The sequence below is a fragment of the Lactobacillus sp. HBUAS51381 genome (assembly GCF_012641095.1).
GTDB lineage: Bacteria > Bacillota > Bacilli > Lactobacillales > Lactobacillaceae > Levilactobacillus.
In genome coordinates this window covers 1-57,671 of sequence record NZ_JAAVSC010000014.1, presented here as the reverse complement: position 1 = coordinate 57,671, position 57,671 = coordinate 1, and the positions used below count along the sequence as shown (strand labels likewise).

At 51.0% G+C, this 57,671-nt stretch carries 58 protein-coding genes and 1 other annotated feature (1 of these 59 running past the window's edge); of the genes, 8 read left to right on the top strand and 50 right to left on the bottom strand.

Going from position 1 to position 57,671, the window contains the following annotated elements; translation table 11 throughout:
• From rsmB to gmk, 6 genes are all read right to left on the bottom strand, one after another.
• Window positions 1-1,011: the 5' portion of a 16S rRNA (cytosine(967)-C(5))-methyltransferase RsmB gene (gene rsmB, locus HEQ50_RS06540; RefSeq protein WP_168899717.1), read on the bottom strand. The gene continues 333 nt to the left of window position 1, outside the view; only the first 1,011 of its 1,344 coding nucleotides appear in the window; the start codon lies at window positions 1,009-1,011; its stop codon lies beyond the left edge, outside the window.
• Complete coding sequence (gene fmt / locus HEQ50_RS06535; protein WP_168899716.1) at window positions 1,011-1,955, bottom strand: methionyl-tRNA formyltransferase; 945 nt, start codon at window positions 1,953-1,955, stop codon at window positions 1,011-1,013. The genes rsmB and fmt overlap by 1 nt, the downstream gene beginning before the upstream one ends.
• A 172-nt stretch (window positions 1,956-2,127) precedes the next feature.
• On the bottom strand, window positions 2,128-4,545 hold the full coding sequence (gene priA, locus HEQ50_RS06530; protein ID WP_168899715.1) for a primosomal protein N': 2,418 nt from the start codon (window positions 4,543-4,545) through the stop codon (window positions 2,128-2,130).
• A gap of 27 nt (window positions 4,546-4,572) precedes the next feature.
• Window positions 4,573-5,784 (bottom strand): bifunctional phosphopantothenoylcysteine decarboxylase/phosphopantothenate--cysteine ligase CoaBC, encoded by a 1,212-nt coding sequence (gene coaBC, locus HEQ50_RS06525; RefSeq protein ID WP_168899714.1) that lies wholly within the window; start codon window positions 5,782-5,784, stop codon window positions 4,573-4,575.
• 83 nt (window positions 5,785-5,867) lie between these two features.
• The gene (rpoZ, locus tag HEQ50_RS06520; RefSeq protein ID WP_020089007.1) at window positions 5,868-6,083 is read right to left on the bottom strand and encodes a DNA-directed RNA polymerase subunit omega; all 216 of its coding nucleotides are present in this window, start codon (window positions 6,081-6,083) and stop codon (window positions 5,868-5,870) included.
• A gap of 2 nt (window positions 6,084-6,085) precedes the next feature.
• A complete protein-coding gene (gene gmk / locus HEQ50_RS06515) occupies window positions 6,086-6,700 on the bottom strand; it encodes a guanylate kinase (RefSeq protein WP_168899713.1) in 615 nt (204 codons plus the stop codon).
• Window positions 6,701-7,080: 380 nt separating this feature from the next.
• Between gmk and HEQ50_RS06510 the strand changes: the two genes are divergently transcribed.
• Window positions 7,081-7,410 (top strand): hypothetical protein, encoded by a 330-nt coding sequence (locus tag HEQ50_RS06510; RefSeq protein WP_168899712.1) that lies wholly within the window; start codon window positions 7,081-7,083, stop codon window positions 7,408-7,410.
• A gap of 51 nt (window positions 7,411-7,461) precedes the next feature.
• Here HEQ50_RS06510 and HEQ50_RS06505 read toward each other — a convergent pair whose 3' ends face one another.
• The 24 genes from HEQ50_RS06505 to HEQ50_RS06390 all read right to left on the bottom strand — a co-directional run bounded on the left by HEQ50_RS06505 (window position 7,462) and on the right by HEQ50_RS06390 (window position 29,497).
• Window positions 7,462-7,923 (bottom strand): hypothetical protein, encoded by a 462-nt coding sequence (locus tag HEQ50_RS06505; protein ID WP_168899711.1) that lies wholly within the window; start codon window positions 7,921-7,923, stop codon window positions 7,462-7,464.
• A gap of 804 nt (window positions 7,924-8,727) precedes the next feature.
• Window positions 8,728-10,740, bottom strand: a complete 2,013-nt coding sequence (locus HEQ50_RS06500) for a SpaA isopeptide-forming pilin-related protein (protein WP_168899710.1) — start codon at window positions 10,738-10,740, stop codon at window positions 8,728-8,730.
• Between the two features lie 151 nt (window positions 10,741-10,891).
• Window positions 10,892-12,610 carry a DNA repair protein RecN gene (gene recN, locus HEQ50_RS06495; RefSeq protein ID WP_168899709.1) on the bottom strand — a complete coding sequence of 573 codons (1,719 nt, stop codon included), beginning with the start codon at window positions 12,608-12,610 and terminating at the stop codon, window positions 10,892-10,894.
• A gap of 140 nt (window positions 12,611-12,750) precedes the next feature.
• A complete protein-coding gene (locus HEQ50_RS06490) occupies window positions 12,751-13,206 on the bottom strand; it encodes an arginine repressor (protein WP_057735351.1) in 456 nt (151 codons plus the stop codon).
• Between the two features lie 95 nt (window positions 13,207-13,301).
• Complete coding sequence (locus tag HEQ50_RS06485) at window positions 13,302-14,117, bottom strand: TlyA family RNA methyltransferase (RefSeq protein WP_168899708.1); 816 nt, start codon at window positions 14,115-14,117, stop codon at window positions 13,302-13,304.
• Window positions 14,114-15,019, bottom strand: a complete 906-nt coding sequence (locus tag HEQ50_RS06480; protein ID WP_168899707.1) for a polyprenyl synthetase family protein — start codon at window positions 15,017-15,019, stop codon at window positions 14,114-14,116. Before HEQ50_RS06480 ends, HEQ50_RS06485 begins: the two co-directional genes overlap by 4 nt.
• On the bottom strand, window positions 15,009-15,257 hold the full coding sequence (locus HEQ50_RS06475; RefSeq protein ID WP_168899706.1) for an exodeoxyribonuclease VII small subunit: 249 nt from the start codon (window positions 15,255-15,257) through the stop codon (window positions 15,009-15,011). Before HEQ50_RS06475 ends, HEQ50_RS06480 begins: the two co-directional genes overlap by 11 nt.
• Entirely contained in the window at window positions 15,250-16,602 is a 1,353-nt protein-coding gene (xseA, locus tag HEQ50_RS06470; RefSeq protein ID WP_168899705.1) for an exodeoxyribonuclease VII large subunit, read from the bottom strand. The genes HEQ50_RS06475 and xseA overlap by 8 nt, the downstream gene beginning before the upstream one ends.
• The gene (locus HEQ50_RS06465) at window positions 16,589-17,455 is read right to left on the bottom strand and encodes a bifunctional 5,10-methylenetetrahydrofolate dehydrogenase/5,10-methenyltetrahydrofolate cyclohydrolase (protein WP_168899704.1); all 867 of its coding nucleotides are present in this window, start codon (window positions 17,453-17,455) and stop codon (window positions 16,589-16,591) included. The genes xseA and HEQ50_RS06465 overlap by 14 nt, the downstream gene beginning before the upstream one ends.
• Window positions 17,456-18,078: 623 nt before the next feature.
• Window positions 18,079-18,510: a transcription antitermination factor NusB gene (gene nusB, locus HEQ50_RS06460; RefSeq protein ID WP_168899703.1), complete on the bottom strand. Its 432-nt coding sequence runs from the start codon at window positions 18,508-18,510 to the stop codon at window positions 18,079-18,081.
• Window positions 18,510-18,950, bottom strand: coding sequence for an Asp23/Gls24 family envelope stress response protein (locus tag HEQ50_RS06455; RefSeq protein WP_057735358.1), 441 nt, complete (start codon window positions 18,948-18,950; stop codon window positions 18,510-18,512). Before HEQ50_RS06455 ends, nusB begins: the two co-directional genes overlap by 1 nt.
• Window positions 18,951-18,987: 37 nt before the next feature.
• Entirely contained in the window at window positions 18,988-19,548 is a 561-nt protein-coding gene (gene efp, locus HEQ50_RS06450; RefSeq protein WP_168899702.1) for an elongation factor P, read from the bottom strand.
• A gap of 77 nt (window positions 19,549-19,625) precedes the next feature.
• A complete protein-coding gene (locus tag HEQ50_RS06445; protein WP_168899701.1) occupies window positions 19,626-20,690 on the bottom strand; it encodes a Xaa-Pro peptidase family protein in 1,065 nt (354 codons plus the stop codon).
• 275 nt (window positions 20,691-20,965) lie between these two features.
• Complete coding sequence (gene rpmA, locus HEQ50_RS06440) at window positions 20,966-21,259, bottom strand: 50S ribosomal protein L27 (RefSeq protein WP_269801535.1); 294 nt, start codon at window positions 21,257-21,259, stop codon at window positions 20,966-20,968.
• Between the two features lie 24 nt (window positions 21,260-21,283).
• A complete protein-coding gene (locus HEQ50_RS06435; RefSeq protein ID WP_168899700.1) occupies window positions 21,284-21,622 on the bottom strand; it encodes a ribosomal-processing cysteine protease Prp in 339 nt (112 codons plus the stop codon).
• A gap of 26 nt (window positions 21,623-21,648) precedes the next feature.
• Window positions 21,649-21,957 (bottom strand): 50S ribosomal protein L21, encoded by a 309-nt coding sequence (gene rplU / locus HEQ50_RS06430; protein ID WP_011667708.1) that lies wholly within the window; start codon window positions 21,955-21,957, stop codon window positions 21,649-21,651.
• A gap of 20 nt (window positions 21,958-21,977) precedes the next feature.
• Window positions 21,978-22,057, bottom strand: a sequence feature (ribosomal protein L21 leader region).
• 94 nt (window positions 22,058-22,151) lie between these two features.
• Complete coding sequence (locus tag HEQ50_RS06425) at window positions 22,152-22,805, bottom strand: TetR/AcrR family transcriptional regulator (protein WP_168899699.1); 654 nt, start codon at window positions 22,803-22,805, stop codon at window positions 22,152-22,154.
• A 352-nt stretch (window positions 22,806-23,157) separates the two neighbouring features.
• Window positions 23,158-23,700, bottom strand: coding sequence for a dUTP diphosphatase (locus HEQ50_RS06420; protein WP_168899698.1), 543 nt, complete (start codon window positions 23,698-23,700; stop codon window positions 23,158-23,160).
• 12 nt (window positions 23,701-23,712) lie between these two features.
• Window positions 23,713-24,654, bottom strand: coding sequence for a hypothetical protein (locus HEQ50_RS06415; protein ID WP_168899697.1), 942 nt, complete (start codon window positions 24,652-24,654; stop codon window positions 23,713-23,715).
• On the bottom strand, window positions 24,647-25,525 hold the full coding sequence (locus HEQ50_RS06410; RefSeq protein ID WP_168899696.1) for an exonuclease SbcC: 879 nt from the start codon (window positions 25,523-25,525) through the stop codon (window positions 24,647-24,649). The genes HEQ50_RS06415 and HEQ50_RS06410 overlap by 8 nt, the downstream gene beginning before the upstream one ends.
• A gap of 407 nt (window positions 25,526-25,932) precedes the next feature.
• Window positions 25,933-27,273 carry a type I glutamate--ammonia ligase gene (gene glnA / locus HEQ50_RS06405; RefSeq protein WP_168899695.1) on the bottom strand — a complete coding sequence of 447 codons (1,341 nt, stop codon included), beginning with the start codon at window positions 27,271-27,273 and terminating at the stop codon, window positions 25,933-25,935.
• 44 nt (window positions 27,274-27,317) lie between these two features.
• Window positions 27,318-27,701, bottom strand: coding sequence for a MerR family transcriptional regulator (locus tag HEQ50_RS06400; protein WP_168899694.1), 384 nt, complete (start codon window positions 27,699-27,701; stop codon window positions 27,318-27,320).
• A gap of 126 nt (window positions 27,702-27,827) precedes the next feature.
• Window positions 27,828-28,745, bottom strand: coding sequence for a tRNA (adenosine(37)-N6)-dimethylallyltransferase MiaA (miaA, locus tag HEQ50_RS06395; RefSeq protein WP_168899693.1), 918 nt, complete (start codon window positions 28,743-28,745; stop codon window positions 27,828-27,830).
• Window positions 28,730-29,497, bottom strand: a complete 768-nt coding sequence (locus HEQ50_RS06390; protein WP_168899692.1) for a glycerophosphodiester phosphodiesterase — start codon at window positions 29,495-29,497, stop codon at window positions 28,730-28,732. Before HEQ50_RS06390 ends, miaA begins: the two co-directional genes overlap by 16 nt.
• A gap of 153 nt (window positions 29,498-29,650) precedes the next feature.
• On the opposite strand from HEQ50_RS06390, the gene HEQ50_RS06385 reads away from it, so the two are divergent.
• Window positions 29,651-29,827, top strand: coding sequence for a DUF3042 family protein (locus HEQ50_RS06385; RefSeq protein WP_083478194.1), 177 nt, complete (start codon window positions 29,651-29,653; stop codon window positions 29,825-29,827).
• 97 nt (window positions 29,828-29,924) lie between these two features.
• Here the strand turns inward: HEQ50_RS06385 and HEQ50_RS06380 are convergent, their stop codons facing one another.
• From HEQ50_RS06380 to HEQ50_RS06350, 7 genes are all read right to left on the bottom strand, one after another.
• Window positions 29,925-30,338, bottom strand: coding sequence for a rhodanese-like domain-containing protein (locus HEQ50_RS06380; protein ID WP_232842701.1), 414 nt, complete (start codon window positions 30,336-30,338; stop codon window positions 29,925-29,927).
• A gap of 32 nt (window positions 30,339-30,370) precedes the next feature.
• Complete coding sequence (locus HEQ50_RS06375; RefSeq protein ID WP_168899691.1) at window positions 30,371-31,342, bottom strand: ROK family glucokinase; 972 nt, start codon at window positions 31,340-31,342, stop codon at window positions 30,371-30,373.
• 3 nt (window positions 31,343-31,345) lie between these two features.
• Window positions 31,346-31,576, bottom strand: a complete 231-nt coding sequence (locus HEQ50_RS06370; protein WP_168899690.1) for a YqgQ family protein — start codon at window positions 31,574-31,576, stop codon at window positions 31,346-31,348.
• 42 nt (window positions 31,577-31,618) lie between these two features.
• A complete protein-coding gene (locus tag HEQ50_RS06365) occupies window positions 31,619-32,290 on the bottom strand; it encodes a rhomboid family intramembrane serine protease (RefSeq protein ID WP_211089238.1) in 672 nt (223 codons plus the stop codon).
• 24 nt (window positions 32,291-32,314) lie between these two features.
• On the bottom strand, window positions 32,315-32,866 hold the full coding sequence (locus HEQ50_RS06360) for a 5-formyltetrahydrofolate cyclo-ligase (protein WP_168899688.1): 552 nt from the start codon (window positions 32,864-32,866) through the stop codon (window positions 32,315-32,317).
• A gap of 59 nt (window positions 32,867-32,925) precedes the next feature.
• On the bottom strand, window positions 32,926-33,075 hold the full coding sequence (gene rpmG, locus HEQ50_RS06355) for a 50S ribosomal protein L33 (protein ID WP_081721478.1): 150 nt from the start codon (window positions 33,073-33,075) through the stop codon (window positions 32,926-32,928).
• Between the two features lie 431 nt (window positions 33,076-33,506).
• Entirely contained in the window at window positions 33,507-35,573 is a 2,067-nt protein-coding gene (locus HEQ50_RS06350) for a penicillin-binding protein 2 (protein WP_168899687.1), read from the bottom strand.
• Window positions 35,574-35,738: 165 nt separating this feature from the next.
• Between HEQ50_RS06350 and HEQ50_RS06345 the strand changes: the two genes are divergently transcribed.
• A complete protein-coding gene (locus HEQ50_RS06345; protein WP_168899686.1) occupies window positions 35,739-38,369 on the top strand; it encodes a YfhO family protein in 2,631 nt (876 codons plus the stop codon).
• Window positions 38,370-38,732: 363 nt separating this feature from the next.
• On the opposite strand, the gene HEQ50_RS06340 is transcribed toward HEQ50_RS06345, so the two are convergent.
• The 9 genes from HEQ50_RS06340 to HEQ50_RS06300 all read right to left on the bottom strand — a co-directional run bounded on the left by HEQ50_RS06340 (window position 38,733) and on the right by HEQ50_RS06300 (window position 47,500).
• Complete coding sequence (locus tag HEQ50_RS06340; protein ID WP_168899685.1) at window positions 38,733-39,038, bottom strand: HesB/YadR/YfhF family protein; 306 nt, start codon at window positions 39,036-39,038, stop codon at window positions 38,733-38,735.
• 243 nt (window positions 39,039-39,281) lie between these two features.
• Complete coding sequence (greA, locus tag HEQ50_RS06335) at window positions 39,282-39,758, bottom strand: transcription elongation factor GreA (protein WP_168899684.1); 477 nt, start codon at window positions 39,756-39,758, stop codon at window positions 39,282-39,284.
• Window positions 39,759-39,863: 105 nt separating this feature from the next.
• Window positions 39,864-40,547: a uridine kinase gene (gene udk, locus HEQ50_RS06330; protein ID WP_168899683.1), complete on the bottom strand. Its 684-nt coding sequence runs from the start codon at window positions 40,545-40,547 to the stop codon at window positions 39,864-39,866.
• 3 nt (window positions 40,548-40,550) lie between these two features.
• Window positions 40,551-41,684 carry an endolytic transglycosylase MltG gene (gene mltG, locus HEQ50_RS06325; RefSeq protein ID WP_168899682.1) on the bottom strand — a complete coding sequence of 378 codons (1,134 nt, stop codon included), beginning with the start codon at window positions 41,682-41,684 and terminating at the stop codon, window positions 40,551-40,553.
• Window positions 41,685-41,862: 178 nt separating this feature from the next.
• Entirely contained in the window at window positions 41,863-44,271 is a 2,409-nt protein-coding gene (gene pheT, locus HEQ50_RS06320; RefSeq protein WP_168899681.1) for a phenylalanine--tRNA ligase subunit beta, read from the bottom strand.
• A gap of 9 nt (window positions 44,272-44,280) precedes the next feature.
• A complete protein-coding gene (gene pheS / locus HEQ50_RS06315) occupies window positions 44,281-45,327 on the bottom strand; it encodes a phenylalanine--tRNA ligase subunit alpha (RefSeq protein ID WP_168899680.1) in 1,047 nt (348 codons plus the stop codon).
• A gap of 374 nt (window positions 45,328-45,701) precedes the next feature.
• Entirely contained in the window at window positions 45,702-46,067 is a 366-nt protein-coding gene (locus tag HEQ50_RS06310) for a helix-turn-helix domain-containing protein (protein WP_168899679.1), read from the bottom strand.
• 36 nt (window positions 46,068-46,103) lie between these two features.
• Entirely contained in the window at window positions 46,104-46,601 is a 498-nt protein-coding gene (locus HEQ50_RS06305; RefSeq protein WP_168899678.1) for an HD domain-containing protein, read from the bottom strand.
• A gap of 128 nt (window positions 46,602-46,729) precedes the next feature.
• A complete protein-coding gene (locus HEQ50_RS06300; protein ID WP_168899677.1) occupies window positions 46,730-47,500 on the bottom strand; it encodes an RNA methyltransferase in 771 nt (256 codons plus the stop codon).
• Between the two features lie 576 nt (window positions 47,501-48,076).
• Between HEQ50_RS06300 and HEQ50_RS06295 the strand changes: the two genes are divergently transcribed.
• Window positions 48,077-48,349 carry an acylphosphatase gene (locus HEQ50_RS06295; protein WP_232842702.1) on the top strand — a complete coding sequence of 91 codons (273 nt, stop codon included), beginning with the start codon at window positions 48,077-48,079 and terminating at the stop codon, window positions 48,347-48,349.
• Window positions 48,350-48,460: 111 nt separating this feature from the next.
• Complete coding sequence (gene yidC / locus HEQ50_RS06290; RefSeq protein ID WP_168899675.1) at window positions 48,461-49,375, top strand: membrane protein insertase YidC; 915 nt, start codon at window positions 48,461-48,463, stop codon at window positions 49,373-49,375.
• 296 nt (window positions 49,376-49,671) lie between these two features.
• On the opposite strand, the gene HEQ50_RS06285 is transcribed toward yidC, so the two are convergent.
• The 3 genes from HEQ50_RS06285 to HEQ50_RS06275 all read right to left on the bottom strand — a co-directional run bounded on the left by HEQ50_RS06285 (window position 49,672) and on the right by HEQ50_RS06275 (window position 52,574).
• Entirely contained in the window at window positions 49,672-50,076 is a 405-nt protein-coding gene (locus HEQ50_RS06285; protein ID WP_168899674.1) for a YxeA family protein, read from the bottom strand.
• Window positions 50,077-50,232: 156 nt separating this feature from the next.
• Complete coding sequence (locus tag HEQ50_RS06280; RefSeq protein ID WP_168899673.1) at window positions 50,233-51,891, bottom strand: ATP-binding protein; 1,659 nt, start codon at window positions 51,889-51,891, stop codon at window positions 50,233-50,235.
• Window positions 51,888-52,574, bottom strand: a complete 687-nt coding sequence (locus HEQ50_RS06275; protein ID WP_020090053.1) for a response regulator transcription factor — start codon at window positions 52,572-52,574, stop codon at window positions 51,888-51,890. The genes HEQ50_RS06280 and HEQ50_RS06275 overlap by 4 nt, the downstream gene beginning before the upstream one ends.
• 416 nt (window positions 52,575-52,990) lie before the next feature.
• On the opposite strand from HEQ50_RS06275, the gene adhP reads away from it, so the two are divergent.
• Complete coding sequence (gene adhP, locus HEQ50_RS06270; RefSeq protein WP_168899672.1) at window positions 52,991-54,007, top strand: alcohol dehydrogenase AdhP; 1,017 nt, start codon at window positions 52,991-52,993, stop codon at window positions 54,005-54,007.
• Window positions 54,008-54,097: 90 nt separating this feature from the next.
• On the opposite strand, the gene HEQ50_RS06265 is transcribed toward adhP, so the two are convergent.
• A complete protein-coding gene (locus tag HEQ50_RS06265; protein WP_168899671.1) occupies window positions 54,098-55,099 on the bottom strand; it encodes an NADP-dependent oxidoreductase in 1,002 nt (333 codons plus the stop codon).
• A gap of 65 nt (window positions 55,100-55,164) precedes the next feature.
• On the opposite strand from HEQ50_RS06265, the gene HEQ50_RS06260 reads away from it, so the two are divergent.
• Together HEQ50_RS06260 and HEQ50_RS06255 are read left to right on the top strand one after the other, a co-directional pair.
• The gene (locus tag HEQ50_RS06260) at window positions 55,165-55,824 is read left to right on the top strand and encodes a TetR/AcrR family transcriptional regulator (RefSeq protein WP_232842700.1); all 660 of its coding nucleotides are present in this window, start codon (window positions 55,165-55,167) and stop codon (window positions 55,822-55,824) included.
• Window positions 55,825-56,001: 177 nt separating this feature from the next.
• Window positions 56,002-57,671, top strand: a 1,670-nt coding sequence (locus tag HEQ50_RS06255; RefSeq protein WP_232842699.1) for an IS1182 family transposase, incomplete at its 3' end; no start/stop codon positions are given.

Below are 57,671 nucleotides of genomic sequence, written 5' to 3'. Positions count from 1 at the left end.
CCCGGAACAAGGGGCGTCCACTAAGATGCGGTCAAACTGTTTCTTCGGAAATTGATCGTTAATCTTCCGGGCATCCAGGGCCACAGCATCCACCCGATCGGCCACGTGAAGGCGCTCAGCATTCTTCTCAATCAGGTTAACCTTCTTGGGATGTAGGTCGAGTGCCGTGACCTTTCCACCGGAATGGGCGTCGAGTAACGCCGCAATCTGAGTGGTCTTGCCGCCTGGTGCGGCACAAGCATCGAGGACTTGATCGCCGGGCCGAACCTGTAGGGCTTCCACGGGTAGCATGGCGCTCTCGTCTTGAATCGTCAGCTCACCGGTCTCGAAGACGTTACTCTGGTTCGCTGCCTTATCGTCCAAACGAAAGGCGTTTCCGGCCACCAGACTGGGCGTCACCGTGTAGCCTTGGTCGGTCAGCGACTGTGCCACCTCTTCGACCGTGGCCACCGCCGTATTGACCCGGACGGACTGCGCTGCGGGTTGGTTAATGGTCTCTAAAATACTGACCGCCTTGTCATCGCCAACCTGCTTTTGGATGGCGACGACTAACCATTCGGGTACGGAGTATTGCAGGCTCAACCGTTGCACGGGGTCCTTGATCTGACTGATATCGGGTAACCCCTGCCGGTCGATGGCGTGTAAGACACCGGTCACGAAGCGCCGAATGCCTTCGTGGCCCCGATCCTTGGCCAACTGAATGGCCTCGTTAAAGATGGCCCGTTTGGGAACCCGATCCAAATAAATTTCTTGGTACAGGGCGACCAACAGGGTCATCTTGACCCAGGGTAACACCTTCTGATTGGGCTTTACGAAGCCTTCTAAGTAGTATTCCAAGGTTAATTGATGTTGGATTGTACCGTAAACCAAGTTGGTCACAAAGCGCCGATCAACATCGCTTAAATTGTGACTCTCTAAGGTCTGTTCCAACTGTAAGTTTGAGTAAGCCCCGTTGGCCACGCGCGTCAAAGCTTCAACCGCTAATGCCCGGGGTGTTGTATTCTTTGTCATTATTCAGCCACCTGTTCGCCAATTGTCAGTGCATCGCTGGTTCCGTTCAGAAAGTCCGTAATACTTAACTTCGGCTTGCCAGCCGGTTGAATCTCGTTTAAGGCCAAAACCCCGTGTTTCCCGGTCGCAATAGCCAGGTGATGCTTGTCGTGACTCACCAGAGCTCCTGGCTGTAAGTCGGTCGTCTGATCCAAGACCGTCACGTCCCAGAGCTTCGTTCGCACGCCGTTGAGGTAGATGTGGGCAATTGGCGCTGGCCGCAGTGCGCGGACCTTGCAGTCGATCAGATGCGCACTCAGGTTCAGGTCAATCCGTTCTTCGTCGGACTTGATCGTCGGTGAGAAGGTCACTTGGGATTCGTCTTGCGGAACCGGCGTAATTTCGCCAGCCAGTAATTTTGGTAGCGTCTCCAGCAATAGATCCCGGCCCACCAGACTGAGCTTATCAAACATGGAGCCCACATCGTCTTGATCCGTAATCGGAATCGCCCGTTGCGCCAACACGGCGCCGGCATCCATCTTCTTTTCCATGAACATGATGGATACCCCGGTCTCCTTGTCCCCATTCATAATGGCATAGTGCACGGGGGCCCCGCCACGGTACTTGGGCAACAGGGAGGCATGGACGTTGACGGCAGCCACCTTGGCAGCCTTCAACAACTTAGTCGGCAAAAATTGGCCGAACGCCGCCGTCACAATCAGGTCCGGAGCCAATTCGATTGCCCGTGCCATCTCGTCACTCCCGGAAATCTTCTGGGGCTGGAGCACTTCAATGTTGTGGGCCACGGCCACCTGTTTCACGGGTGATGCGGTCAACACATGTTTACGGCCAACTCGCCGATCGGGTTGGGTAACCACGGCTAAAACGTCATACCCCTTTTCAATTAAACTGCTCAGAATGGGCGCCGAAAATTCGGGCGTGCCCATAAAAATTACTGAAGTCATCGTACACCATACTTTCTTGGTTTTAAGTTCTTTGATTTATATTTTATCTTTGCACGCTGTCCCCAGCAGTGTTGAACACAACATAATGATAGCAGATTGGGCGCCCAATCCCTATCGTCTGGGACAATTTCGTCTGATTTTTTTGAAATGGTCAATCGCTAAACCAGCACGACTACATGAAATTCATCGGTTCGGAATCAATCGTGACCGACAAGCCGTGCCGTGCTGGCACCTGCGCCGCTTGGCGAATCTGTTCCAACACGGGCCGCAATTGCGGTTCCCGCTTGTATTTAATCACCACTTGATAATAATACTTGCGCTTCACCCGCGCAATCGCTTTGGGCGTGGGACCGAGAATAATCGCATTGTCGCTCAGGCCCTGCTTTAACGCCGCCACAATCTGAAACATGGCCTTGGCCGCCACGGCCTCTTCCTCGTGGCTGGCCGTCAGTTGGACCGCAAAATAATACGGCGGGTAGTTGCCCTGATGGCGCATATGCATCTCCGTGACGAAGAAGCGCTCATAGTCCTGCCGCTGTGCCAACTGAATGGCGTAATGGTCGGGGTTAAACGTCTGAATGTAGACCTCCCCCGGCTTCGTCGCCCGTCCAGCCCGGCCGCTGACCTGCGTCAACAACTGAAAGGTCCGCTCGCTGGCTCGAAAGTCCGGTAAGCCTAGCGCCGTGTCGGCATTTAACACACCAACCAAGGTCACGTTCGGAAAGTCTAGTCCCTTGGCAATCATCTGCGTTCCCAGGAGAATATCCGCCCGATGCTCACCAAATTGACGAAGAATTCGCTCGTGGGCCCCCTTACGCCGGGTGGAATCCACGTCCATCCGCAAGATTTTGGCGGTGGGTAACAGTTTTTCTAGGGCCTGCTGAACCTTTTGCGTCCCGGTCCCGTAGTACCGAATCTTCTTGCTGTGGCAGTTCGGACAAACGTGTGGAATGGCCTCTTCGTGCCCGCAGTAGTGGCATTTCATGCTATGTGTATCCATGTGTAAGGTGAGCGAAATATCACAATTGGGACATTTCAGCACGAACCCACAGTCCCGGCACATCACGAACGACGAATACCCGCGGCGATTCAACATCAGTACGATCTGTTCGTGTCGCTCTAGTCGGGCCTGAATCGCCGTCATTAGCGGTTCGGAAAAGTCGCTATCGCCCTGTTGTTTCAATTGCTCGCGCATATCCACAACATGGACCGTTGGCATTGGCTGGGCCTTGGCTCGCTGGGAGAGCACCAGCCGGGTGTAGAGTCCCTTGGCCGCGCGGGCTCGCGTCTCGAGCGAGGGCGTGGCACTTCCTAAGACCACGGGGCAGTGATGATAGTTTCCCCGCCATAACGCAACGTCACGCGCGTGGTACCGTGGATTTTCATCCTGTTTGTAGCTACTCTCATGTTCCTCATCCATGATAATAATCCCGAGGTTCTCGACGGGGGCAAATACGGCCGATCGTGCGCCCACGACCACCGTCGCCTCGCCGCGATCGATCCGTCGCCATTCATCGTACTGCTCACCCTTGGACAAGCCACTGTGGAGCACGGCCACCCGCTGACCAAAGCGGGCCTTGACGCGGTTGACCATCTGCGGGGTTAACGCGATTTCGGGCACCAACATCAGGGCCGTTCGCCCCTGTTGGAGGGCTTGGGCAATACTTTGCAGGTAAACCTCGGTCTTGCCGCTCCCGGTCACCCCTTCAACCAGAAAGTTCTGCGACCGTTGATCGTCAATTGCCTGGGTAATCGTCCGAACGGCGGTCTGTTGCTCGGGATTCAACTGTAATGGCTGGGTGGGCTTAACGGGTTGGTGAAAGGGATCGCGATAGACTTCCAGCGTCGATTTGGTCAGCCAGCCCTTGTCGGCCGCCGTCGCCATCACGGCGGGCGTCACGCCAGCACGCTTGCTAACGGTGGCCTGGGCCACAACGTCTTCTGGCGTCATTTGAGCCAAATAAGTCAGTAATTGCGCCTGTTTAGGCGCGCGCTTGCTGACTTCAGCGGCAATCTCGCGTAGTTTTGCCGGTGTCAGGGCCGGTGTGATTCCGGTCGTCGTCTTCGCGGCAGCCTTGTCCTTCACCTCGTAAACCACCTCAACCTTACCGGCCCGCTGAAGCTTAAGGAGTCCCGCCACCGTGGTATCGTCCAGCTTCGTCGCATCAAAGTCACGCGGCGCCCCCTCCGGAAAGTACGTGGCCATTTCCGCCGCCGTCAATGTGGTGGTCGGCTGGATTTGCCGTTTGGGCTGGGTCTTCAAGAGGTTGGGTAGCATGGTCTGAATGCAGGTAATCCGAAAGGCGTAGGTGGTCCGGGCCAGCCAATCGGCCAACTGGCGCAGTTCGTCATTCAGGACGGGCGCCAGATCCAGCACCGTTTGAATGGGTTTTAATTGACCGTCAAAGCTGGTCACATCGCTCAATCCGACGACCACGCCGGAAACCAGGCGGTGCCCACGGCCAAACGGGACAATCACCCGCATCCCCACCTGCACTTGGTGTTCCAATTCAGCCGGAATTGCATAAGAATAAGGATCATTGGTCTGCATTGTTGGAACATCCACTAAAATTTGGCCAATCTGGGCCATTGTGGTCACCTCACTTCGTTTCTAAAATCATTTTTCTTTTAAAAGAGCTGCTAGACGATCGACCAGTGCCACGGCAATCAGCTGCTTGCTGGTCTTGGGCGTCTGATCGCTAACCCCATCGGCTTGAATAAAGGTCACCTGATTCTCATCGCTATTAAAGCCGATATCCTTACGGGAGACGTCATTGGCAGCCAGTAGGTCTAGCGACTTGCTGTCAAGCTTCCGTTGCGCGTTAGCCAGCAGATTTTGCGTCTCGGCGGCGAAGCCCACCGTCACTTGATTGGACCGTTTAATCTTCGCCACTTCCGCCAGAATATCCGGCGTCTTTTTGAGTCTTAAGATAAGTTCATCGTTGTTTTTGGTCTTCTTGATCTTTTGATCGGCGGTCGTCAGCGGTTGAAAATCGGCGACGGCGGCGGCCATCACCAGCGCATCCGCACGGGGAAACCGCGTCAAGACGGCATCGGCCAGCTCGCGCGTACTCTGAATGGGCACCACCGTTACACCCGCCGGGGGGGTTAACCGTGTGGGCGCCGTAATCAAGGTCACGGTCGCCCCAGCGGCTTGAGCCGCGGCGGCCACCGCGTACCCCATCTTACCGGAGGAATCGTTGGTTAAGAAACGGACAGGATCGAGCCGTTCCCGGGTTCCCCCGGCCGTCACAATCACCGATTTTCCCTGCAAGGTTTGGGGCACAAATAGAGGCAATTGTGCCAGTTGCCGCATGATTTCGGCGGGCTCCAGAAAGCGTCCCGTTCCGGCATAGCCTTCAGCTAACGCCCCAGTGGCCGGTTGCAGAACCGTGGTGCCATCGGCAATGAGTTGTTGGCGGTTCCGTTGAGTCGCGGCGGCCTGCCACATGTGGCTGTTCATGGCCGGCACCACAACCTTGGGCGCCGCCGTAGCTAGCCAGGTCGCACTCGCGACATCATCGGCCAGCCCGTTGGCAAACTGCGCCATCAGATTGGCGGACGCCGGCGCTGCAATGGCAAGATCCGTCCAATCGGCCAGTTCGACGTGGGCAATCTGGCCGTCTTCACGCCACCAGGTTGTATCCGTCAGTACTGGTTGCTTGGTCAGTGCTGCAAACGTCGCGGGCGTCACAAATCTGGCGGCCGCGGGCGTCACGATCACCCGAACCACTGCACCCGCGCGCTGTAAGGCGCGTGCTAACGTGGCCGCCTTATAGGCGGCCACACTCCCACTGACGGTTAGTGCCACGTGTTTTCCTTCAAACATACTGTCCCTCCATTCACTCTCAAGCCTTGATAAAAAAAGCCAGATTACCCAACGGCAACCTGGTCTTTTCTAAAATGCCCGTGTTAGGCGTTCAAATCTTTTTCGTCCGGATCGATCATTAAGGCGCCGGCCGCAATTTCTTCGAGGGCGCGACCAATCGTCTTAGGGGACTTGTAGTCGGTCAACAGTGGCTTGGCCCCGGCATCTAACTCGTGTGCCCGCTTGCTAGCCAGCATAATCAAAGAATACCGTGAATCCACTTGTGCTAATAAATCATCAACTGAGGGATAAAGTAGCATATTTATTCGTCTCCAATCATTTGTTCGTAATCCGGCATGACCCGGGTTACCCGTAACCGTTCACTGCGAATAATCATCTGAATCCGGTCAACTGCCTTGCTAACTTCGTCGTTGACCACGGCGTAATCGTAGTTGCGCATCATTTGAATTTCACCGACGGCCTTCTTGATTCGTTTGTTAATGACGTCCATGGCGTCCGTACCGCGACCAATCAAGCGGTGCTTCAACTCCATCAGGTCAGGCGGTGTCAGGAAAACAAAGACGGCATCCGGACAATTTGCCCGGACTTGCATGGCACCGTTGACCTCAATTTCCAAGAAAACATCCTTGCCTTGATCCAAGGTCTCATTTACATATTTTAACGGGGTGCCATAGTAGTTGTCAACATACTTGGCGTATTCCAGCATCTGTCCGGTCCGAATGTTTTCTTCGAACTCCTCCTTGGAGACGAAGTAGTAATCAACACCGTTGACTTCACCCTCACGCGGTTGCCGCGTCGTCATCGAAATGGAGTAGGAAAAGTCGGTCTCGCCGGTGTCAAAGAGTGCCTTACGCACAGTTCCCTTACCGACGCCGGATGGACCTGAAAGCACAATGAGCATTCCACGTTTAGCCATCGTTCAAAAATCCCTTCACAAAAAATTTAAGTAGGACACCGTCACCCGAAGGCACCGTGTCGTTTAAAACCAATCATCGTTGGTTCCAGCTATAATCTATAGGTTACTATATTACCACTATTTAGGAAGAAATACTGCTTTTTAGGACGGAAAACGTGGAAAATTCTTGAGAACTTGGGTAAATTCACATACTGGGCCAAACAACCGTCTGTTCGGTCAAAAGTGAACCAGCCATATTTTATTGGGCCAGCCAATCCCCGTACAGTTAGGGTTCATCTCTCTAACCGCTCGGTACAGCCCGTCATTTTCGAAAAAAGGCTTGCAATATCAAACAGGCGTTCGTATAATATAAATACAAACAAACGTTCGAGGTGATCAGCATGCAAAACTTAATTACGAATGGCACGACTGCCCTGTCTGATCGGGTAGCGACCGCGTACAAGGAACTCTTCAGTGACTTACCTGTCATCAACGGCCAAGTCGTCTATCCGCAGATGCCCGACTTTCAATTAACCTACTTCATTCAACAGGCCCTTGATCGCCACTATTTGGTTCGCCTGCAATTCAAGGCGCCAGTCGATGTCGCCCCAACCACCGTTATCGGCACTTTAAAGGAAGACGCAGCTGGTCATCTCATCTTAAAACAGTCACGCACCATCACCACCATTGTCAGTCGTGGCTTGTTACGTTCAGTTCAACGCGCACGTTAATTAACAAATCCGTCAGAATCAGCCCAGCGACTGTTTCCGACGGATTTTTTCTTACTTAGAGAAGACCACGGCCGCATGCTTCACGTGGTGGAAATATAAGGGATAGCCGTTGACGTCTTTACCATGGCGATACTGTTTAAGTGCGAGCGTCCCATTGGTGACCTTAACCAGGAATTTACCTTGTTTGATCTTGATGGTCTGATAACCAGCCTTCGTCTTCTTCTGATTCCAAGTACACGTTCCCGCTTTAACCGTCCGGCTGAGCCGATACGTTTTCTGATTAACGGGATGCCACTTCTGCTTCGCATAATAGCCCCCACCAAAGATAAAGGCCGTCTTCGTAATCTTCACACGATACTGTAAATCTTGATACTGAAACCAACTGCCACGATAGGCCTTAGGTGTTGGTTTAACGGTCGCAACCGCGTGAATCGGCTGCGGTTGGACATTGTCAATACCGACGGCCACCCCTAAGGAAACCGTGGCAAGCCCCAAAAATAGTCCCACTTTCATCATATCAACCCCCAATTATTGTTTTACACCATCAATTATACGATGATTGGTTCCCCACGCCTATCGAAAGGCTTGCTCCTGCTTGTAACCTACTAGAAAATGGCCGCTTTAATTTGTTCAGTTAACTTGCAATCGTCGTTTAAAACAAAATCGACTTCACACAACGTTTAGCTGTGTAAAGTCGGTTCTTTGATGCATTAACTAAAGGTTGAAAGATAGAAAATAGCTAGGATTCCTGGTGTGCCAAGGATAACAACCATGATAATATGATAGTCGCGTGCTGGCCGCCTTACCGTTCGCCAAATTTGGTCTGGAACGCGGTGGGCAGGACGGGAAAAGCCAAAGCCCTGTCTTTTCCCTCGCTTTGAGCCGAAAGATCACGTCTCAAAGTCGCCATTTTCCAAGTAAACCATTTGGAAAATCCCACGGCTGAGACCAAATTTGACTCACTCACGGCTACGTGAGATGTCGTCAATTAACGTGGATGAACGTTGTCATTCCAGCGATGTCACCGCACGTTTAGTGGTTTTCAACCATCGTAACCGGAGGCAGGCAGAGATGTAGGTAGCCGTGACAGCGGTGTTAGCTGAGCATCAGCTTACAGCGCGGGACGCGTTTGGAGACTGACGGGTTTTGTCAGGCTTCAAACCGAGCCGGAGGACCGCTTCTCAGGCCGCAGGCGGTCCCCACAGCGCCGGAATCTTTGGCAGCCGCAGGTGGTCGTTGATGACTCATTTAATGGCGATAAGCCTTGTCAGCTGGTGACTGGCGTGTGTTCATGAACTTTCAACCTTTAGGCATTAACTAACGTGACCGATGGCCTTGACGCCACTGCCAACTGGCGATACTGAGTCCCAGAAGGAAGAACCCGATCAGCATGGCTAGTAGACCGCGCTGGCCACTCGTCCGTGGTAAGTAACGGTTGTTGTCATTGGCCCGATGTGTCGCTGTCCGAGACGCACGATTAGCGGCCGTTCTCGCGGTATGCCCACCCTTTGGCGACGACGAGGTCGAATTCGAATGATTTGCGCCTACCGCAGCCACAATTCCGTGGGTCGTTTTAGTGACGGAAGTGCTATGAGAACTGGTCGTGGTCGAGCTGGTTTGGGCAGCGCTCGTCTCGGTAGAACTCGTCTTGGTATTACCGGAACTAGACGATGTGTCTGAAGCTGAAGACGACGTACCCGAGCTAGAGGTGGTCGTCTCCGTAGTGCTACCGGTTGACGAGTCGGAACTATTTACGGGCTTGTCAGTCTGAGTGACCGTTTGAACTGAGGTATCCCTATTCGTTATCGTCACTTTAACTGAATCTGGATTTTTCTCGTAGCCACTCGGTGCGGCCGTCTCTTCATAGTAATAAATTCCCGGTGACAACAGACTAACGGTAACCTGCCCCTGAGCATCCGTCACCAAACCACTCTTGACGACCGCGGTATCATCTGGACCGTCCGCCGTCCCCTTAACTAGGCGGTAGGTCGCGCCCGGCACGGCCTTGCCCGCGGGATCGGTCTTCGTCAGGGTGGCCCCATTGGGTTGATCACTTTGGGTGATCTGATGGATAGTTGTACCATCGGTTGCGGCAACTGTGAACGGAATCGGCTTACTATTCACTAGATAACCATCTGGCGCGGCCGTCTCAACTAACTGATAAGTCCCGGGTTCGAGGCTGGAGTCGATTAAGTGACCAGTTGCATCCGTCATCAAGCCCGTTTGATAATCTTCCCATTTTTCAGAAGCTAACTGTTTTTGCAAGTTGTACGTGGCACCAGCTAGTCCCTTTGACAGATCCTCACCATTCGTCTTGGATAAGTCAAAAGTTCCCAAATACCAGCCATTAAGCGTTGCCGTCGCGCCCCAACTGTAATTTTTCACGACATTTTCATTAGCCGGAATGCCATCCGCCGTTCCAGGATCTGTTGTTGTATCGCCACCACCAGACGTACTGCTTAAACCAACTTGATTACTAAAATTCCCCCATTTGTAATCCGTAAAATACTGCGCATCGATCTTAGTATAGTAATAAATATCAATCTTTTTAGTCACATTTTTAAAGTTTAAGGTAACCGTTGACCCGTTCACAACAGGGGCGACGGGAACGGCTGTATCACCCGCCTTAGCTGTTAGGTTATAAGCATCATCAGGTTTAGCTGGATTGTTGTAAAAGGTCATGTGTGGCCCAATCTGATCGGTTAGCTTCACATCACCCATATTCTTATTATTCGGGTTGATAACAATTTGCCAAACAATATATTGCGGATTACCATTTTTATCTAGGTCATAGGTCACTGGCCATCCATTTTTACTGATCAAGGCGGCACTCGATCCTCCTCCGGTTCCAGACCCATCACTTACCGTTCCATGAACGTGAATACCGATGGTCCCTGTACGGCCAGCATTCGTATTGACTAAATTATTATTAAACGTGATAATCATCTGTTGTGTATTTTCGGGGTCAAGGACCATTGTCCCTACTGATTGGCTACTTCCAGAAAGATTAACTGCAATCGGGCTAGTAATGAAGTTATCATACTGGGCCGTTGCCGGTAATTTTACTGTCACCGTATCACCACTGCTAATAGGCTGGTTATCTTTGATCCCCCATTTGTAGGTCAACACATAGCCCTGACCACTCAGCAAATCTGAATCAACTGAGATTGGGTCGGCAATGCCATCCTCTGTGATGCTATCTGGCTTCGTCACACTTCCAGTCACAGCATCCGTCAAATCTGCAGCATGGCCCTTTAACGCACCGCCACTCCCCAAGACTAACCATCCAATCAACAAACTAAAAACCAATACACCCAATCTTTTCCACATGACCCACACCTCTACACCGTTTTCGTTTGATAACTCAATTATATATCAAAAGCAGAATTAATTTAAGGAATAATTTATAATGGCATTAAACGAAACAGTCTGCAATATTAAAAGGCGTTATCTATCGTTCGATAACGTCTTCTTTATGCATCTATTCATTTTTGGTTTGACCGTGTGCTGCCTTGGCTTCACCGGCCAATTCTAGTAATTCATGCGCGTGTTCCAACGCCAACTTCGTCACCTGAGTGCCGGCTGACATTCTGGCCAACTCATCCACTCGGCTAGTTTCGTCTAAACGGGTCAGAGACGTTTCCGTCCGATCACCAACCACCTGTTTGGCGATGAAGTAGTGGTGATCGGCCATGGCTGCCACCTGCGGCAGATGGGTAATACACAGCACCTGTGAGGCCTGTGCAATCCCGCTGATCTTCTCGGCAATGGCCTGAGCCACTCGCCCACTGACTCCGGTATCGACCTCATCGAAGATAATCGACGTAATCCCCTGCGATTCGGAAAAGATTGTCTTCAAGGCCAACATAATCCGCGACAATTCCCCACCGGAAGCGATCTTGGCCAGTGGCCGCATCGCTTCACCGGGATTGGTGCGCAAGTAAAACTCCACGTGATCCAAGCCGGTGCTCATCAGCGTTTGGGACTTCGCCCGGCTGAAGTGAACCGCAAAGACCGTTTTGTCCATGTAAAGGTCGGCCAGCTCACCGTGAATCGCCTTTTCCAACCGCTTGGCCGCCTGTTGTCGTGCCTTACTGAGCTTTTCCGCCAACTTCAGTAATTCAGATTCCTGACTCGCCACGCGATCCTCCAGATCATCCGCCGTTTCATCGGTGGCCTGCATCTGCTTCAATTCGGCGGCAATCTTATCGTAGTAACTCAGAACCTGTTCCTCGGAGTCACCATACTTCCGCTTTAATTGATTAATGACGTCTAGACGCCGTTCAATCTCGTCCAGACGCCCCTCATCCCATTCAAGCAGGTCGAGTTGCGAGGACACATCCCCCACGGCATCGCTCAACGCATAGTAGGCCGTCTCCAGACTGGCCGCAATCTGTTTAAAAGCCGGATCAAAGTCGGCAATGGCCTGCATGGCCTGCATGGCACTCCCAATCTGATCGTTGGCTCCGGCACTGGTCTCCTCACCGGTCAAGATGATCTGCGTCCGTTGAAGGGCGTCATTGATTTTCTGGAAGTTATCCAGGCGATCCCGCTCCGCGACCAGCTCATCTTCCTCGCCGGCCCTAAGCTGCGCCGTTTCGATCTCATCGACCTGGAACTTTAGCATGTCGAGATGTTGCGCCCATTCCTTTTCGTTGGCGCGACGACTCTCCAACGTGGCTTTCAATTGCGTATACGCGGCGTATTTTTGGGCATAAGTCGCTGACAACTTGGCCACCTTGCTTCCGGCAAATTCATCGAGCATGCCCAGATGCTTTTCGGGTTGCATCAGCTCCTGATGCTCATTTTGGCCGTGAATGTCGACCGCCGTCTCGCCAATCCGTTTGAGCGTATTCGTATTGACCAGCATGCCATTGACCCGACAGGTATTGCGACCGTTGGCGTGAATCTCACGTTGGAGGATCACACTGCCATCGTCATGGTCAATTCCCAGATCATCGAGCACCCGATAAGTCGTTCCATCAGCTGGAAAAACGAAGCTCCCCTGGATAACCGCTTTATCCGTTCCTGTCCGCACGAAGTTGGCCGATCCCCGGCCACCCGCCAGTAGGCCCACGGCATCAATAATGATTGACTTACCGGCCCCGGTCTCTCCGGTCAAGACCGTCATGCCATTTTTAAACGCCACATCCAACTGGTCAATAATGGCAAAATTTTTAATAGACAGCTCCTGTAACACGTTCTGGCCTCCCAAATTTGACCCAAATTTATTCGTTTTCGTTATCTTTATGCGCTCATCTTGGATATCCCTCAGAGTGAGCGCAAAACGACCACAGCTGCTTCGTCAGCGCCGTGCTGGTCGGTCAGTCGTGGTCGGTTCTAGTCCGCAATCATGCGGTTAATCGTCTCTTCTAATTGTAAAGCACCCTTGTGAGAAACACAAACAGTCAACACGGAACTATCGTCGCCAACCGTGCCAAAGACAAACTCGTAGCGCATCTGGTCGAGCAGCGAGGCAATCACCGGACCATTGCCCGGCAACACCTTTAGGATCGTGAACTCGCCTTGAATGGCGAAGGACACGTAGGCGTTTTGGAGTGTGCGTTGTAATTTCTTCTGGGTGTCAATCTTTTTTTGAACCGGCAAGCTGTAACGATAGCCACCCGAGTCGGCCGGCAATTTCACCAGCTGCATCTCTTTAATGTCCCGTGAAATGGTCGCTTGGGTGACGTGAATGCCATCCGCCTCAAGGAGATGGACAAAGTCCTCTTGACGTTCAATCTCGCGTGACGTTAAGAGACGTTTCAGTAATTGCTGGCGTTCTTGCTTCTTCATACTTGGCCCCCTCTTTCTCTGATAAAAAATGCATAATCTTATCATATACCAGACCTAAGTATTTGGAAAGCAAATTCTCATAATTTTCTCATAAACTAGTGATTCAGCCCCTGATAGGCGGCATCAATCGTTCGCGCAACGGAAACTGAACTTGCACAAACTGCATGTTTATCAACCGAACGTAAATGGACGAGAAATTCAATATTTCCCTCTCCACCCTTAATCGGTGAGAAATCCAGTCCCAAAACACTGAACCCCGTCGCCACCGCAAAGTCGATGATGCCTTGTACCACCGCCTCGTGAACTGACCGGTCCCGAACAATCCCATGGCGACCAACGTCCTCACGATCCGCTTCAAACTGCGGTTTAATCAGGGCCACCACGTCACCGCCCACGGCGATAATGTTTTTCAAGGGTGGAAGAATCATTTTCAGCGAAATAAAGGACACGTCGATCGAACTAAAGGTTGGCTGACCATAGGTAAAGTCGGCTAACTTACTGTAGCGAAAATTGGTGTGTTCCATGACGACCACTCGTGGGTCTTGCCGTAATTTCCACACCAGCTGATTACTGCCGACGTCCAGCGCGTAGCTCAACTTGGCGCCGTGCTGGAGCATCACATCGGTAAAGCCCCCGGTCGAGGACCCGATGTCTAAAACCACCCGATCGGTGACGTCAATGCCGAAGACCTCCAGTGCCTTCGCCAACTTAAAGCCGCCACGTGAAACGTATGGCAGTGGATGACCCTTCAGATGGAGCTCTGTATTGGCGGAAATCATGGTCCCCGGCTTGTCGAGACGTTCCTCGTTGGTGCCTAGAATTTCACCAGCCATGACCGCCCGTTTGGCCTCATCCAGCGAGGTAAAGACGCCCTGTTCGACTAACAAATCCGCAACGCGTTTTTTCTTCATGGTTTCACCCGTTTCGTATCAAAATAGCTAAAGAACGCCGCCAATAACTGCCGACCATCGCTAACCGGCAGCTGTTCTAGCGCTTGCTTTCCCGTCTGAATGGTGGCAATCAACGCCTGATTGGCGCCCTGTAGTCCCAATTTGCCAGGATAGGTGTTCTTCGCCTCACCGGCATCCTTTTGGGTGGCCTTTCCCAATTCAGCAGGTGTCCCCACGACATCTAAGATATCATCATAGATCTGAAAGGCCAGTCCAAAGGCATCGGCAAATGCGAGATAGGGCGTCCACTGCGCTTGCGGCGCTTCACCAATGATTAAGCCCGCCTGGACCGCATAATGTAACAGTGCCCCCGTCTTCTCACGATGAAGGATTCGCAACCGCTCAAGGGGTAAATCAACGTGTTCGGATTGAATGTCCTTTGCTTGGCCGGCAACCATTCCACCGGGACCGGCCGCTACCGCCAACGCCTGAACAAGCCGTGATTGCGTTGCAGACGGTAGATCGGTCGCCGTTAGCCACTGAAAAGCCAGTGTCAGGAGGCCATCCCCGGCCAAGGTGGCCATGCCGGCGCCAAATTTCACATGATTCGTCGGTTCCCCACGGCGCAAGTCATCGTTGTCCATGGCGGGTAAGTCGTCGTGAATCAACGAATACGTGTGGAGGAGTTCTAGCGCCATCACCGGCCGCCAGTGGCGTAGATCATCAAAGGACTGCCCCAACGCCTGGAGCGTGGCAACGGTCAGAAGTGGCCGCAACCGCTTGCCGCCCGCCAGCACGGAATACGTCATGGCCGCCGCCAACCGATCATCACCGGTATCTTGCACAATGGCATCGTGCAATGGGGCATTGAGCCGTGGCACCCACGTATTTTCAAATTCTGTTAGCCGTATTTCAATCGGCATCACCCGTGCCCCCTTGTGGCGTCTCAAAAGCTTGCTCCTGATCGTTATCATTCATCATCGTTGCCAGGGTCTTCTCGGCCCCCTGCAGTGTGCCCTGGAGATCCTTACTTAAGGCGACCCCCTTTTGGAACTGAGACAGTGCCTGTTCCAACGGAATGTCGCCCTGCTCAAGTTGAGCGACGATGTTTTCCAAAGTGGTTAGATTCTCTTCAAATGTTGGTTTTTGTTCTTCACTCATGTTGATCCTCCGATGCTGGTTGAATGTTGGTAATTTCCGCGGTGGCCGTACCATCGCTCAGATGAATCGTTGCGGTACCAGTCTTCAGATCGGCCGTTTGCCGCACCACGTGGTCGTCTTGGGTCACGTAGCTGTAGCCGCGGCTCATGATCTTCAACGGGCTCAGGTAGTCTAGGCCACTGATCAGCTTTCCCACCCGTTCTTGGCGATCCGCCAGATACCGTTTGATCTCCGTGTTTAGTCGCACCGTCAGCTGATCGACCGTCGTCCGGTCGCGTTGCACCCGCGCCAATGGGCTACGACTCTGCAAGCCCTGCCGTGCCAACTGATAACGCTGTTGACGTTGACGCAATTGCTGCTGCATGTTGCGCGTCAATCCCTGCTGGGCGTGGTCGAGACGCTGAACGTAGGTCTCATACAACCGCTGGGGTTGACGGAAAACGTAGGCCGCCATTAACTTATTCAACCGTTCTTGTTGGAAGTTAATCCGGTTCGTCATGGCATTGAACAGCCGTGTGCGTTGTTGTTGTAATTTTAGGACTTCGTCGGTTAGGACCGGCACGGCCAATTCGGCCGCTGCCGTGGGGGTCGCTGCCCGCACGTCCGCAACCAGATCGGCAATCGTCGTGTCTGTTTCGTGACCCACCGAGGAAATGATCGGGATCCGACTGGCGGCGATGGCCCGGGCGACGCTCTCCTCATTAAACGGCCAGAGATCTTCAATAGATCCCCCACCACGTCCAATAATTAGTGTGTCATAGGTGCCCGCCGCGTTGACCCGTTCCAATTGGCGGACCAGGTCTGGTGCCGCGCCATCCCCCTGAACCACTGCGGGATACAGCACAATTTGAGCGATGGGATACCGGCGGCGAGTCGTCGTAATGATATCGCGAATGACGGCCCCACTGGGACTCGTGATAACCGCGATTCGCTTAGGAAACCGAGGCAACGGTCGTTTAGGCGCCGAAAATAACCCTTCATCGGCCAGTTTCTTTTTCAATTGTTCATAGGCTTGATAGAGCTGACCCACGCCATCTGGTTCCATGCGTTCCACGTAAATCTGATACTGCCCGGTGGGTTCGTATAGCGAGATACGTCCCGTGACCAGTACCTTCATCCCGGTCTCCGGCGTGAATTTCAACTTCTCAAACGCCGACCGAAACATGATTGCACTAATCTTCGCGTGATCATCCTTGAGACTAAAGTATTGGTGGGCGTGTGGCCGCAAACGAAAGTTAGAGATTTCCCCCGTCAGATAAACCTTTCCTAGGTAAGGGTCCACGTCAAACTTTCTCTTTAAATACTGGGTCAGCGCCGTAACCGTTAAGTAATCAGTTGCTGCCAAGTTGCTCACTCCACTCACATAAATCTACCGTCTGCTGCATCAACGTGGCAATCGTCATGGGACCCACGCCACCGGGAACTGGGGTAATCGCCCCGGCACGGTCAACGGCGGCGTCAAAGTCCACATCACCGGTCAATTTGCCGTCCTCATCGCGATCCATCCCCACGTCAATGACAATGGCGCCACGTTTCACATCGGGGCCCTTAATCAAGTGGGTCACGCCCGTCGCCACGACCAACACGTCGGCCATCCGGGTTAAGTCGCTCAGATGCTTCGTATGGACGTGCGCCACGGTCACCGTCATATCGGCATTTAACAGCATCGCCGCCATGGGCCGACCGACAATCATGCTCCGCCCCACGACCACGGCCCGTTTTCCACGGAGGTGCTCATTGAGCGTTCCCAGCATGGTCATAATGCCCCGTGGCGTACACGAGATCGGATAGTGGCCCGGCAGGTTGGCAAAGAGCCGCCCCACGTTTAACGGGTGAAAACCATCCACATCCTTGGCGGGATCAATGGCCGCCACCACGGCCTGTTCGTCCAAGCCCACCGGTAACGGCGACTGAACTAAAATGCCGTGAATGCTCTCATCGTGATTGTACTGGTCAACGATGGCGAGGAGCTTTGTCTGACTGATGGTGGCTGGCAACTCCCGCACCACGGATTTAATGCCGAGTTTAACGGCCTTGCGGTGCTTGTTACGCACGTAAATGGCACTGGCCGGATCATCGCCCACGATAATCACGGCGAGGCCGGGAACGACCCCCTGCTGTGCTAACGCCGATACCCGTTGTTGGGTCTGTGCGTTGAGGTCCCTTGCGATCTGTTTGCCGTCGATGATGATTGCCATTGCGACTCGTCCTCCCCATAAAATTCAAGTTACCTTCCATTCTAGCATATCTCTTCTGAAAACGGGCAAGGTATCCGTTCCCATAATGAAAACTATATTTGCCGGAAATCTGTGTCACCATCGTTCGCTGCACGTCAACCAGTGAGATTGGCTAACCTGGCCGCCTTACCGTTCGCCAAATTTGGTCTTGATCGCTGTGGGAAGGATCGGGAAAAGCCAAAGGGCTGTCTTTTCCCTCGTTTTGAGCCGTCAGCCCGCGTCTCAAAAGCGCCACTTTTCAAGCAGAACACTTGAAAAGTCCCACGGCTGAGACCAAATTTGACTCACTCACGGCTACACGTGATGCACACAATTAAACTGGATGAACGTTGCCATTCCAGCGATGTCACCGCACATTTAGTAAGTTTCAACCACCGTAACCGGAGGCAGCCAGAACCGATGTCCGCAGGCGGTCCCCACAGTGCCGGAATCTCTGGCAGCCGCAGGTGATCGTTAATGACTAATTTAATGGTGATAAGTCTTGTCAGCTGGGAATTAGAACGTGTTCACAAACCTTCGCCATTTAGTTATCCAACCAGCCGTAACTAAAAAACCGGCCACCTCATCGGCAGTCGGTCTACAGGTTAAGCTTGTGAATCCGTGGTGTTCCCATCCAATGTATGGGCCAGCACACCGTTAATAAACCGGCGTGAACGGTCATCGCTGAAGTTCTTGGCTAATTCCAAGGCTTCGTTAACGGCCACGCGATCCGGCACTTCTTCCACGTGTTCCACTTCAAAAAAGGCTATTCGCATAATGACCAAGTCAGTCTTTGCGATTCGCTTTAATTGCCAACCGGTACTCAAGTACTGGTCGATCTGCGCGTCCAAGTCGTCTTGGTTGGCCAAGACCCCCTGAACTAAGGTCGTCAGATAAGCAGGCACGGGAACGGTTTGGTTCGGGTCATCGGTCAAAACACGTTGATACAACGCGTCCTGATCGGCTTCAGGATTGGCATTCAATGCAAACAGCATTTGAAATGCGCGTTCCCGAATCTGATGTCGTGTAAGTGTCACTATTGGTCACTGTCTCCTTCATCGGTCTGGTTAAACAGGTTATCCGGATCGACCTGTTGCGCCGTCTTTTCGGGAATGACGCCTTCCACGTGAACGTTTACTTCACGTAAATCGAGGTCCGTCATGAACAACAATTGTTGCTTCACGCTATCCTGAATGGCCAAGGCAACCTTGGGAACCGCTACCCCGTAATTCAAGTAAACGTAAACGTCAACTGCTAATTCGTCGCCGTCAAACACGAGCTTAACGCCCTTACCGTGTTGTTCCTTGCGACCCAAGAGCTCCGTGACGCTGTTTGCCAGTGAACCACGCATCCGCGCAACGCCTTCAGTTTGGCTAGCCGCAATGCCGACGATGATTTCGAGGACTTGTGGTGCCACTTCGATCTTACCCAGTGCGGGTTCCTTTGATTCTAAAATGATATTAGTATCTTCTGCCATTCGTTGACCCTCCCTTACTGTTTAAACGTTTAAAAACTTAGGCACGAGAAATGTAGGTCCCATCGGTCGTGTTGATGGAGAGCTTGTCGCCTTCGTTAACGAAGAATGGCACTTGAACGACTAAGCCGGTGTTCATCGTTGCTGGCTTGGAGCCACCAGAAGCGGTGTTTCCCTTGATACCAGGTTCCGTTGCCGTCACTTCTAAGACGACCGTGTTTGGCACTTCGATACCCAAGACTTCGTTACCGAATTGTACCAAGTCAACGTTCATATTTTCTTGTAAGTAAGGCAGTTGGTCCTTGATTTGTTCGTCAGGCACTTCGATTTGTTCGAAATTGTCGGTGTCCATGAAGACCCGGTTGTCGGCGTCTTCGTACAGGTATTGCATCGAACGCGTTTGAATATCGGCACGTTCCATCTTAGCACCGGCACGGAAAGTCTTTTCTTGAACGGCACCAGTCCGCAGGTTCTTCAGTTTTGAACGAACGAAAGCGCCACCCTTACCTGGCTTAACGTGTTGGAATTCAATGATCCGCCAGATTGCGTGATCGACTTCAATAGTTAAACCGTTTTTAAAATCAGCAGTAGAAATTGCCATAATGTGTTCAGCCTCCTAAAATATGTCCTCTTTATAATATCAATTCTTACCCATAAAAAGCAAGACGGGCGCGTTACTTACAGAATAATTAAATTCCGGGGCGCCGTGGTCAGCGTTTCATGACCAGTTGGCGTAACTAACAAATCGTCCTCAATCCGTAAGCCACCCTTGCCCGCGAAGTAGACCCCGGGTTCTACCGTGATCACCTCGTTGGCCGTCATGACGTCCGGCCAGCCGCGGCCGATATTCGGGCCTTCATGGATGTCCAGTCCGATTCCGTGACCAGTCCCGTGGATAAAGGCATCACCCATCCCCTGTTCGGTCAGGTAGTCGCGGCCAATCCGATCCAGCTCACCACCCGTCACCCCGGGTTTAACGGCGGCCATAATCTTCTCTTGCGTTGTCTGCACAGCTTGGTAGGCGGTCTTCAACTGCTCGCCCGGATCGCCTAAAGCCACCGTGCGAGTCACGTCGGAGGTATAACCGTCGACGTAAAACCCGCAGTCGATGGTTACCATCTCGTGATTGGCTAACGGTTTATCGCTAGCCGAACCATGGGGCCAAGCGGACCGTTTACCACTGGCCACGATGGTCTCAAAGCTGGTCCCGGTCGACCCGTGATCGGCCATCCACCGTTCCAGCCACTGAGCGGCCTGACGTTCGGTCAACCCCACGTGGAGCTGGTCAAAGAGAGCCGTTACCCCTTGACTGGTCAGCGCCGTTGCCTTGCGAATCGCCGCAATCTCGGCCGGTTCTTTGATCTGGCGTAATTGATCGACCACTCCGGCCAGTGGCACGATATCCGTCAATAAATGCTCGTCTAACCACTGATACTCGCTTAACGGTAAACTATCCTCAATTCCCAAGACGGTCGCCCCAGCAGCCTGTAAATGGTCGTTAGCGGCCTGCAGATAGTCCCGCGTAATTGCCAGTGGCATGTCCGGAATCGTGGTCTTCAATTCCGTCAGGTAGCGCGCATCCGTGATAAACACGGCATCCTTAGCCGTCACTAACAGATAACCATCGCCACCCTCAACGCTAGCGCCCGCCAGATATTGTTGATTACTGGCATTGGATACCAGAAAACTATCAATACTCAGTCGATCAAATTGTGCTTGTAACCGTTCGATTCTAGTCGCCATACACCCAACTCCTTTGCCATTATAGAGATGAATTGATTGTTGCCAAAATCATAACTTGTTAATCCCGGCCGTCTTGTCAGAGACCTGCCAAACGCCGGGCTCACCCTGACCAGTACGGTCATCTTTATCTTCATCGCGTCACGATTAAAGTTATGTAACCGACCAAATGGCCGACCTCATCAGCGATGATCTAGACACTTAGAGAGAAGAAAGAAGAGCTCAAAGCGAATTGGTCTCGCCTCAAGCTCTTCAGTCGTTACGAGGAAAACCTCGTGTTATTTAGCTGCTTCTTCTGCAACTGGGTATACGGATACTTGACGCTTGTCACGGCCCAGACGTTCGAATTTAACGACGCCAGCAACCTTAGCAAACAACGTATCGTCACCACCACGGCCCACGTTCAAGCCAGGGTAGATGTGCGTCCCGCGTTGACGGTAAAGGATAGAACCACCGGTAACAGTAGAGCCATCAGCAGCCTTCGTCCCAAGACGACGACCAGCAGAGTCACGACCGTTAGCAGTAGATCCACCACCTTTATGGTGAGAGAAGAATTGTAAGTTCATGTTCATCAGCATAAGTTTCACCTCCGCAAATTAATCTTTGGTTTCTGCGAATTTAACAAAATCCGCGTAATTTGTGGCGACATCTCTTAACCCATCCTCAAAACTCTGGAGGAGCGTTTGTCCCTTAAGTTCAGCCGTTGCTTCCAGCTTTGGTGGGAGGTGGACTTCCAGAAAGCCACCTTCCTGATCACGATTGTCAACCTGCACCGGAATCTCAGCGATGCGTTGCAGGCTATTGACCGTCGTAATCGCAAGCACCGAGACTGCGGCACAAACGATGTCTTGACCATACTCACCTGAGTCAGCATGGCCAGTGATTTGGAATGAATCGATTCGGTTAGTTCCATGATGGAACGTCGCGTGAATCATTGAGATCGCCTCTCTAATCTTTAGGCTTAAGCGTTGATAGCATCAACGACAACCTTAGTATATGGTTGACGGTGACCCTTCTTCGTATGTTGGCCCTTCTTGGCCTTGTACTTGAAAGTAACAACCTTCTTTTCCAGACCCTGCTTTTCAACAGTCCCGGTAACAGTTGCACCTGCAACAGTTGGCGTTCCAATCTTAGGCGTATCGCCGCCGACAAAGACAACTTGGTCAAAAGTAACCTTTTCACCAGCTTCAACGTTCAACTTTTCGACGTAAACAGCTTGGCCTGCTTCGACCTTGTACTGCTTGCCGCCAGTTACGATAATTGCGTACATGTGTGTGCACCTCCTTATATATATAGACTTAGACTCGCCGAAAACAAGTGCTCCGCAAGCGGAAAACTTAATGACTCGTCCCGAGCGGTTGCAGCTGTGGAAGTCCACAAATACAACATGAAAATTATACTTGATGGGCCATCCCACGTCAAGCTTTATTTTCAATGCCCTCAAAATCGACGTCCCAGCAACGACTAACGCTGGAGACTCGCCGTGAGAAACCATTGGCTCAGTCGCGTCGCCTGTGGACTCGGTAACAAGTCGGCGAAGGTACGGCCTAAATGCTCGTAGCCAAATCGCCGATCGTCGGCCAACCACTGCATGACCATCCCCATAAACGCGGAGGCCAGGTAGCTTGCCGGAATTTCATTTTCTGTCGGTGGAAAGTTCTGTTGATTTCCCTCAAGGTGGCGACCAAATTGAAATAGCTTCTGAATCAACGTGTCCAATAAGAGCCGACGAAACTGGGGGAATTGCGCGTCAAACAGTGTGGTCAAGATCTGATGGTGCCGGTCGGCAAACTGAAGCCCCGCCTTCAAGTCAAAACCGACCACGCGAATCACGTCGTCTGAAGCTGTTGGATCGGTAATGGCCGTCACCATTTCCGCGTGTTCAAACCATTCAGTGATGAGTTGCTTTTCGGTCTGTAAGAGAAAATCATTTTTATCTTTATAGTGTAAGTAAAAGGTCCCGCGTGTAATCTGTGCCGTCTTGGTTAACGACTGCACGGAAACTTCCTTTAGTTGATGGTCCTTGAGTAAGGTACTGAGCGCTTGACGAAGTCGTTCGTTAGTCCGAACGACCCGTGGATCGATATGACTAATGGTAGTCCCCTCCCTGTGATGCAATTTTAAATCGTTAATGGTCGCTGTCGCTTTACCGCCAAAGGACCGATGAACCGGCGATGAACTGAGTCATCGACAAGTATGCGTTAACCGGCAACGACGCTTGTTTTAGTGGGCTAAAACCGATAATTGGCTAGCGTGCCTTACCCGATCCTGATCGTTAGTATCAAGCGGCGCCAGGCTATCCTTCAGTTAGCAGTCCTTGCATTTTACCAGTCTGTCACTAAAAACACCAGCCGTCTTGTCCTAATCCCACCGGATGGGTCACTGCTTGCGACTGGCTGTAAACTGATGCCAGCATTCTCGTATACAAAAGGGGTCGACCTTGGAGACGACCCCTTTTGCTGGGTAACTGTTAATAATCATTGGCCTGACGATCCAGATTAACCTGGCGTTTGGCTTCGTAAGCGGCTTGAATCTCGTCTTGCTGGAAACCCAGATCGACGAATCCCCACTTCAAGAAGAGGCGCCAAGCATGGCGAAAGTCCTCTTGTCGGTGGTCGAAATGACTATTAAATAGCATCCGCTTTAAAATTAAGTATTGTTGGTCTAAGTCCTTGGCCGGGCGGCTCTTCTCCAACCCCGTCAAGTCTTCTTCGGTGATCATGATCAGATGCGTCCAGGTCTTCTTTGCGGCAACCAGAAAGAAGAAGTCCATGGCATCCGTATATTCCGTCAGCAGCGTCTGCCGCGGCGTTTGGCCCTCATCGGCCTTGCCGCGGTGGGTCTTCCACACCTTGAACCACTCGGACGTGTTCGCGGTCTCCGCAAGCTCGACATCCAATGCCACGTAAGCATTTTCAATCTGAACCTTACGCGGTAATTCGATATCGCGATCCCGCGTAATCTGTTCGTCCAAGGCGATGGACTGCTGCACCAATTTTGCTAACTCTAACACCGACTAGGCCTCCTAACCGAAGATGAGCGGGTCCGACTTGATTTCCAGATCCGTCAGATTCTCTAAGTACCAATCCCGCATGAACGGGTATTTCAAGAGCACGTCGAACCAGGAAATCTTCTGCTCATCATCGTGAACAGTGAGCACCCATTCCGGTTGACCCGCTAACTGATTGTTGAAAATATCAACCACAACGCCCTCATCCAACGCGATCTCGGCCCCATTGCCGTTCACCCCGTTGGTCAGCATGTAGTCGTTCTTGGCCGCCGCCACGAACAACCGGTCAACGATACCGGCTGGCAGATCGGCGGCACGAACCGCATAGTTCTGCCGGTTAGCCGCATCCAAGATGTTGAAGTCCACGGAATAGCCGTAGTCTTCCTTCAGATAACGGGCAAAATCGAGCAAGACCTGAACGGATGTCTTCACCGTTTCGGCCGGCACCGTGTCGTGCAGGTCAATGATAAATAACTGGGTTAACGCGTGGCTGTTGAAGCGGAACATTTTTCGTTCCAGATTCAGGTAAAACAGGGATTGTCCCGTTGCCCGTTCACGGTAGAAGACGCCCCCATTTTCGGAAGTCTCCACCCGAAAATTAAACGTGCCCCGGTCACCTAACGTGGTCAATTGCTGGGTTAATTCCTCACGGTGATCCCGCGACTGCAAGATCACTTGGCTTCCTTGATCGTGCAGTTCCAGCATCCGTGACATAAAGAGCAGGTAATAGTCGGCGTTGCTGTACTGGTGGGGAAAAGTCACGTAGTCGGAATCGAGCTTAAAGTCCGCTAGCTGGGTCGCGGCATCGACCAATTCATTCGGATCGGTCGTCCGGATGAGTTGATCCATCAACTTGGTAAAGGTCAGCCCCGTCTGCAGGCCGTCCTTAATGGCTTCGTTATAGTTCAGCAGACGGCCACTGGTGGTTAGCGTAGACGGATCGTTTTCGTTAATCATCGACGGTCACCTCACCCTCGCTCTTGCCTAACAGGCTGTTCAAGTAATCAGCATACAAACTGGCATTGTGGGCCTCGAAATGTTCAAAATCATCGAAGGCGTCACGAATACTCTGCTTCTCGTAATTCAAGATGGTATCTTCCTTGGAAAGCACTAGGATTTTGTCATCATTTTCCTTAATTAACTTATGCGCGTTCAAGGCCTTTTCGTCGGCATCCGCCAGCTCGGTTAACTGGTCAATGATCTCTTGACGTTCGGTCTTCACCTTGCCGGATTCCCAAGGCATACTGCTCTTGCCGCTGTTTTCCTTCAACTGTTCGCGAAGCTGCGTCTTCTCGTTGTCCCGCTTGGGTTGTGCGTTGACCAGCTCCTGTAGCTTTTCGCTCTCGGCGGAAATGGCTTCAATCTTGGATGTATTGAGCCGTTGTCCTTGGCCTTCCAGTTCAAATGAATCCCGTAGCTTCTGGTATTCGGTCTTGTCGAACTCGAAACGAACGTTGATGACGTCTAAATCGCCAAACAAACGCCGGTCCCACCAGTTACCAAAGTAGATGTGGAACATCCCCGTGGTAAATTCTTCATAGTAAAAGAAGGGATAAATATGCCCTAAATAATCGATTAACTTATCACTCAAATAATGGCTAATTTGGGGATGAATATTGTCGACCAGTTCTGCCAAGTGGTTCACAGAGCGGTCAGCTCGCGTCTTCTTTACTTCTTGGTAATAGCGAACTTGATCAAGAAGTTCGTAGATTTTTCGGTCGTCACCATGCTGAACCGCTGCCTGCATCGTACTTAAGTAATCGAGTTTGTTGGCGATTACCTGCGTCAGGGCATCGGCCGCATTGGCTTGCTGTTCTTGATTTTCCATGGATTATCCCTCATTCTCATGTTCCCCAGCCTGTGCTGAAAACATTTGGTTATACGTTCATGTTACCAAAAAAAGGCGGAGAATAAAGCAGTTTCCCCTAAATTTGCCGGAAAACAATGAATTTTTTAACAAAATTGTATCGTTAGCTCCCGAACCAACCACTGAAATCCCATCGCCAGCGGATTGGCAAATTGGCGTTGTCTGGGCCATGCTGGATCTCCCACGACACGACGGACCACACGACGGGCCCAACGATGGTTTCCGACCATCCAGTCTATCACTCTTCAAACGACACGCCGGACAAATAAGACAAACAAAGAAGCCGCCCGCAGCGCAAGGCCGCAGACGACTTCCATTCTTATTCAGACCCGCGTCTAATCCGACCGCGTCCGTTTAAAACGTTCATTTTAATACAGTTCCAGGTACTGATCGCGTTCCCACTGGGAGACCTGGGTCCGATACGAATTATATTCCAAATTCTTCGCTTCCATGAAGCTTTGGAACAGGTGGTGGCCCATGGCATTACGCATCACTTCATCGGCCGCCAAGTCCTTCAAGGCGTTGTGCAGGGTATCCGGCAAGTTGGTGATGTGATTTTCCTGCCGTTCTTCCGCGTCCATCCGGTAGATGTTCCGATCAATCGCTTCACGTGGCGCTAATTGATTCCGTAGCCCATCCAAGCCGGCTTCCAATACCGCAGCAATGGCCAAGTAAGGGTTAGCCGCCGGATCAACACTCCGCAGTTCCAACCGCGTTGACAAGCCCCGAGAGTTTGGTACTCGGATCAATGGCGAACGGTTAGAGCCGGACCATGCCACGTAAACGGGGGCTTCGTAACCGGGAACCAACCGCTTGTAACTGTTGACGATGGGGTTACAGATGGCCGTGAAGCTCCGAGCATGCTTCAACAAGCCGCCTAGGAAGTGGTATGCATCCTCCGACAACTGCATGTGGCCCTTTTCATCGTAGAAGGCGTTGCCCTTATCGTGGAAGAGTGACATGTTCAAATGCATCCCTGAACCGTTGATCCCCGCCAAAGGCTTAGGCATGAAGGTGGCGTAGAGACCGTACTTGCGGGCAATCGTCTTCACGACCAGCTTAAACGTTTGAATGTTATCCGCCGCAGTCAAGGCGTCCGCATATTTAAAGTCAATTTCGTGTTGGCCAGGCGCCACTTCATGGTGCGCAGCTTCAACGTCAAAGCCCATTTCTTCAAGGGTTAAGACGATTTCACGCCGGCAATTTTCGCCCAAGTCCATTGGGGCCATATCGAAGTAACTCCCCTTGTCGTTGAGTTCCGTCGTGGGCTTACCATTTTCATCCATCTTGAACAGGAAGAATTCTGGTTCCGGTCCAATGTTGAAGTCAGTAAAGCCAGCCTTGCGCATATCGTTTAAGACCCGAATGAGGTTGTTCCGTGGATCGCCTTCAAATGGCTTGCCATCGGTCGTGTAAACCTCACAAATCACCCGGGCAATCTTACCGCGTTCCGTGCTCCAAGGGAAAATCATCCAAGTTGAAAGGTCAGGGTACAGGTACATGTCACTTTCTTCGATCCGCACGAAGCCGTCAATGGAGGAACCATCGAACATCAACTTATTGTCTAGCAACTTGCCCAGTTGGCTGATGGGTACCTCCACGTTTTTGATCGTGCCAAATAAATCGGTAAACATTAGCCGTAGAAACTTAACATTTTCGTCCTTTGCCATCTGGCGAATATCATCTTTGGAATAATCCCGTTTTGCCATTAAAATCGCTCCCTGTCAGTTTTGATAACTTCCTCTTGCGCCGGTTAAAGGGGTCGTTGCTGTAGCCCAGATTCCGGATGGCCCAATCCACCTTGCCGAATGAATTCATCCTGCAAGATGCGCCGGACATCCTCATCGGTCAGCGGTTGTTCCTGCGCCTCGCGTTTAGCCTGAGCCGCTGCGTGTTGTTGTTCGTAAATGGCCTTAATCCCAGCCACATTCACGCCATCCGCTAAATAATCCCGAATTTCAAGCAACCGGTCAATATCATTCAATGAATAGAGTCGACGATTACCATCGCTCCGTTCGGGAGAAATCAGGCCTTGAGACTCGTAGTAGCGAATCTGCCGGGCCGTTAAGCTCGTCAACTTCATCACGGTTCCCATTGGCAACACAGCCATTGACCGTCGTAACTCTTTCTCCTTCATGCAATTGGCCCCCTTTAACTATGACGCTATCATACCACCCCTAGACAGGGAGTCAAGAGCTTATGTCAGTTTTTATGACATGAACCGCAACTTTTGGCATAAACTTAGTTAATTTTCTATACCAAATTAAGACTGGAGCCACTCCGTAACCCGTTTTTCAATGATTTCGAGCTGTTCTGGATGCTGGACCAAATCATACCAAGTGGCCGTTGTTTGGTTCCGAAACCAGGTTAATTGTCGTTTGGCATAGTGCCGCGAATCCTGCTTAACCGCTTCGATGGCCGTCGGAAGCTTTGCCGGCGTATCCAAGACGGGGAGTAACTCTCGGTAGCCGATCCCCGTGGCCGCCGGCAAGTCACGTCCGCCTTGGGCCGCTAGCCAAGCCACTTCATCCAGTAACCCCGCCTGAACCATCTGGTCGACCCGGCGGTTAATGCGCGCATAGAGCAACTGGCGATCCGTATTCAACGCAAGATAGCGGTCGTCATACTGCGGCCCAGCATCTGCTTGATGGGAGAATGGCTGGCCCGTAACGGCAATCACCTCGAGGGCCCGGACCGTTCGCCGCACGTTGGTGACGGGAATCTTGGCCGCGGCCTGCGGGTCTTGGGCATTGAGCTGACGCCATAAATAATCGGCGCCCCGCTCTTGCGCGATGGCCCTGAATTTATCCCGGATCGCGGGATCACCGGGAGCATCGGCGCCCAGTTTGAGCCCATCAAATAAGGCCTGCAGGTAAAAACCAGTTCCCCCGGCAATGATGGGGAGATGTCCCCGCGCGATGATCGCCGGAATCAAGGCCTGCGCCGCCGTCACAAACTGGGCGACCGTGAACTGCTGGTCGACATCCCGAACATCGATTAAATGGTGGACGGCCTGGGCCTGTTCCGCCGGCGTGGCCTTGGCCGTCCCAATATCCAAATGCCGGTAGACCTGCATGGAATCACCAGAAATGATTTCGCCATTGAATTTTTGGGCCAGGGTAATGGCCAGCGCGGTTTTTCCCACGGCTGTTGGCCCCACGATTGCTAAGACTTTTTCCATGAATCGGACTCTCCTTGTATTTGCCGGCGTAAACGAACCGCCCGGGCGGGATAATCGGTAATGATTCCCGCAAAATGATGTTTGAAACAGTAGGTCATATCCGCGGTCGTGTTTACCGTCCACGGTCGTAGCTGCATGTGCGGCAGCCAAAACCGGTGCGCCTTCACCCACCGAATATCGGGGTGTAAATCCGCAACCTGGTGTAGACGCTGCATTCTTTTGGCCTGACGACTCGCCGTCTGGAAGAGCTTGGCATACTCCGCCTGGGGATAAAGCCCCCGCAACGTGAGCAATGACTGCGCTCTGAAGCTCGAGAAGACCAGCCGAAAGCCAATTGACTGGTGCTGAAAATAAGTGGCTAACTGCCGTTCAATCCCGGGATACGGAAATTTATTGGTCTTTAGCTCCAGGTTGAAGATTCCCGTGAAATGGTTGCGTTGGAGTAACTGGATCACCTCGTCTAGGGTCGGTATCCGGGTGCCCGCATACGCCGGGTCAATCCGAATCCCCGCATCCAACACCTTAAGTTGGGCCAACGTGAGCTCTCGCACCAATCCCGTGCCAGTGGTCGTGCGATCAACCTGCTCATCATGCATAATGATCATCTGATGGTCGCGTGACAGCTGGACATCCGTCTCAATGCCATCGGCCCCCGCATCCAAGGCCGCCTGAAAGGCCAGCAGGGTATTTTCGGGCCGGGTGCCCTTACTGCCACGATGAGCAATAATCTGGGTTGTTTGTCGGGTAAACACGGTTCCCACTCCTTTCGCAATGCTTAAAATCTAGCGTACCACAAAATCAACATTTTTTTCGATTGGCGTCTGCTAATCACTGGCTATTTACCGGCAAAACCAGCATAATGGAAACGGATAACCAATTAATTAAAAATGATGGGAGTCGATACGATGAAACATTTCACTAAGGGATTCCTCTTTGGCGTTGTCGCAACCGCGAGTGCTGTAGCTGGAGCCGTCTTCTCTTTCCGGAAAAAAGTGGTTCAACCCATTGAAGATCAAGAAGCCCGGTTTGAAGAAAATCGGAAGCGTGCCAACCGGAAGAGCCATTCTGCTCATAACGGTTAAGCTCCTCAGGAACCCGGAACGTATTCGGGTTCTTTTTTTGATCACCGATAATCCCCAGCAAAGAAGGACCCCCGGCCAATGCCGAGAGTCCTCATTTTTAGTACTTGGTTTTCTTCGTCTTACCTTCCCAACGGACGTAGCCACTCTTCAGGATAAAGATCTGTTTGAACCCATCTTTACCCAGCATGATGGCTGCCCGCGTGCTCATGGTCTTCCCTTGATCGTATAAATAGACCGGTAGATCCTTACGCAACTGATTGTGGTAAGCCTTGAACGTGGAATATGGAAAATTGCGCGCCCCCAAAATGTGTCCCGCGTCAAAGTCCTTCTTTTCGCGTACGTCGACGACTTGAGCCGTCCGAATACCAGCTTCAAAAGTTTCGGCGTCGATCAACTTAGCTACCCGGTTACGCCGGATAATCGTGGTCAACTGCCAGCCGCCCCACACGGCAATAAGAATGATGAGGACAATCATGTAGACCGTCCATCCTGAGATTGCACCAATAACCAAAACGAAATCTTCCTTCCTAATCCTTTAAATCATTAATTTGTTTTTTGGAACCGTAACGCTAACGACGCCGCACCAATAACTCCGGCGTCATTCCCTAGTTGTGCCAACCGCAGCTTGGTTGAATCCCGCACTGCCGGGAAGGCATTTTCTTGGAAATACCGCGTTGTGGGTTGTAACAGCGTGTTGCCGGCATTTGACACCCCACCACCAATGATGATGTTAGCGGGGTTCAAGATGTTGGCCACGTTAGCCAGGGCTAACCCTAAGTAGAAGGTCACCCGATCGACCACTTGGTTAGCCAGAATGTCTCCGTTGTCGGCTAAGTAGAAGACCATCTTGGACGTCACGCTCTCCTGATTGTCTTCCATTTCCTTCAAACGAGATGTGCCCATGAAGTCCTTGGCCATGTCGGCGGCAACGTGCACCACCCCGGTTGCTGAGGCGTATTGCTCCAAACAACCGCGCTTCCCACAGGTACACAGGTACCCGTTCGGCTGCACCGTCACGTGCCCGAGTTCACCGGCGCCACCGTTAATCCCGTGGAGCAAGTGACCGCCGGCGATGACCCCACCACCGACACCCGTGCCCAGGGTCACGAAGACAACGTCGGCATCTTTTTCACCGGCGCCCTTCCAGTATTCACCCAGAGAGGCCACATTGGCATCGTTATCTAAGATGAATTGGAGACCAATTCCGGCCTGAATCTGATCACGAACCTGTTGGCGCTTCTTCCAATTTAAGTTGAAGGCGCCAATTACAGTTCCATTTTCAATATCTACTGAGCCCGGCGTCCCCATGCCGATCCCGATGAAATCATCCTTGCTAAAGACTGAGTTACTAATGTGTTGGTTGATGGACTCGACAATGTTGGGAACAATGTGGCTTCCTTCGTCTGAAATATCAGTCGGGATGCTCCACTTTGCGAGGATTTCGCCGGCAGTGGAGAGAAACGCCATCTTTGTCGTGGTCCCGCCTAAGTCGATTCCAATTAAATTCCGTGCCATACTCTAAATCCCTCCAATGGATTGGTGTTGATCTTTTGCATGTTGTACTTCAATGCGGTGTTCATGTGTGAGAACCACCTTGGCCGCGACAAAGGTCTGATCATCGACTACCCGTGCTCGACGGAGATGATCCAATTCCAATGCCATGACTTCAATGTCCCACAAACGCTTGCCCACGTAGACATAAATACCAAATTTTTTAAGTAGCTGCTGAACATCATATAACGTTTTCATTGTGCCACAACCTCCGTGAAATTGCACGAGACATTTTCGCTTCTACTGTGCCATACCGTGCAGATACAACCATACCAATCCAACGACTAAAGCGACGGTCGCTACAACCCGCTTAACTACGCTAACTTTACCAATCCGAGGAACTCCCAGTGAATACGCTACCAAAAACCCAGCAACCAGACCACCAATATGGCCGGCTAAATCAATTCCCGGCGCGAATAGATCGAATAAAATATTCATCACCACGAAGGCCAAAAAAGTCTGGGTGAGTTGCCGAATCACGGGATTCTGCCAGAAGGATTCGCCCAACATCATGAACGCTCCAAACAGGCCGAATATCGCCGTACTGGCCCCTGCCGACAAACTATTCGAGAAACAGAAACTCGCGACGTTCCCGCCAACACCAGCTACCAGAAACAGCGCTAGGAATCGGGTATGGCCGAACGCTGCCTCAATCTGGATCCCCACGAAATACAGGGTAATCATGTTCATGAGGATGTGCGTAAACCCGATGTGCAGGAAGATTGGCGTGAATAGCCGCCACCATTCCCCCTGTTGAATCAAAACGTTGAGCTTGGCCCCAAAGGTAATCAGGACATTCACGTTGGTACTGCCACCATCCAAGGTCATCGCCCCATAGACCAGAACCATGATGACGATCAGTCCCACGGTCATGAAGGGATACTGATTGAGGCGGCTCAGTCGATATTTCATTTGCGCCACACTGCCGCTTCCTCTCTATTCTAATTTAGCGGCGAGTACCGCGTCCAATAATATGTCAAAAGAATCAACGGGCCAGGTCGGCCGGTCAAACTGTTGGGCCGGCAGTGCCAACGCCACCTTGGTCCCGGTCGTCTGTGGCAAGTAACGGTCATAATACCCGCCACCAAAGCCCACGCGCTCACCTGTGGCCGCAAAGACCAACCCGGGAACGATGAGCAAGTCAAAGTCGCTCGGCGCAATCACACGGTTATCCTGGGGCTCCATCAGCCCAAACTTAGTCCGGGACAGCGTGGTCGTCTCGTCCATGACGTGAAAGGCCATTTGTCGGTGGGGCAACGTTTGGGGCACCGCGACGGTCTTACCGTCGGCCCGTGCACGTTCAATAATCGGCCGCGTGGCCAATTCGAACCCGCCACTGATGGTGGTAGCGATGGTTGTCGCCCGTTGATAGGCGGTCGACGACCACAATTGGTGATAAAGGTCATCGGCTGCCCGCCGCCGATCCGGCACGGCCATCGCAGACAGCGCTTGAATCGTGTGTTGCCGAATCTCTGCTTTACTTGGCATCATTTACCCCCTTGATTCTTTCGTCGTATAAAAAAAGGGTCGGACTCTCGCCCGTACCCTTACTTAGTTTCGCGATGCAAAGTTACTTTCCGTTCACGCGGGCAGTACTTCTTAAATTCAACCCGGTCCGGGTTATTACGCCGGTTCTTGCTGGATAAGTAGTTGCGTTCGTGACATTCAGTACATTCTAAAGTGATGTGTACACGCATTGTGGGTAACCTCCCAACTTGTTCAGAATTACAGGCATGAGCCTTAACTCGTAATATATTACCATTAATTCGGGACAATTACCAGCTATAAATCCAAATATGTTAAGGAAAAATACTTAACAGCTATCTTAACGCCTACCGACTGGGCTTCTCCTGCGAATGACCGGGGGTAAACCGCGGCCAGCCTATCCAACGGCGCTAGCGAAATTTAACGCTGTTGCGCTCGTCCTGAACGGTAGACTTGATAGGCTGACACAGTGTAACCTTTCGTGACAAACCTGTCAGTTAGAAATTGATCCGCATTCTCAACACTTAATTATTTAAGTGTTACCGCAGTAGCCGCTGAATCCCCGATCCTTTTCGGTACAACATCCTCAGCAAAAAGCAGCGTCAACCAGCCATTTGGGCCCGCTAACGCTGCTTCGCAAGACTTATTGATTAATCGTTGATGTTGACTGCACCGTCTTCCAGTAGGCGGCATAAATCTTCTTGGCTAACGTCATGTTGTTACTTTCGGCATTAACCCCCAAGTTCGGCATGGCTAAGGCCACCACCACCTGTGGATGCGTCGATGGTGCGTAGGATGCCAGACTCAGCGTAACCGTTTCGTTACCCTTGTAATACGTCTGGGCCGTCCCCGTCTTGGCCGAAATCTTCGGTGTAATTGACGACAAAGCGCCCCCGGTCTTGTAGGTGTTGCTCCCGTGAACCACATCGTAGAGCCCTTCCTTAACCAGGTTCTTTTGCGCAGTGGTCATGTCAATCGTGTTCAATACCTTAGGTTCTACGGTCGATTTGACGGCGCCTAGTTTTCCAGTCGACGTGGTGCCCCGGATGGACTGAACCACGTGAGGCGCAATCCGCGTTCCGCCGTTGGCAATCGTTGACATGTATTGGGCAACCTGCATGACCGTGTAAGCATCGTAGTTCCCAAAGGCCAAGTCCAAAGCATTCCCAATATGGGCATACGAACTCGAGCCTTCCAATCCAGAGCTTTCACCCGGCAAATCGATCCCAGTCTTAACTCCCAGACCGAATTGTTTGAAGTAACCCCGTTCGATATCAAACGCCTTGGTACTCATCGTCAATGCGGCACCGGATGAATATTTAAACCCGGCTTCCTTCATGGCCAACTGCATCATGTAGGAGTTAGACGACACTTCGAGGGCACCGGCCGCGTTAACCGCGATGTTTTGGCCCCCGGACTTGTTGAACCAGGACGCCTTCTTGACCCCACCAACGGTGATTGGCATATCGGTCAAGGTGCTGTTGGTTGGCGAGATCACGCCGTCCATCAAGGCACCGGAAACCATGGCGCCCTTGACCACGGACCCCATCACGATATCGCTGTTAATGGTTCCCAACGCGTTATCGGTCGTCTTACCCGTGGAAGGATCACGATCAACCCCGGCCATGCCGATGACGCCACCCGTATTCGGGTTCATCACCACGGCGTAGGTCCCGGTGGAGTTGCCACCAGCCCCGGCCTCGGCCGACTTAACCAGGCTCTGTAGTTGACTCTGGAACTTGGAATTGATGGTCAATTGGAGGTTATCCCCCTTCTGACCACCATACTTCTTAACTTCCTTCGTCACCGTGTTGTTTCCGGCTACTTCGACCTGCTTCTCGGCCTTGGTTCCGCGCAGAACGGATTCATACTCCTGTTCCAAGTAGGATTGGCCCACACTGTCGTTTCGGGAGTAGCCCTGTGCCAGCAACTCATTGACCCGATCACTCGGCAAACCGGTCTTTTCAGACGACACGGTCCCGATAATCGAGTTCATAGACTTACCGTTCGGGTAGTTCCGTGACCAACTCGTGCCCACCTGAACCCCGGGCATCTCGGACAAGTGTTCCCCAATCTCCGCAATTTCGGTACTGGAAACGCCCGAATCCTTGATGTAGGTCGTGGACAGCGCGTAGGCCCCGCTCATCTTCGCAAAGATGGCGGCGGCATTCTGCTGCGTCTTCGTTAATTTAAAGGATGAATCATTCTCCAAATAACTCAACGCCTTGTTATAGAGCGCCTGCGTAGACAGCCCCTTGGTGCCGGAAAGCTTACTTTCCACCGCCTTTAATCGATTCGTATCGGTCAGATAGTAATCGATCGACTGCCGTGGGGTCAGACTACTGGTTGAGACCGTCAAGTACCGGCCCAGTTTATTGGCGATATCGTACATACTGGTCGATAAGACGTTGACCCCTTTGGTGTACGAGATGGCCTGGTGGGCTTTGTTTCCCACTAAGACTTTACCGGTGGAATCGTAAACCATCCCCCGTTGAACATTGGTTGTCTCAATGGTGGTATCGGTCGAATTGACCTCCGCCTTAAATTTGGACCCGTAAATCACTTGCAAATACGCCAACTGACCAATCAGCGCTGCAAATAACAGGGCCACAATAATGAATAGGAAGTTTAACCGAAACGGAATCTGCGACTTCTGTGGACCGCCAGACCGCCGATTACGGTTGCTAACTCGATTATAAAAATTCTTCACAACAGCTCTGCTCCTTATTGTACAGCTACTATTTTACCAAACTTCTCCTGAGACAACTATCCCGCTACCGAAATTTAATGTTTCTATGCTATTCTAGAGAGCGAAATGCAAAATGTACAGGCTCCAAGGTAACTTTTATAATTTCTAAAGATTGAGGTGGCTTACTTGCAAGTACGAAACCGGCGCTGGCGCCTCTCACCGCGCCAATTTACCCTACTCGGGGCTTTTTTAACCCCTTTTATTCTCATGACGGCTTACTTTATTTACCGTCAAATGGCCCCCTTTGGGTCGAGTAGCCTGTTAACGGTCGATTTGGGGCAGCAATACATCGACTTCTTTGCTTACCTGCGTCGGGCCGTGCTCCACGACCCCAGCAGTATCTTTTATTCTTTCGCCAACGGCTTAGGCGGTGAAATGTTAGGCACCTGGGCTTACTATCTGCTGAGTCCGTTGAATTGGCTTCTCCTGCTCTGTCCGGGGGCATCCCTGACGACCGGGGTCTTCTTCCTGACCGTTATCAAGTACGGCCTGGCCGGCTTAGCCTTCGCCTGGTTATTACTCAAGACGACGCAGCAGTCCGGTCTCAAGGCGATTACCTTTGCCACGGCCTACGCGTTGATGGGGTGGTCCATCGCCAATCAACTGAATGTCATGTGGCTGGATGCCGCCTATCTGCTGCCGTTGGTCTTTTATGGCTTGTACGTATTGCTGACGACCGGCAAATGGCGCACCTATGTCATTTGGCTGACCCTTTCGCTGATTATCAACTACTACATGGCCTACATGATTTGTCTATTTATGATTTTAACCTTCATCTTTCTCGCGGTGGATCGCTACACGACCTTCCGTGACACGCTTAAACAAGCGGGACAGTTCGCCTGGACCTCTATTACTGCCGGGCTCCTCTCCGCAGTCGTGTTGTTGCCAACCTGGTGGTCGCTAGCGCAAAGTAAGGCCCAGTATACGGTCACGTCATTCAAGTGGAAATTCGAATTTTTCCCGCCGAAGATGCTGGCTAAGTTCTTCTTAGGGGCTTTCAACTTTGATCAAATGCCGGACGGAACGGCCAACCTCTTCATCGGGGCCATCGCCCTACTCGGTGCCCTGTTTTACTTCGGCAATCGTCAAATCGCATTACGGACCCGAATCACGGCGGCAATCATCACCGGTTTCTTGGCGCTGTCACTGTGCGTACAACCCCTGGACCTCCTGTGGCACGCGGGCCAATTTCCGGTCTGGTACCCCTACCGGTTCTCCTTCATCGTCAGCTTCTGGCTGATCTGGCTGGCGGCACAGACCTTGACCGATGACTTCGAGCCCGGTTGGCTGGCCATCGCCATCGTCACAATCATCGTGGCGGCTGGTGCTGCTTACGTGGCCTTAAATCTGAAACACTTTAAATTTCTACAGATGAATCAACTCCTACTGGGCATGTTCTTCGTCGTCATGGCGCTGATTCTGACGACGCTACCCATCAAGAATTACTGGATCTACCCGTTGATGTTCTTCGTCATCGGCGTGACCGAAGTTGCCGCCAACGCGTTCACCTCGTTAAACAACATTAGCTACGTCTCTCAGGGCGAATACGGAAACTATACCAATGAGCTTCAGCGCTTGGTTAATCGCGTCCAGAAGAAGGATCAGAGCTTCTATCGCATAGGTAAGACCTTTATGCGAACCAAGGGCGATGCCTTCCAAACGGGGTTCAACGGCGGGGGCGTTTTCTCTTCCGTCCTTCCTAAGGCTGTCCCGGCCTTCTACGGCAATACCGGGAATCCCGATGGTGACGGCTTTGTGGCCTACAGTAACGGGACGCTGGTCACGGATTCACTGTTGAATATGAAGTATTATTTCCAGCAAAAGGAACTTTCTGGGGCTCTGAGCGGCTCCAGCATGCTACCAGCCACGTCTAACAAGGCCGACGTGGCCGATTACACGAAAGTTGCGACCGATCACTGGGCAACTACCTACCGCAACCCTTACGCCCTGCCATTGGGCTATGCGGCCAACGCCCAGATCCTGTCGTTAAAGAATAAGACGGCCGATCCCGCCCAATATCAGGCCAACTGGCTTGCTGCTTTAACGGGTAATCCGGCCGACCGGAAGCTCTACGTGGCGGAAAACTTCGACCAAGTCACCTTTGCCAACATGAACCAGCAGACCAAGATTACCGGTGCCATGCTGCAGAAGAAGAACCTGCTCAAGCCCGGGAGTATCACGTTAACCATGAAACCCACGACCAATGATCCGTACTACCTGACGTTTGGCTCATCCGTTAACCCGGATAATGCGACCTTTGTGCTCAACGGGAAAACCTTGAATCAGTACAAGACGTATCGCAATACCATCCTCGTCAGTGTGGCCGACCACGCCAAGGGCAAGACCATCAAGTTGACCATTACCCTGAAGAAGGGTTCCCTGTGGCTGGAAAACTTCACGCTGTATCGACTGAACGCCAGCTTGTTCAAGTCCGCGGTAACCCAGCTAAAGACGCAACCCTGGCACCTCACCAAGCACTCCAGTCGCTACTTCAGCGGGACGATCACCACAACCAAGGCCAATGAGGTCTTGAACACCTCGATTCCTTACTCACAGGGTTGGCACGCGACCGTTAACGGGAAGCCCGCCAAGACCTACAAGACGGTTGGGATGTTTACTGCGGTGAAATTACCGCAGGGCAAGAACACCGTGACCCTGTCCTACTGGCCGCCCCTGTTGAACCTGGGGTTGCTCGTCAGCGGCTTAACGTTGGTCGTCCTGACTGGCGGTTGGTGGCTCGTTCACCGGCGACGGTAACGCCACCCCAGTCGCCTTACCGTTCGCCAAATTTGGTCTGGAACGCTGTGGGAAGGACCGGGAAAAGCCAAAGCCCTGTCTTTTCCCTCGCTTTGAGCCGTCAGCCCGCGTCTCAGGTCGCAGGCGATCCCCACAGCACCGGAATCTTTGGCGTTGTTGATGACGACAAGTCTTGCCATCTGGGGACTAGCACGTGTTCGTGAACTTTCAACCTTTAGTAACTTAACCTGAACCAAACAAGCGGTCCGCCAGATAAATTGGTGGACCGCTTGTTTATTCGTAATTTAATGCATCTGGGAACATAACTTGTTGCACCGTGGGCCAAAGGGCAACTGATTTCCCCCTGGTCCAACATTATCACAACTAGTCCAGTTCGCCATTCTCATCGTAAATATAGGTCGGCCCATCGGTCTTGGGATCGTAATCAATGGTCAGATCGTACCCGACGAAGAACCATTGATCCCCTTCAGTAATGTAGTAGGTCACATCATCTTTAGTCGCCGTCACAACCGGATCGCGGGGATGGTCGTCCGGCGTCATCCCCAGTGAGAAGCCTTCATGCACTGGCGTTTTACCGTAGACCTTGCCAAAGAACCGGATGCCGCGACCTGTCATTCCCATTTCTTCTCGAAACCATTTACTTGCTGCATCGGTAACCGTAATTTTCATTATCCAAGACTCCTCTTAGGCAGACTGTGAATCCGTTTTCACGTTCCACTCCTTTATAACATGCAGGGGCCGTTCTTGGCAAGTTTCCGACACAGCACCGACTTGATTTTACCCCTGCAATCGTCTGTCACCGGTCTCGTTGATCTCAAAACCAGCGGCCTGATCGCAAAAAAGCCTCGGCCCCACAAGGCCCAGACTTTTGTTGTTAGTCGCAAATTTCAGGTTACGTCTTTAAGCGCGTACTTATTCCACGTCCAAAATCTTCACGGACATGTCGCCACCCGGCGTATCAAAGGTTACTTCTTCGCCCTTGCGGTGGCCCAACAGTCCCTTCGCAATCGGGGAATCGTTGGAAATCTTACCGGACATAGGGTCGGCTTCAGCGGCCCCCACGATAGTGTATTCTTCAGGTTCCTCGTCGGGTAATTCCTTAAACGTCACCTTTTTACCAACCGTGATCTCGTCCTTGTCAGTCCCATCGTTATCGATGATCTGAGCGTATTGGAGCATCCGTTCGACGGTGCTGATCCGCGTTTCCAGCATACTCTGTTCGTCCTTTGCTGACTCGTACTCCGAGTTTTCGGATAAGTCACCGTAAGAACGGGCAATCTTGATCCGGTCAATAACTTTTGGCCGTTGTACCATCTTTAAGTCTTCCAGCTCGGTTTCGAGCTTTTCTTTACCTTCTTCAGTCATTGGATACATTTTATCTTGTGCCACACTGGCCACCCCTTTAAATTGATTTTTTTAATGTCAACGCGCACGCTAACTTAAATTTTAATTTGTAGAAAAGGTTAGCTGGTAAACCAGCTAACCCGTCCTATTCTATATGGTTGTATCTGGATTGTCAAAAACTTGTTCATTGCCACTAGCTTCGAGGATCGCCCGAATCTTCGTGACCAAGAGATCAATTGCGACCTGATTTTCGCCCCCCTCGGGCACGATCAGATCGGCGTAACGCTTCGTGGGTTCCACGAATTGATGGTACGTTGGCTTAACGGTGGCCAGGTACTGTTGAATGATGGATTCCAAGGAACGGCCCCGCTCATTCATATCCCGTTCGATGCGCCGAATAATGCGAATATCATCGTCCGTATCGACAAAGACCTTGATGTCCATCAGGTTCCGTAGCCGTTCGTCATCCAGGATCAGAATCCCTTCCAAGATGATGACGTCCCGCGGTTCTTGATGAATCGTCTTGCTACTCCGCGTAGAAAGCGTGTAGTCGTAGACGGGCTTTTCAATCGGCTTACGGTCCAGCAACTGCTTGAGCTGCGAGATCAGGAGATCCGTGTCAAAAGCCAAGGGATGGTCATAGTTGACGGCCGCCCGTTCTTCCATGGTCATCTCGGATTGGTCATTGTAGTACGAATCCTGTTGTAGAATCATGATGGAATGCCCAATCAATTGATTAAAAATTGCCCGACTAACCGTTGTCTTGCCACTCCCGGAACCCCCGGTAACCCCAATAATAATCGGTCGCTTCTTGTCTGCCAACACTGTCGCCATCCTTTACTTGTTATCACTTGCTAATGAACTCGTCTTTTCTTGATGTTGCGCGTAAGTCTGGGAGAAGTAAACCTTCCCCGTCTTGGTATTCGCGATAAAGTAGTAGTACCCCTTCTTCTGTTCCTTAGGATGTAACACTGCCTTAATGGAAGATACACTTGGATTATCGAACGGTCCTGGACCATAACCGGTGTGCACGTACAGGTTGTATGGTGATTTGACCTTAAGATCCTTATACGTCAACGTTTTCTTAGTCGTCTTCAACGCGTATTGAACGGAAATGTCAGATTGCAAAGCCATTCCAGCTTTGATCCGATTCAAGAAGACGCCCGCAATCTTATCACGATCCGTTTGCGAGACCCCTTCACGTTCGATTAACGATGCTAACGTCATGACTTCTTGGACGCTACGCTTTTGCTTCTTGATGGTCGCATAGCTTCCCTGTAAGTTCTGGTCGGTCTTAGCCACCATTTGTGTCACGATGTCCTTGAGGGTCATCTTCTTGCCGGCTTGATACGTTGCCGGTGCCAAGTACCCCTCCAAACGATAGCGCACGTGCTTGGCCGTCTTAGCTGAACTCAGGAGTTGTGGATACTTCTTGGCCAACTGGTCAAAGAAGTGCTGATCCTTCATCAGATTGAGAAATTCGGTCTTCGTAAAGTCCGTCTGAATGGGAATCTCGGCGGCCAACTGATCAACGGTCTCGCCCTCACGCACTAACAACTTGCCTGCTGTACTTTGAATCGGTTCTGCCGATCCACCCTTTTGAAGCTGTTTGGCAATTTGCTTGAGGGTCATTGACGGTTTGAGCTGGTAATACCCCGCCTGAAAATTCGTGAACTTATTGGACTTCACGTAATAGTTGAAGACCATCCCACTCTTCACAATCTTCTGATCCTGCAAGATTTGTCCAATCTTATTGGAAGTTGCCCCCAGTGGCACGTGGACTTGAACCACGTCATTGTCTTTCGTATTCATCGGCTTGAGGGCCGTCTGAAAGTAGTGATACCCGAAGATACCGATTACCACGGCCAGTAAGACCAGCAGACTCGCGACACCAATCATGATCCGTCGGCCAAACGATCGCTTTTTGCCCGAATCCTGCCTTGACGGTGTGGGCGTATTGCCATTATCCAACTTATTTCCTCCGTTCTATAGCCATAGTCTTCTCTATTATACAGAAATTCCCAGAACGCGGAAGCCTGAAAGCGCTACTTTGATAAAAATGTAATAAATCGATCCACCAATCATACACTTAGCAAAGACGCGTTCGATTTCTAACTGAGAAATCAAGCGCGTCTCTTCACTGATAATTTTATCGAATCTGAGCCCCTAAGTCGTCTTCTAGACGCTTAGAAACCTTGTCAAACGCCTGGGTGACGGCATCGTCAACCAACGTTTCATGCTTATCTTGGTAGGTTAACGTGTAGGCCAAGGACTTCTTGCCCTTCGGGACCTTCACGCCATCGTACACGTCAAATAGCTTGACGGATTGTAGGAAGGCACCCCCGCGACGTTCGATCAACGCCACGACTTGGTCGTTGGTGATGTCATCATCCACCAACATTGCAATGTCTCGCGTAATCGCTGGGTAACGGGAAATCACGTCGTATTGGTTCTCCTGCTTAGGCATGTCGATGATGGCTTGCAGGTTCAATTCAAAGACGTAAGTTGCCGCAATCTTAAATTGCTTAGCGACCAATGGGTGAATCTGACCCAAGAACCCAATCCGGTGACCGTGAACCAAGATGTCGGCGGTCCGACCCGGGTGCATTTCCGGCATGTCGGCGTTTGGCACGTAGGTCACGTCACCATTAACCGCCATATCCTTCAAGTAAGCGGCCACGATCCCCTTCATTTGATAGAAGTCGACCGCTTTGGCTGGTTGGTTCCAGGATTCGGGCATCAACGTTCCGGTAATGGCGCCGGCAATGTGTTCCTCTTCGCTAGGGCGGTCATTGCCGTCTTCACGGTAGAAGACCCGCCCCTGTTCGTAGAGCGCCACGTCCTTCACCTTCCGAGCGGAGTTGTAGGCAATGTCATCCAATAAACCAGAGATCACGTTCATCCGTAAAACGGCGTGGTCCACGGTCATTGGCCAAGCCAAATGCGTCGGTTCGCTGGCCTTCATCATGAACATCTGGGCCTTGGCTTCCGTTGTCAGCGCGTAGGAAATCGCCTGGTTCAGGCCCAAGCCTTCCAGCGAATGCCGGGTGGCACGCATCAGCCGTTGCTTGCTTGTCAGTGTACCCATGGTCATCCGGCCCGTCGGTAAGGTTGCGGGGAGTTGATCGTAACCGTAAATTCGGGCAATTTCTTCCAGCAGATCGGCCGGAATGTGAATATCATTGCGCCGAACGGCAACCGTCACCGTCAGCTTATCGCCACTAACGGCGACCGTGAAGCCCAGGCTTTCCAGAATGTGGGTCACTTGATCCATCGTTAAGGCGGTCCCCAGAATCGCATTGACGTGGGTCAACGTGATGTCAATCACCGCGGGATCAGGCACGTTATCGCTGCCCACCACCGTACCGACTTGTACCTCACCGTCGGCCAATTCTGTCATCATCTGTGCGGCCGCATCCAAGGCTTCCTGAACACCGGCTTGGTTAACGCCCCGTTCGAAACGTTGGGACGCATCCGTATGCAAATTGTGCCGTTGAGCCGCCTTGCGAATGTGATCGTGCTCAAAGACGGCGGATTCAATAGCGACCGTGGTCGTCCCGTCTTGAATCGACGTGCTCAGGCCACCCATCACACCGGCTAAGGCGATTGGCGCCTTTTCGTCGGCAATCACAATGTCCGTTTCATCAAGGTCGTGGTCGTTTTCGTCCAAGGTCGTTAATTTTTCACCCGCCTTGGCCGTCCGAACGTAGACGTCTTCGCCAGCAAACTTGTCGTAGTCAAAGGCGTGTAGCGGTTGGCCGTACTTCAACATGATGTAGTTGGTAATGTCCACGACATTGTTGATGGGCCGCAATCCGGCATTCCAGAGACGAATCTGGAGCCACATTGGACTCGGTGCCAACTTGACGTTCTTGACCAAGCGCATCCGGTATTGCGAGGAGAGCTGGTCGTCCACGTGAACGGTCAGTTGGTCCTGAATGTCGGTACCTGTTTCCTTAACGTCCGGGCGATCCAGCTTGAGTGGCTTGTCGTAAATGGCCGCCAGATCATGGAGTGTCCCGTAAAGACTCAACATGTCCCCACGATTAGGCGTGACGTCTAAGTCAATCAGGCTGTCGTTCATGCCGAGGTAATCGTAGACGGCATCGCCCGGCTTAGCATCGGCTGGTAAGACGTAGATGCCATCGACGTACTTCTTCGGTACGACATCTTCACTAAAACCAATTTCTTGAAGGGCACAGATCATCCCCGCGGACGGTACGCCGCGCATCTTGGACTTCTTAATCTTCACGTTGTCGGCAATCCGAGAGCCTGGCAAGGCCACAATCACGTTTTGGCCGGCCGCAACGTTGGGCGCCCCACACACAATTTGCAAGGGGTCATCTTCACCGACGTCAACTTGGCAGATGTGCAAGTGATCGGAGTCGGGATGGGCGACCATGGAAAGGACGTGACCAACCACGATCTTCTTGAGGCCATCGCTAGGCGTCGTCACACTATCGACTTCCACGGAAGTTCGTTCGATCTTTTCCGCCAAATCAGCGGGTTTTACGTTTAAGTCTAAATATTCTTTAATCCAATTGTATGAAATCTTCATGGTTGGCGATTATCCTTTCTTTGTAAATTGGGTGAGGAACCGGACATCATTTAAGTAGAAGTTCCGGATGTCATCGACCCCATACTTCAACATGGCAAAACGATCGGGACCAACCCCGAAGGCAAACCCGCCGTAAACGTCAGGATCGACGCCGGCCATCTTCAAGACGTTTGGATGCACCATTCCGGCACCCAACACTTCGATCCAACCGGTGTTCTTGCAGACTTTGCAGCCCTTACCGCCGCAGTTAAAGCAGGTAATGTCGGCTTCAACGGATGGTTCGGTAAATGGGAAGTAGCTGGGCCGCAACCGCACGTCGAATTTGTCTCCGAATAATTCGTGGGCCAGGACCTGAAGTGTCCCCTTTAAGTCGGCCATGGTAATGTGCTTATCAATGACCAGTCCTTCCACTTGATGGAATTGGTGGGAGTGGGTTGGGTCATCGGTATCCCGCCGATAAACAACACCGGGAGAGATCATCTTCAAAGGTCCTTGGCTGAAGTCGTGCTTTTCCAGGGTCCGCGCCTGCATTGGCGAGGTCTGGGTCCGCATCAAGATTTCCTTGGTAATGTAGAACGTGTCCTGCATATCACGGGCGGGGTGATTCTTCGGCAGGTTCATCATCTCAAAGTTGTACTTGTCCTCTTCCACTTCGGGACCACTGAGCACCTGATAGCCCATTCCCAAGAAAAGGTCCTCAATCTGATCCACAATCTGTTGGATCACGTGGGGTTCACCCTTGGCAACCGGCGTTCCTGGCAGCGTCACGTCCACCGTTTCCTTGGCCAATTGGGCGTTTAAGACCGCCCGTTCGAGCTCTTCCTTGCGTTGCGTCAGGGCATTCGTCAAATCATCACGAATCTCGTTAGCGAAGGCCCCGACTTTGGGCCGTTCCTCGGCATCCAGGTCACGCATCCCGCGTAAGACCTCGGTAATGGGGCCCTTTTTCCCTAACAACTGGACGCGCACTTGATTAACGTCTTTTAAGTCTGAAGATTGCTTGATATCAGCTAAACCGCGTTGCCGCAATTCGCTAAGTTTATCCTTTAACGACATACGTCATCCTCCATTTTCTTTTACTTTCCTAATTCCGTTAGCCCGTCACTTCTGAGTGTTAACCGTAAATGGCCACAAAAAAAGGCTCCGTCCCCATAACTAGGGACGAAGCTTCGCGGTACCACCCTGATTCAGTCGATCCCCGCAGGCATCAACCACACTCAGAAGTGATAACGGTCACTCACCGGAAAATCATTCATCGTGTCACCACGACTCCCGATTACAACTCAAGAACTGAATTCACCCAGTAATTTGAAGTTTGCTTCCAGTCTTGGCAAACTCTTCCTGACAAATTGCACCGGCTACTGCTTTTCTATCATCGTTTTTAAATTTATTACAAGTTATAGACTAGCCGACTTTTGACCGACTGTCAACTACTTCTGGTCCGCCTCAGTGGGGCACGACCACTTATCCGACCACGCATGAACCGCGGCCATAACATCCTTGAATTCCTCACCCTTCGTTGTCAATTCGTATTCAATTAACGAATTGTCTGGAAAGGTCCGGCGAACGATGACGCCATTCACTTCTAATTCCTTCAGTCGTTCAACCAAGACACGGTCGCTACAACGGGGAACCTTGTGTGCGAGATCCTTAAACCGCTGGGGTCCCTCATGAAGGAGGACGTCAATGATGAGCCCATTCCACTTCTTCCCGAGAAACGAAAAAGTTTGCTCAAAACGCGGACAAAGTGAGAAATCAACCGTGTCTGTGGTCTTCTCTGATGACATCATTTGCATGGTAATTCTGGCCTCCCATCTAAGTTTCAACTGAAACTAGGCGTTAGGCGTAAGCTTCTCAACAAAGGCTTGGACGTGCTTCCGAGTCGGTCCAAAGAATTCATGGATCGCTTCATAGTCATCAACCAAGGACACAATGGCACTTTCCCGATATTTAGGCGTTGCCAGAGTGGCACCCCACATATGCTTTAAGATAATGTCCTTTTCCATCGGGCTCAAATCGGTCAGCTTTTCGGCGTTCCGCAGAGCGACTCGGGGATGAATAAAGGCATGCGAGCCTAAGTTGAACTTCGTCGTGCGCCAATCATAATAGAATAAATCGTGTAACAACCCACCACGTGCGGTGGCCCGGGTGTTCAAGCCTAGTTTCTTTGCAATTAAATAACTGTTATAGGACACCGAAATTGAGTGTTCCAAACGGGTTGAATGGTGATGCTGGGTATAATTCGCCAGGCGTTGGACTGGCTCCTTTTCCAACAAATCAGAAACTAAAGCGAGGTACTCGGGGTCATCACGCCAAGTAAGTTTGGTCATAGAATGCTTCCTTTTCATTTAGAATTATGATTTTTAGTCTTTCTCAATTACCCTATATCATACTTCCTTTTAAATAAAAAGCAATGAAAATGTCTTGAAAGTCAGCTTGATTTACCGTTTCTTAACGTTCAGCCCACAAGCCGAAACATGACAATTCCCGCTGCAACAGCAACGTTAAGCGATTCCGCCTGACCCTTGATGGGAATGTAAAGATTTTGTGTTGTCAGTTGCTGGAGATCCGGAGCCATGCCATTGCCCTCATTCCCCATCACAATGGCGCCGGCGGTCATCGCGGCCACATCACGATAATCCTTGGCTTGCGGGTCCAAATTCGTCCCGTAGACGGGCAATTGACGTTGTGTAAATGCCGTAATCCATGCATGGAGGTCGCCCTCCACCAGTTGAATGTGGAATTGGCTCCCCTGCATCGACCGTAGCACCTTGGGTAAGAAGCGACTCGCACTGCCTTGGCCCAGAACCACACCGGCTAGTCCCGCCGCATCGGCCGTCCGGACCATCGTTCCGATATTTCCGGGGTCCTGCACGTGATCCAAGAACAGCCAGGTCCCCGTGGCAGTGGCGGGCGTGACACTGGTGTCGTCTGGGATTGGCGCCGTGGCAAAGATTCCCTGTGGCGTACTGGTATCGCCCAAGGTTTTGGCGATGCTGTCGGTCAGTTCAAAGACGTCGACATTGGCTGGCAAAGCCGCTGCATGCGCGGCTAACTGCTCCGTTGTCCCCATGACGGCCGTCAGTGGCACTTGGGCCTTAACCGCTTCTTGGACCAGATGCCACCCCTCCAACAGGTAGGATTGTGTCGCCCGGCGGCCCTTTTTTGAAGTTAAGGCTCGCCACTGCTTAACCCGTTTATTTTGACCCGACGTTATTTTTTCTCTCACGTTACTCTCCTCCACTCAATTTGCACTTATTTATTCAAAAACTCACTTAATATATAGTAGATTTATATTTTTCTGCCCATTTTAGGCAGTCGGTGTTCCTGAAAATTGCCGACCAGCAAAAGGCCGAAAGTCCGCGAACACACTCCAGTCCCAGTTGGTAAGGCTTATCGCCATTAAATTAGGCATCAACGACCACCTGCGGCTGCCAGAGATTCCGGCGCTGTGGGGACCGCCTGCGGCCTGAGAAGCGGTCCTCCGGCTGTCTCCGGTTACAGTGGTTGAAAATCACTAAATGTGCGGTGACATCGCTGGAATGGCAACGTTCCGTCAGTTTAATTGGATACATCTCATGTAGCCGTGAGTGCGTCAAATTTGGCGAACGGTAAGGCGGCCAGTACACGACAATCATATTATAATAGGGGTTATCCTTGTCACACCAGAGATCTCATCTGTTTTCTATCTTTCAGCCTTCAGATCACACGACTAATTTTACCATATCACTAGGCAGCCGCGGTGCTTCGCGTTATGATTAATCTAAATTTTCCAGCATCCAGCATAAGGGGGAACTTTTTTGTGATGACGCAACATATCTTAGTCTCGGGACAGGTTCAGGGGGTCGGCTTTCGCTGGTCCGCAGCGCGCCTCGCCCAACAGTTGGGCGTGACCGGAACCGTTCAGAACCTGCCATCCGGGCAAGTCGCTATCGTCGCTAGTGGCGATGCCCAGCAATTATCTGATTTTACCCAGCAGCTCAAACATGGGGTGACTCCCTGGGCCATCGTGCGCGACCTCAACGTCACAGCGGCTCGACCCCAGCGATTTACCGATTTTCGCATAATCACTAGATAATCATTTGAAAATCACCACCAAATCAAGTAATATGTTTGATGTTAGCGGCGTTTTCGTCGTTTGGGGGCGTGCGCGCTCTACGTTTTAAATACAAAGGGGTTCAAAATTAATATGAAAATCTCCAAGAAAGTCACGGTTACCGGTGCGTTAGCGGCCATGGCCCTCATCTTGAGTGGGTGTGTCCAAACTAAAAACGGTAAACCGTACGGCTTTGTCTACGACTACTTGGCCGTTCCCGGACAACACGTCATGGACTGGCTCGCCCAGATCTTCGGAAACAGCTACGGCTGGGCCATCATCGTCCTGACAGTGATTGTTCGGATGGTCTTGCTCCCAATCATGGTTAAGCAGATGCGGAGCGCCACCGTTCAACAGGAAAAGATCTCAATGGTTCGGCCACAGATGGCTGCTTTACAGAAACGGCAAAAGGAAGCCAAGACACCTGAAGAACAATCTGCCGCTGGCCAAGCCATGATGGCAATGTATAAGGAAAACGGCATCAGCATGACGGGCGGTATTGGTTGTTTACCTTTACTGATTCAAATGCCAATCTTCGCTGCTCTGTATGCCGCAATCCGGTATTCACCAGAACTATCTGGTGCCGTCTTCATGACAATTCCGCTAGGGAAATCGAGTTGGATTTTAGCCGTTCTGTCCTTCCTCTCCTACCTCTTGCAAGCCTACCTTTCAATGTTGGGTATGCCAGAGGATCAGAAGAAACAGATGCGAATCACGCTGTTACTCTCGCCAGTAATGATCCTCTTCTTCACGTTGAGTTCACCAGCCGGATTAGGCCTGTACTTCTTCGTCGGTGGGTTATTCGCCTGTGTACAGACGCTCATCATCAACTTCTACCGGCCTAAGATTCGTCGGGAAATCAAGGAAAAGATGAAGGATCGGCCTGCTCCAGTTGTGGCTCCCGTGGCACCTAAACCCGCCACACCAGCGGCCAAAGCCGAGGCCAGTGCCAAGACGCAACAAAAGAATCGTAACCGGAATGCCGGTAAACAACAACGGCACCATTAATTAAAGTCTGAATAGGTTGTAAAAGTGCACGTAGTCGAGATATGACTGCGTGCACTTTTTTCGTTTCATCTTCACTTTTTAGCAACTTTTTCAATGCCCAACTACTGACCGATAACCTTATCACGATGCTTATTGGTCATCACAATTAGCGTCATTACAGAGGACAAGCAATCTTCTCAGTCTGACTATTGGTGACGGACCCATCTAGATGGATTTGGCGATCATCTATTTCACCCCTGAGTCGCCGACCAACCTAGCCCAACCGAAAATTAGTTCCTAACGGCTCGTACTCCAGTTTACATCATCATCAAATTCTGGCGAACACCACTGGGAACGTCATCCCTGTCGACGGCTTTCCACGTCTCGACGTTTTGCCCCTTCGTGGTAATCTTCAAATAGTGGTGGGGCTTTAATACCCACTGTGACTCGAAGTGAAGTTTACGTGCCTCGCCCTTTTGATTGTAGGTCTGCATCTCGTAGACGTACTCGTGCTCACCACCGCCACCAATGTAATGGCGAATGGGTTTAACCGTCGTATCGGCATACACGTCTTCCGTCTTAACCGCCGGATTCACATTATCAATCGCTAGTGCCAGCTCTGAACCGTGGTTCTTGGTCAGATTGGGCGTAATCACCGCACCGGCACCGATTAATACGAATAGGCCCCCACAAAACAGTCCGAATTTCAGTAAAAATTTCATTTTAGTTTCCTCCCCATATTGGTTAGCTACTAGAGTAACTAACTAGTTATCTCAGAATAACCGATCCCCCTTAACCTGTCAACCACCAAAATAAAATTGGACACAAAAATACCTCCACAGAACAATGTCCGTTCCGCGGAGGTATGCGTTTAACCTTTATGCTTTTGAATCCGGCTGATCATCCGAATCGTCCTTGGTCTGATCCGGTGAGCCTTCCAGCAGTGCCGACTTGATTCCCGGAATCCCGGTATCATTGGCTTCCGCCTGTGCCCGTTCCTTCTTTTCGTTCAGGACGCGTGCATCCTCATCCGACAAGATTGGCAGAGAAATCCGAAAGACTGACCCGTAACCGACCGCACTCTCGATGGTAATCTTACCGTGGTAGGCTTCAATGAGTCGTTTAGCAATCGCCAGCCCCAGACCGTTGCCACCCTTGGTCCGTGAACGGGCCTTATCTACCCGATAGAAGCGGTTAAAGACCCGGTCACGGTTCTCTTGGGAGATTCCCTCACCAAAGTCTTGAACGGCCACCTCGATGTTCCTAGAGTCGCTCTCGAAGCTCAGGTGAATTTCCTTTCGGGTCTGCGTGTATTTCACCGCGTTATCCAGCAAAATAATCAAGATCTGCTCCAAATGATTGCGGTACATCTGAACCTGAACCGGCCTGTGCACATCGTCATCCAGAATAAAAACAAAATCCGGATGAATCATTTTGAAGTTATCATAGACCTGTTGCACCACTTCACTGATATTAGTGACTTCATTGGTGTAGTTCACTTCAATCTGTTCGGCTCGTTGCAGGTCCAGCATTTCCTGAACCAGACTCTTCATTCGCTTGGTCTCTTGCAAAGAAGCCTTAATGGATTCGTCGAGCACCTCCGGATCATCCTTGCCCCAGCGGTCCAGCATCTCCATGTGCCCTTGAATGATGGCCACCGGTGTCCGCAATTCGTGGGAGACATCCTCTACGAATTGCTGTTGTTGATCCATGTAGCCCTGGGTGGTGTCCAACATGCCATTGAACAGGTTCCCCAGGTCACTCAATTCATCGGTATGCCGAATTTCCGGTACCCGTTTGTCCGTCTGGGGATCGTCCCGAACAGCATGAATGGTTTCGCGGATCGACTCAACCGGCCGTAAGAGAAATGACGCCAAGATATAACTCAGAATCGCGACGGCCAACCCAGCGATTAGACCCAGCACAATCGCTACCTGAAACAACTTGACCTGGGTGGCCCGATAATCTTTCAGATTGTCGGTCACTTGAACGTACCCTAAGAGCAGATTGTTTTCCTTGCTATGAATGGGCATCCGTCCAACCAGATGCTTGCGCTTGTTGAGGGTTGCCACCGCAATATGCTGCTTGTCGACCGCCCTAAACTTCGCGGTGACATCGCCTGTAGAGAACAACAGGTGTCCTTGGGGATTGTACACCGTTACCGTTTGACTATCGCGGGCAAGCGTTGTGACCACTGCATTGTTATAGAGGGTCCCCTGTCCAGAGTTGTTGGCCTCATCAGCCAAAACGTTCCGCGGACGCAACAATTGATCAACCTGACTATCCGTCAAGGTCGCACTCTGATTGCTTAGCCGTTCAACCACGACATTCAGCGAATCGGCAACGTGCGTCTTCTCTTGACGCATTAGAACCGTCATAAAGCTGTTAAAAATCAAAAACACGATGGCCGCAAAAATAATCAGCACACCCACAGCTGTGGATAGTGTCCACTCCCACTTCAGTGAGAATCGAAACCCTTTCTTAGCCTTAGGCGTCTGTTCAGGCAACTCGTGATTTTCACGATCTAACGTTTTCACGAACGCATCACGTACCCCGTGCCCCGAACCGTCTGAATGTAACTCTTCTGGCCGGCCACATCAATTTTATTGCGGAGATAACGTACATAGACATCAACCACGTTGGTTTCGACTTCGGACTCATAACCCCAAACCTTGGTCAAGAGAACGTCTCTGGCCAAGACCACGTTAATATTTTCCATCAGCGCTAAGAGTAATTCGTATTCCCGCTTGGTCAAGTTAATGACCTCATCGCCACGCCGAACAATCCGATTTTCTTTCTCGATGGTGAGATCTTTAAACTTCACGGTCGTTTGCTTGGTATTCTTCTGCTCGCCTTCCAAATGAATCCGCCGTAGCAGCGCCCGTACCCGGGCCAGTAGTTCTTCAATCGCGAATGGCTTCACGATATAGTCGTCAGCACCGTGGTCCAACCCAGAGACCCGGTCGATTACGGAGTCACGAGCCGTCATCATAATGATTGGCGTACTCTTGACTTCCCGAACACGGCGGGCCACTTCAATGCCGTTAAGTTCTGGCAACATCAGGTCCAGCAAAATAACGTCGAAGTCTTGGGATAGCGCTGCTTCCAACCCCGTTCGACCGTTGAACTGCACGTTGGTTTCGTAACCTTCATGCTTCAATTCAAGCTCGACAAAGCGGGCAAGATTTTTTTCATCTTCAATAATTAAAATTCGACTCATTGCGCTTTAACTCCTCTGACTGATTAAATGCGTCCGCCACCAACCAAATCCATACCGGCGGCGGACGTCCGTTGTTCATTTCAACATTTAATTTTATCATAGTTTCTCATAATTGTATGCGAAAACCACCAGTCGCTTCACATTTAGCGAATTTTTAAACGGGATCGCTAGTGATTTTCAAGCCAGCAATTCAAGGCAACCGGTTGCATACAATTGCTGTAGTTGCTCTTGAAAACCCTTCAAAATTTTTCTTTCACATTAGGCCGTTTACCCAACAATCCAAGAAAGCACTCATTGTCGGCTTTGAACAACGAATCACATATTATTTTTTTCGTTTTTGTTCACATTTTCACTTGAATTTGAATGAGTTTTTAGTATACTAGGCATTGTAGAAAAAAGAAAAGGGGTTTTTTGAAATGAAAGCTGCTGTTATTCGCGATTCAGTCGACGGTTACGTTGATATTAAAGATGTTACGTTACGTCCCATCACTCATGGTGAAGCTTTAGTTAAGATGGAATATTGTGGTCTCTGTCACACCGACTTACACGTTGCTGCCGGTGACTTCGGTAAGCAACCTGGCCGGATTATTGGGCATGAAGGTGTTGGTCGTGTTATCCAAGTTGCCGACGATGTTGACAACTTAAAGATTGGCGATCGTGTTTCCATCGCTTGGTTCTTCAAGGGCTGTGGCCACTGTGAATACTGCTTGACCGGCCGCGAAACACTTTGCCGCAACGTTAAGAACTCTGGTTTCACCGTTGATGGCGCCATGGCTGAAGAATGTATCGTTGACGCTAACTACGCCGTTAAGGTTCCAGAAGGTTTGGACCCTATCGAAGCCACTTCCCTGACCTGTGCCGGTGTAACCATGTACAAGGCTCTGAAGACTGGTGAAACGAAGCCCGGCCAATGGGTTGAAGTTGTCGGTGCCGGTGGTTTAGGTAACCTGGCTATCCAATACGCCCACAACGTCTTCGGTGCCCACGTTATCGCCGTTGATGGTAACCCTGACAAGTTAGCTGCTGCCAAGAAGGACGGCGCTGAAATCTTAATCAACCGTCATGACGGTGACGTTGCTGAACAAATCCAAAAGAAGGTCGGCGGTGTTGATAACGCCCAAGTTACGGCCGTTACTAAGGATGCCTTCACGCAATCCGTTAACGCTTTGAAGCCAGATGGCAAGTTAGTTGCCGTTGCCTTACCTCAAGGCGATATGGAATTGAACATTGCTAAGACTGTTCTGGATGGTATCTCAGTTCGTGGTTCCTTAGTTGGTACCCGTCAAGACTTAGCTGAAACCTTCCAATTCGGTGCTGAAGGCAAGGTTCACCCTATCGTTCAAACCCGTCGTCTGGACGAAGTTAACGATATCATCGACGAAATGAAAGCTAACAAGATCGTTGGCCGGATGGTTGTCGACTTCACGAAATAATTCATTTCAAAAACTTCAATACTTCTAAAAGAACCCCACGCTGCCGTGATAGCGTGGGGTTTTGTTGTGGGACGAACTTGGCGCGGTCTCCTATAAACGAATTAAGACTTTTCCTTGATGGTGTCCAGTCGCCACTAAACTTAATGCCTGATTGATATCCGCTAATCTAAGTTCTGTTGGATCGACCGCGGGAACGATACCTTCACGCTCCACCAACTGCGTAATTTTACGCAACTGAGCGCCGTCACTGCGAACAAAAATAAACCGATACTGGGCCCCCACTCGCTTGGCTTGATGATCAAGTCGAGCACCTGCTAATGAGAAAAGGGCTGTTTTTGTCCAGGAAAGGTGATGGCTCTGCGCAAAGTGCCGGTTGGGCCCCATAATCAACGAGAGCAACTTCCCACCCGGCTTGATAATCTGAAGTTCGTGACTTAGCTCCTTTGACCCAAGGGTATCAATCACGGCATCCACTGGTGCTGATTTTTCCCAATAATTCTCCTGCCGATAATCAAAATATTGTGTTGCACCACTAGCCAAGACGGCCGCCTTACTCCTGGCATTACCACTCACGCTGACGTGCAATCCCATTTCACGGGCGATAGGAATCGCCATTTGTCCAAACGATCCTGATCCCCCAGGAATCAGTAATCGTTCCCCCGGCTGGACATGCAGTTCTTCTTGTAAACCCTGGTAAGCCGTCAAGCCAGTCAGGGGCACCGCCGCACTGTGGGCAAAATCTAGATTTTGTGGTGTGAGGGCGACTGCCCGCTGATCAATTGCCACAAACTCCGCAAAAGCCCCAATCTTGTTTAGGGGTAGCCGCGAATACACCGCCTCTCCTACTCGAAAATCAGTCACATTAGCGCCAACTGCGGTGATAATCCCCGAAAGTTCATTACCCATTGTTGTTGGCAACACATAGTCCTGAATTAATCTAACCTTGCCGGTACCGATCAGTTGCTCTAAGGGATTGACGGCCGCAAACTGAACCCGAACCAGCACCTCATTTGCCGTTGGCGTAGGTATCGGAACTTCATTAATCTTGAGCTTAAAATTCTTATCGTATTTATATAACTGCGCAGCTTGCATGTTGGATGATCCTCCTCATAAACGGTAACTTTTCGCTCATTTTGTAACTCCTTGAGAATTCTATCATGTTAAGTTACAAAATTCAAATAAAGTTACTCAAGCCATCACTTATGCTACAATGGAGCAAAACAAGATTAAGGGAGGCGAGCCGAAAATCCTCTATCTCATGGGGCTTCGGCATTCATATGGCACTAACTCGCGACAGAATCATCCAAACCGCTGAACAACTGATTCAAGAAACCCATCATTCTGAAGTGACTTTGGATCAAATTGCAAAAACACTGGGCATCACACATGCCGCGCTCTATAAACATTTTCAAAACAAACAGGCACTTTGGGAGGCCGTGGCCGCCGCCTGGTTTCAGCGTGAAATTATCGACCGGATTCAAGGCGAGGCAGCCATCACACCCCAAAACCGGTTACACAACTGGCTCTGGGCCTTCGTGACCGCTAAAAAGAACGCGTACCATACCAATCCACAAATGTTTGCCCTCAATACCCGTTACATTGACAATCATCCCCAAGCGCTAAGGCAGGTCCTGACCCCTGCTTACCAAATAATCTCGCAAATCATGGATTATCATGACCGCCACAATGAACGGGCCGAAACCATTCTCGCCGCCTTCGCCATCTTTACCCTTCCCAATTTTAAAGAAACATGGGACGACCCCGACTATGCCCAACGATTTGAACGCAGTTGGAACCTAATCAAGGCGGGACTCTAGTTTTCCCTTTAAGCCGTATACAAAAAGGGGGCTGTGACATAAGTCCTCAAATTAAAGACCGGTCATGGAAAATCTTCAGGTTTTCCATGACCGGTCTTTTGGTATAATAAAAAATAAAAAAAGAGCACTGGTCACACCCAGTACTCCACGAAATTATCCCCGAAAGGACATCTCAATATGCAAAGTTATTATAACATGAATCAAACTACTTTGAGTATCGCTTTAGACTATGTTCCTGAAGAAAATCACCCAGCCCGCTACATTGATACGTTAGTGGAATCATTGAAAATCGACTATCACTATCAATTTGGTCGTCCGCGCGAATATGATCTAGCCGCCATGTTAAAACTGGTTCTATTGGCCTATACATACGGTATTTTTAGCAGTCGTCGAATCGAGCAATTCGCTCGTGAGAATAAACCAGCTGGTTGGTTTATTGCGGGTCAAGTACCTTCGTACCGGACCATCTGTCGTTTCCGTATTTCGGAAGAATTAGCACAATTGACCACTGAAAGTCTGAACAACTTAACGGTGTTTTTGAAAGAACAGGGTCTCGTTGATGACGTTTCATTTATTGATGGGACCAAAATCTTGGCCGATGCCAACAAGTATAGCTTTGTTTGGCGTAAGAACACGGTGCGCTTTGACAAAATGAATCGTGATCAGTTAGTTACGATGCTAGGTGAACTGCATGAAGCCAAAGTGATTGGCGAAGTACCGGCTGGTTCAGAGCTTACACCGGAAAGTCTCGACGCCATCATTGGGGTCATTGAGGATAAGCTGGTTACGCTTGATGAAGAAGTTCAAGCCACCAAGAAGGTCTCGCCTAACCCAGCTAAGCGTCAGCGGCGGACATTAAAATCACAAAAGCGTAAACTCGATGAACGGTGCCAAAAAATGCGCGAGCATCAGCAGCAACAGGCCATTTATGGTAATCGTAATAGCTACTCTAAGACTGATCATGGTGCGACCTTCATGCGGGTCAAAGAAGACCCAATGCAAAATGGCCAATTGAAGCCCGCCTACAACCTACAGATTGCGACTAGCAATCAATTTATCACTGGCTTTGACCTCTTTCAGAATCCCACCGATACGCGGACATTTCCAACATTTTTGGCTCATTTAAAGTCTCAACAAGCACTTGGCAAGATCGTTGTCGCCGACGCTGGTTACGGGTCTGAGAGCAATTATCGATATTGCGAAGACGAGTTAGATGAGCATACGTTCCTCGTGCCATACGGTACCATGCTTAAGGAAAATAGTCGTAAATGGCGGAGTGATGATCGCAAAGTAATGAATTGGGACTATCACGAAAAGGATGACTACTTCATTGATCCACACGAGGTGCGCTTCAACTTTAATCGTTATAGTGAGCGAACCGATAAGTATGGGTTTACGCGTCAATTCAAGGAATACGTCGCCGAAAAGTATGACGAGAACCATCAATTAATCCCGGCTGCGCTCACACCGAAAGGCAACTTGCGGCGGATCTCAGTCAACGAAGCTTGGGAGTATTTTAAAGCCAAAGAACGAAAACTGCTTTCAGCACCAGAAACTGGGTCAATCTATGCGCAACGAAAGATTGATGTCGAACCAATTTTTGGCAAGATGAAGGCTTCTTTGCATTTCAATCGGTTCTCGGTTCGAGGCCTTGATAAGGTCAAGAACGAAGCCGGAATCGTCGTCATAGCACTAAACATCCTCAAGTTGACCGCGGTAGGTCGACTTAGACGGCAAAAAGAGCACATAAAAAATACTAAGCTTAGAGGCATAAGAGTTATCCGACGGGATGCTCTTATGCCTCTATTACTTTATAGTGGTAGTGAAGACAGGCCGTGCTCCTTTTG

Bases quoted from the DNA above. Each gene is read 5' to 3' on its own strand.
- fmt (WP_168899716.1), bottom strand. From the start codon at position 1,955: ATGACTTCAGTAATTTTTATGGGCACGCCCGAATTTTCGGCGCCCATT.
- priA (WP_168899715.1), bottom strand. From the start codon at position 4,545: ATGGCCCAGATTGGCCAAATTTTAGTGGATGTTCCAACAATGCAGACC.
- coaBC (WP_168899714.1), bottom strand. From the start codon at position 5,784: ATGTTTGAAGGAAAACACGTGGCACTAACCGTCAGTGGGAGTGTGGCC.
- rpoZ (WP_020089007.1), bottom strand. From the start codon at position 6,083: ATGCTACTTTATCCCTCAGTTGATGATTTATTAGCACAAGTGGATTCA.
- gmk (WP_168899713.1), bottom strand. From the start codon at position 6,700: ATGGCTAAACGTGGAATGCTCATTGTGCTTTCAGGTCCATCCGGCGTC.
- HEQ50_RS06510 (WP_168899712.1), top strand. From the start codon at position 7,081: ATGCAAAACTTAATTACGAATGGCACGACTGCCCTGTCTGATCGGGTA.
- HEQ50_RS06505 (WP_168899711.1), bottom strand. From the start codon at position 7,923: ATGAAAGTGGGACTATTTTTGGGGCTTGCCACGGTTTCCTTAGGGGTG.
- HEQ50_RS06500 (WP_168899710.1), bottom strand. From the start codon at position 10,740: ATGTGGAAAAGATTGGGTGTATTGGTTTTTAGTTTGTTGATTGGATGG.
- HEQ50_RS06490 (WP_057735351.1), bottom strand. From the start codon at position 13,206: ATGAAGAAGCAAGAACGCCAGCAATTACTGAAACGTCTCTTAACGTCA.
- HEQ50_RS06485 (WP_168899708.1), bottom strand. From the start codon at position 14,117: ATGAAGAAAAAACGCGTTGCGGATTTGTTAGTCGAACAGGGCGTCTTT.
- HEQ50_RS06480 (WP_168899707.1), bottom strand. From the start codon at position 15,019: ATGCCGATTGAAATACGGCTAACAGAATTTGAAAATACGTGGGTGCCA.
- HEQ50_RS06475 (WP_168899706.1), bottom strand. From the start codon at position 15,257: ATGAGTGAAGAACAAAAACCAACATTTGAAGAGAATCTAACCACTTTG.
- HEQ50_RS06465 (WP_168899704.1), bottom strand. From the start codon at position 17,455: ATGGCAATCATCATCGACGGCAAACAGATCGCAAGGGACCTCAACGCA.
- HEQ50_RS06455 (WP_057735358.1), bottom strand. From the start codon at position 18,950: ATGGCAGAAGATACTAATATCATTTTAGAATCAAAGGAACCCGCACTG.
- efp (WP_168899702.1), bottom strand. From the start codon at position 19,548: ATGGCAATTTCTACTGCTGATTTTAAAAACGGTTTAACTATTGAAGTC.
- HEQ50_RS06445 (WP_168899701.1), bottom strand. From the start codon at position 20,690: ATGGCGACTAGAATCGAACGGTTACAAGCACAATTTGATCGACTGAGT.
- rpmA (WP_269801535.1), bottom strand. From the start codon at position 21,259: ATGAACATGAACTTACAATTCTTCTCTCACCATAAAGGTGGTGGATCT.
- HEQ50_RS06435 (WP_168899700.1), bottom strand. From the start codon at position 21,622: ATGATTCACGCGACGTTCCATCATGGAACTAACCGAATCGATTCATTC.
- rplU (WP_011667708.1), bottom strand. From the start codon at position 21,957: ATGTACGCAATTATCGTAACTGGCGGCAAGCAGTACAAGGTCGAAGCA.
- HEQ50_RS06415 (WP_168899697.1), bottom strand. From the start codon at position 24,654: ATGATTAACGAAAACGATCCGTCTACGCTAACCACCAGTGGCCGTCTG.
- HEQ50_RS06410 (WP_168899696.1), bottom strand. From the start codon at position 25,525: ATGGAAAATCAAGAACAGCAAGCCAATGCGGCCGATGCCCTGACGCAG.
- glnA (WP_168899695.1), bottom strand. From the start codon at position 27,273: ATGGCAAAACGGGATTATTCCAAAGATGATATTCGCCAGATGGCAAAG.
- HEQ50_RS06400 (WP_168899694.1), bottom strand. From the start codon at position 27,701: ATGAAGGAGAAAGAGTTACGACGGTCAATGGCTGTGTTGCCAATGGGA.
- miaA (WP_168899693.1), bottom strand. From the start codon at position 28,745: ATGGAAAAAGTCTTAGCAATCGTGGGGCCAACAGCCGTGGGAAAAACC.
- HEQ50_RS06385 (WP_083478194.1), top strand. From the start codon at position 29,651: ATGAAACATTTCACTAAGGGATTCCTCTTTGGCGTTGTCGCAACCGCG.
- HEQ50_RS06375 (WP_168899691.1), bottom strand. From the start codon at position 31,342: ATGGCACGGAATTTAATTGGAATCGACTTAGGCGGGACCACGACAAAG.
- HEQ50_RS06370 (WP_168899690.1), bottom strand. From the start codon at position 31,576: ATGAAAACGTTATATGATGTTCAGCAGCTACTTAAAAAATTTGGTATT.
- HEQ50_RS06365 (WP_211089238.1), bottom strand. From the start codon at position 32,290: ATGAAATATCGACTGAGCCGCCTCAATCAGTATCCCTTCATGACCGTG.
- HEQ50_RS06360 (WP_168899688.1), bottom strand. From the start codon at position 32,866: ATGCCAAGTAAAGCAGAGATTCGGCAACACACGATTCAAGCGCTGTCT.
- rpmG (WP_081721478.1), bottom strand. From the start codon at position 33,075: ATGCGTGTACACATCACTTTAGAATGTACTGAATGTCACGAACGCAAC.
- HEQ50_RS06340 (WP_168899685.1), bottom strand. From the start codon at position 39,038: ATGAAAATTACGGTTACCGATGCAGCAAGTAAATGGTTTCGAGAAGAA.
- udk (WP_168899683.1), bottom strand. From the start codon at position 40,547: ATGGCGACAGTGTTGGCAGACAAGAAGCGACCGATTATTATTGGGGTT.
- pheT (WP_168899681.1), bottom strand. From the start codon at position 44,271: ATGAAGATTTCATACAATTGGATTAAAGAATATTTAGACTTAAACGTA.
- pheS (WP_168899680.1), bottom strand. From the start codon at position 45,327: ATGTCGTTAAAGGATAAACTTAGCGAATTGCGGCAACGCGGTTTAGCT.
- HEQ50_RS06310 (WP_168899679.1), bottom strand. From the start codon at position 46,067: ATGCAAATGATGTCATCAGAGAAGACCACAGACACGGTTGATTTCTCA.
- HEQ50_RS06305 (WP_168899678.1), bottom strand. From the start codon at position 46,601: ATGACCAAACTTACTTGGCGTGATGACCCCGAGTACCTCGCTTTAGTT.
- HEQ50_RS06295 (WP_232842702.1), top strand. From the start codon at position 48,077: ATGACGCAACATATCTTAGTCTCGGGACAGGTTCAGGGGGTCGGCTTT.
- yidC (WP_168899675.1), top strand. From the start codon at position 48,461: ATGAAAATCTCCAAGAAAGTCACGGTTACCGGTGCGTTAGCGGCCATG.
- HEQ50_RS06285 (WP_168899674.1), bottom strand. From the start codon at position 50,076: ATGAAATTTTTACTGAAATTCGGACTGTTTTGTGGGGGCCTATTCGTA.
- HEQ50_RS06275 (WP_020090053.1), bottom strand. From the start codon at position 52,574: ATGAGTCGAATTTTAATTATTGAAGATGAAAAAAATCTTGCCCGCTTT.
- adhP (WP_168899672.1), top strand. From the start codon at position 52,991: ATGAAAGCTGCTGTTATTCGCGATTCAGTCGACGGTTACGTTGATATT.
- HEQ50_RS06265 (WP_168899671.1), bottom strand. From the start codon at position 55,099: ATGCAAGCTGCGCAGTTATATAAATACGATAAGAATTTTAAGCTCAAG.
- HEQ50_RS06260 (WP_232842700.1), top strand. From the start codon at position 55,165: ATGTTAAGTTACAAAATTCAAATAAAGTTACTCAAGCCATCACTTATG.